This window comes from Tepidibacillus decaturensis (genome assembly GCF_001561915.1).
Classification (GTDB): Bacteria; Bacillota; Bacilli; order Tepidibacillales; family Tepidibacillaceae; genus Tepidibacillus_B; species Tepidibacillus_B infernus.
Genome location: NZ_LSKU01000001.1, coordinates 529,548 through 587,218 on the forward strand (window position 1 = coordinate 529,548; position 57,671 = coordinate 587,218).

Here is a 57,671-nt window from a genome sequence, read left to right on the forward strand (position 1 = left end):
TTCTTATAATTTACATGTGATTAAGCAAAGTAGGATCTTGTCTAACTTTACAGGAAGCTTTAGTGATGTAACGACTTTGGCACATGAACTTGGACATGGCTACCATGGATCATGTTTAATGGATCAAACCTTTTTGAATAGCCACTATCCAATGCCAATTGCCGAAACGGCTTCAATTTTTTGTGAAACGATTGTAAAAAATGCTGCTCTTCAAGAGGCGGAACCAGAGGAAGCTTTTGCGATATTAGAGAATGAACTATCTGATGCTGGCCAAGTCGTTGTAGATATTTATAGTCGCTTTTTATTTGAGAGTGAAGTCTTTAAGCGTAGAAAAGAAGCCTCTCTATCAGTGAATGAACTAAAAGAAATCATGTTAAATGCCCAAAAAGAAGCTTATGGAGATGGATTAGAACCTGATTTTTTACATCCGTACATGTGGGTTTGTAAGCCTCATTACTATTTCCCAGAGCGCCATTTCTATAATTTCCCTTATGCTTTTGGGATGCTTTTTGCTAAGGGTCTTTATGCAGAATATTTAAAGAGGGGAGCAGATTTTGTTCCTGAGTATGACAAACTTCTTTCTGTTACAGGAAAAATGAACGTAGCAGATATCACAAAAACGATGGGGATTGATGTTCGTTCCCCAGAATTTTGGCGAAATTCCCTTAAATTAGTTGAGCAAGATATTGAGACCTTTATTCATATGAAATAGTAATTTAAAAACGGAGCTACAAATGGCTCCGTTGTCTATTTGATCCAAGTATCAGCCCATTTTTGAACCTCATCCATAACCGATTCTAGAGCTTTTCCTTTTTCGGTCAATTCATATTCAATGCGAACAGGGGTCTCAGGATAAACTTTTCGAACAATGATTCCTGCTTCTTCTAATTGTTTTAAACGATCCACAAGCATCTTATCACTCATATTGGGAATGACTTCGGATATATCTTTAAATCTTTTTGCTCCATGAAGGAGAACACGAATAATTAAACCTGTCCAACGTTTTCCTAAAAGTTCAAAGGCAAATTCGAATTTTGGGCATAAATGTAAATTTTCCATCATCACCATCTCCTTAAAAATAATTTTAACATATATACTTGACAAAAGTAAGTAACTGATCTATTATTACTTACATAAAGTTAGCTAATAACTTTTTTAAATGAATTTTACAAATTAAAGGAGATGAGAAAAATGAATTTAGGTTTACTTATTATTCGTTTAGTGGTTGGACTAACATTTGCAGGTCATGGTTCTCAAAAACTTTTTGGTTGGTTTGGAGGATACGGATTAAAGGGAACTGGAGGTTGGATGGAATCGATTGGTGTGAAACCAGGCGTGTTGATGGCATTTGCTGCAGGAGCAAGTGAATTGGTTGGTGGACTCTTATTTACATTTGGTTTATATATTCCCTTTGCAGCTTTACTTATTGTCATTACGATGTTAGTCGCAATCTTTACAGTTCACGGTAAAAATGGTTATTGGGCTACAGCAAACGGTTTTGAATACAATTTTATTTTGATTGCAGTAGCCATCGGCGTTGCATTGATTGGCCCTGGTGCATATACAGTAAGTGCTTTGTTAGGTTAAATGAACTACAAACGAAAAGGCGTATCAAATATCGAAATTTGAACGCCTTTCTTCTACTTATCATTTAGGGGTTTGTATATCCCATAAGCAGCGACTTTCAGGAGTACCCTTTTTATCTTGTTTTTTATTCATAGAAGGGTACGGTAACCTTTATAATTACTGTTCCATCGCTTTTTTCGCAAATTCTGTATTCACAATCGCTTCGTAAGGAATCTTTTCTTTAAGTTCTCCAGCATATTCCATTACTTTTTCTAAATTACGATATTCCTCTTCATCCACAATGGGGTCAGTGGCCCAGGAACCTTGGGAACGATATCGGTCTAATACTTTTAACATCACGTCTCGATTAAAGTCTTGGAATTGGGGGGTAATTACATCGGCGATTTCTTCTAAAGAAGCTTCGTTTACCCATTGTTGTGCCATATAGATTGCATTGGCGAATTTCTGCACGATCTCTGGATTTTTATCGATCAAACTTTGTTTTGTAATAAATACGGTATATGGAAGTTTTCCACTTCCATGTCCAAAGGAAGCCACTACATGACCTTTTCCTTCTAATTCAATTTTCGAAGCAATGGGTTCAAAAAGTTGAACAAAATCACCTGTACCAGATACAAAGGCACTTCCTAAATTAGCATAATCTATGTTCTGAATGATCTCATTATCTACTTTAGGCTCAACCCCATTTAAATGCTGTACATATTCACTGACCATTTCAGGCATCCCACCTTTTCTTTGGCCAAGGAGGGTTTTGCCTTTAAGCATATCCCAAGTGAAATTTTTGATTGGTTCTCTAGAGACTAAGAAGGAACCGTCTGTTTGTGTTAATTGAGCAAAGTTGATCGCAGGATCTTTGGGGTTTTGACTATACACATAAATTGTGGTTTCTGTTCCAACCAAAATCACATCTGCACTTCCACTAACTAGAGCGGTCATCGTCTTATCTCCACCATTGGCATTGGTTAATTCTACATCTAATCCTTGATCTTTAAAAAAACCTTTTTCAATGGCGACATAAAGAGGCGTGTAAAAGATAGAGTGTGTAACTTCAAATAACCTAACTTTATGATTTGTATCACTGTTTTTTGTATTGGAACACGCTATAGTAAAGGTTAGGGAAAATAGAACGATGACGATCAAACTGATTTTTAAACTTTTCTTAAACATATGACACCTCCGCATTTGCCTAATTCACTGCTATCATATGATTTAAATAGGAAAATGGTTCAAAAAAAAGTGATGTAAACATCCTTCAATGGTATAATTAAACATAAGGTTTTGCTATGATGAAAAACTTTTTTTGGGGGAGGGGGAAATCATATGTTGGTAATGGTTGTTGGACTCAATTACCGAACTACCCCTGTAGAGATTAGAGAGAAATTTACCTTTACAGAAGAAGATTTAGCTGAAGCTTTAGATAAATTAAAAAAGACAAAAAGTGTATTAGAAGCAGTCATTGTTGGTACATGTAACCGAATGGAGATTTATGCTGTTGTCGATCAAGTTCATACAGGGGAACATTTCATTAAAAAATTTTTAGCCGAATGGTTTGCCATTCCCAAAGAAGAATTCGTTCCTTTTCTTTACGTAAAAAAGGAGGCGGAGGCCACTGAACATTTATTCCGGGTCATTACGGGTTTAGATTCCATGGTATTAGGAGAAACACAAATTTTAGGGCAAATCCGTGAAGCTTTTCTTTTTGCGCAAAAAGCTCAGGGAACAGGAACAATTTTTAATACCTTATTTAAACAGGCGATTACCTTTGGCAAAAAAGTTCATACGGAGACAGGTTTAGGTGAAAGCGCTGTATCCGTGAGTTATGCTGCAGTTGAATTAACCAAAAAAATCTTTTCCCGTTTAGATGACAAAGCGATCCTCATTATTGGAGCAGGTGAAATGAGTGAGTTGACGGCGATTCATTTTCATGCTCAGGGTGTAAAGCAAGTGATGGTTGTCAACCGTACCTATGAACATGCCTCTGCATTGGCAGAACCCTTTCATGGAACAGCCTATACACTGGAACAGTTACCATTGGCGTTAAATAAAGCAGATATCGTAATTAGCTCTACCGGAGCAGATTCATTTATTTTGAATAAAACCGAAGTAGAAAAGATTATCCATGAGCGTAAAAATAGACCAATTTTCATGATCGATATTGCGGTTCCAAGAGATCTTGACCCAGAGATTAACCAATTAGATGGGGTTTACTTATTTGACATTGATGATTTACAGGGTCTTGTTGATGCCAATTTAAAAGAAAGACAAAGAATTGCTACACAAATAGAAGAATGGATCGATGAAGAAGTCTATAAGTTTTACCAATGGATCAATACACTAGGTGTGATTCCATTAATTGCTGCATTAAGAGAAAAAAGCTTCAAAATACAAGAAGAAACGATGAAATCGATTGAAAATAAGTTACCACATTTATCTGAGCGAGAGAAAACGATCATTCGAAAACATACAAAAAGTATTGTCAACCAAATGCTAAAAGACCCGATTATGAGGGTGAAAGAAATGGCTGTTGAATCAAATGCAGAAGAGATGATGCAAGTTTTTTGTAAAATCTTTGATTTAAAGGTAGAAATAGAGAAGGATAAAATGAATGAGGAACCTACTGCAACATATATCACGAGAAGAAGTAGGTCATAAGTATGAATACTGTGATTTTTATTCTCATTCTTCTTTATACGACTAGCTTCTGTTTTTACTTTATGTCAATCATCAAAGGAGTTACTCGTATTTCACCATGGTCTTATCGGTTTATCTTAGCGGGTAGTATAATCCAAGTCTTCGTCTTTAGTTTTAAAATGTTATCTGAACAATACTTTCCAATTATTACATTTTTTGATATTTTCTTTTTTTATTCATTACTTCTTATTTTATTGACTGTAATCACCCATTCCTTTTTCGAGTGGGAATGGTTTGAGATGGTGATGACATTTATTGCTATCATAATGCTGATGGGAGCGTTGTTGATTGGAGAAACATCACCCCAATTAAGTGATTCTTTTATCTCTAATTTATTATTTATTCATATTATCCTTTCTATTATCAGTTATGGCGCTTTTTCAATCTCTGCCATTTTCTCTTTGATGTATATTCTGCAAGAATACTTACTAAAAAGGAAGATTTGGCATCGGTTTTCAAAAGGGCTGCCTAGTTTAGAAAGTTTAGACCGAAATGCTTATCTGTCTAATTTGATTGGAGTACCATTATTGCTATTAGGATTGACATTTGGATCGATTTGGGCAGGAATTCTTTTTGATTGGAAAATTTTTGTAGATGCAAAAGTATTAACCTCTTTTTTTATTTTATTGATGTATGGTTTATTTATTTTTAATCGGCAAAAAAGAAGATGGATGATGAAACAATTAGCCATCTGGAATTTGATGAGCTTTGTGATGCTGATCATCAATTTTACCATCTCCAACCTTTTTGTTTCTTTTCACCGTTGGTTTTAGGAGGGTTGTGACCATGAATCGTTATTACGCCATGATGGTAAATCTTACAAATCGTCCTTGTCTTGTGATTGGTGGAGGAAGGGTAGCAGAACGAAAGATTCTATCCCTTTTAAAAGCGAATGCAAAAGTGAAATTAATCAGCCCGGTAATTACACCTTTGTTAGAGACATTGGTACAGGAAAATCGTATTTCCTGGGAAAAGCGTGAATATAAACGTCAAGATGTAAAGGGTTATTCGATCATCGTGGTTGCTACGGATCAAAAGGAATTAAACCAACAAATTTATCAAGAGATCGATCATCAGTACCAATGGGTTAATATTGTAGATGATCCAGAATTATCTACCTTTATCGTTCCAGCTATGATAGATCGAGGACATTTACAAATAGCGGTTTCCACTAGTGGGGCAAGCCCTGGACTAGCAAAAAAGATCCGCCAAGAATTGGAAAAGCAATACGGTGTGGAATACGAAGAGTATACAACTTTCTTGGCAGAAATGAGAGAATGGATTTTACAGCAGGGTTTAACAAACGAAGAACGGAAAAACTTATTTGAATATTTACTTGAACCAGACTTTTTGCGTAGGATCGAGAAAGGGGAAAGTAAAGACCTGCTGATTCTAAAGATCAAAGAAACCATAAAAGAGAATATCAATAAGGAAAGGGAATTGTTATCGTGAAGAATACATTCGTCGTTGGATCACGAAAAAGTCAGTTAGCTTTAACACAAACGGAATGGGTGATCGAAAAGCTAAAAAAACTTTATCCTAATATAAGGTTTGAGATTAAAGAGATCGTTACGAAAGGGGACAAAATTCTTGATGTTACCCTTTCAAAAGTAGGTGGCAAAGGACTATTTGTGAAAGAGATTGAGCAAGCTTTGTTAGATGGAGAGATTGATTTTGCCGTACATAGTATGAAGGATATGCCTGCTGAAATGGCAGAAGGGTTAACGATTGGTGCAGTACCGGAAAGGGAAGACCCAAGGGACTGCCTTATTTCAAACCAAGATTATACTATAGAAACATTGCCAATAGGTGCTAAAGTGGGAACAAGTAGTTTACGCAGAGCCGCTCAAATTGTTGCCTATCGTCCTGATCTAAAGATTGAGTCCATCAGAGGAAATGTTAACACCAGACTGTCAAAATTAGAAACTGATGGACTGAATGCAATTATCTTAGCGGCTGCAGGCCTTAAACGAATGAATTGGCAGGATCGGATTACGCAATATCTAGACGTGGATCTTTGTCTGCCTGCAGTTGGTCAAGGAGCCCTTGGCATTCAAGTGAGAGAGAATGACCAAGAAACCATACAAATGTTACAATACATCGATGATCAAGAGACAAGAATGATCATTTCAGCTGAAAGGGCGTTACTACATCATTTACAAGGGGGCTGTCAGATCCCAATTGGAGCTTATGCGAGATGGCAAAACGATCAAATTCATTTAGTTGGAATGGTTGCCGCAGTTGATGGCAAGCGTATTCTTAAAGCAGAAGCAACTGGTTCAAAGGAAGAAGCCGTTTCTTTAGGAATTAAGGTAGCAAACCAGCTTTTACAACAAGGAGCAGATCAAATATTAGCAGAGGTGAAGGAGGGGAAATAATGAAGGTAGGGAAAGTATTTTTAGTGGGTGCTGGACCAGGAGATCCCAAATTAATCACAGTGAAAGGCATAGAAGCGATTCAAAAAGCAGATGTGATTGTATATGATCGTTTGGCCCATCCTTCCCTGTTAAAGTATGGGAGAAGGGATGCGGAAAAAATCTATGTAGGCAAATCTCCAAATCGTCATACTCTGCAACAAGAAGAGATCAATCAACTCCTTGTTCAGTTAGCCTTAGAAGGAAAACTGGTCACCAGACTAAAGGGCGGAGACCCTACGATTTTCGGTCGAGTAGGAGAAGAGGCTCTTTTATTAGCTGAACATGGGATTTCCTTTGAAATTGTACCTGGAATTACTTCGGCAATTGCTGTCCCTGCTTATGCAGGCATTCCTGTCACCCATCGCGATTTTACCTCATCGATCGCTATTGTAACAGGACATGAGGATCCAACTAAAAATGAATCCAATATCAACTGGGAAAAGCTTGCAACTGCTACTGGAACTTTGATTTTCCTCATGGGGGTTTCTAACTTAAAACTGATTCGTGATAAGTTAATCGAAAACGGCCGAGATTCAAGTACTCCTGTTGCACTTGTTCGAATGGGAACGAGAGTGGAGCAAAAAACGGTTACTGGAACATTAGAAAATATCGTACAGGTGGTAGAAGAAACAAAACTTACCTCTCCAGCGATCATTATTATTGGTGAAGTGGTAAAATTACGAGAGCAGTTAGCTTGGTTTGAGAAAAAGCCTCTTTTTGGAAAGAGAGTCCTTGTTACTAGAGCTAGAAATCAAGCAAGTGAATTATCTGCCTTAATTGAAGAATTAGGCGGAGAAACTGTCGAATTCCCTGTCATCAAAATTGTTCCACCAAAGCATACAAAGGAATATCAACAGGCTTTTCAACAGTTAGACCAATATGATTGGATCATGTTTACAAGTGTCAACGGAGTTCAATCCTTTTTCCAAACGTTAAAAGAACAACGTATTGATATTCGTAAAATGGCAAAGGCGCGGATTGCTGCCATTGGCCCTAAAACTGCAGCATTATTAGAAGAAAAAGGTCTGATAGTCGATGTGCTACCACAGGAGTTCCGTGCAGAAGGGCTTCTTGATGCTTTGACAGGCGAATTAAAGGTTGGACAAAAGGTATTACTTCCTCGTGCAGATATTGCTCGAAAGATCCTACCTGATCAACTAAAGGAAAAAGGATTAGAAGTAGTAGAAATCAATGCATATGAAACGGTGATTGATGCGGAAAACAAAGATGAAATCATTAAGATGCTAAAAGAGAAGCAGATTCAAATCATTACCTTTACTAGCTCATCTACCGTTAAGAATTTTTATGAGGCTCTTCAAGGGGAATCTTTAGAAAAATTGTTAAAAGGGGTTACTTTAGCTAGTATCGGACCAATTACAACAGATACCGCTCAACAATTGGGCTTAAACATAGATATTACAGCTTCAGAATATACGATTCCTGGATTAGTTAAAGCTATTTCAAAATCAAAGTAGAGAGAGTTAGGGAAGGAGAGGCAGATATGGATTTACAATTTACTCGTCATCGCAGATTAAGACAAAATCCCGCAATCCGAAATTTGATTAGAGAACATCATTTACATGTACATGATTTAATATATCCTTTATTTGTCATTCATGGTCATAACGTAAGAAATGAGATTTCTTCCATGCCTGGAGTATTTCAGCTTTCTTTAGATCAATTAGAGCAAGAGATTAAGGAAATTGTGATGCTTGGGATTCAAGGTGTTATTCTATTTGGTATCCCAGAAGACAAAGATGAAATTGGAAGTGGTGCATATCACGACCATGGAATTGTTCAAGAGGCAACACGTTTGATCAAACAAATCGCTCCCAAACTTTTAGTTATTGCTGATACTTGCTTATGTGAATTTACCGACCATGGCCATTGTGGTGTCATTCATGAGGGTAAGGTATTGAATGACCCATCTTTAGATCTACTGGCAAGAACCGCTATTTCTCAAGCTAGAGCAGGCGCAGATATGATTGCACCATCCAATATGATGGATGGTTTTGTAGCAGCCATACGTAAAGGATTGGATGAAGCAGGGTTTGAGGATGTACCGATTATGTCTTATGCAGTAAAATATGCTTCTTCCTTTTACGGACCATTTCGCGATGCAGCTCATTCTGCACCACAATTTTGGGATCGCAAAACCTACCAAATGGATCCTGCCAATGGAAGAGAGGCTTTAAGAGAAGCCTATTCTGATGTGGTAGAAGGGGCAGATATCTTGATGGTTAAACCTGCTTTAGCTTACATGGATATTATTTATCAAGTGAAGCAGCAATTTAATCTACCCCTAGCAGCCTACAATGTGAGTGGAGAATATGCCATGATTAAGGCGGCAGCTCAAAATGGCTGGGTTGATGAAAAGAAAATCGTGATAGAAATGTTAACAGGGATGAAACGTGCTGGTGCAGATATCATCATCACCTATTTTGCAAAAGATGTAGCCAAATGGTTAAAGGAGGAATGAAAATGAGTGTAGAGCAGATGGATCTAATCAATCAGGAGCTATTAAACCGAATTCAAAAAGATTTTCCTTTGCAAGAACGTCCTTTCCTCGTCATGGCAGAGGATTTGAATCTATCAGAACAAGAAGTGATTGAACGCCTTCAAGCTTTGAAGGGAACGGTGATTCGCCAAATCTCTGCTATTTTTGATACCAGAAGCTTAGGCTATCAATCAAGTTTGGTGGCTGCGAAGATTGCCCCAGAACACCTTGACCAAGCGGCAGCAATTATCAATCAACATCCTGGTGTGACTCATAACTATAAACGCAATCATGACTTTAATCTTTGGTTTACCATTGCTGTTCCTCCAAACAGTAAATTAGGATTAGAAAAAACAGTAGAATTATTGGGTGAGATGGCAGATGTAGAATCTATTCGCATTTTGCCAACTCTTAAGCTTTATAAAATTGGTGTGCAATTGGATTTAACAGGGAAAGAGACAAAAAGTAAAACGGAATCCCCAGTTTACAGTGAAAAAAAGCGGCAAACCCCTCAAGCCTTATCGGAAAAAGAGATTGCATTGATTCGAGTTTTACAAAAAGATTTACCGATCATTGCTAGACCTTTTGATGCCTTTGCAGAAGAAGCAGGGGTTAATCTTGATGAATTATTTACAGCGATGAAGGAGTTTAAAGAAAAAGGACAAATGCGTCGTTTTGCGGCGGTCTTGCACCACCGTAAAGCAGGTTTTACAGCAAACGGCATGGGTGTATGGCAAGTACCTGAAGACAAGACAGAAGAGATCGGAACGAATTTTGCTGCTTATCAAGCTGTCAGTCATTGCTATTTACGTCCTACGTATGAAGATTGGCATTATAATATCTTCACCATGGTACATGGTCGTAATGTAGAAGAAGTGGAGGAAATACTTAGTCTCATGTCTAAAGAAACAGGCATAACGAAAAGAGCCGTGCTTTACTCTACTAAGGAATACAAGAAAACAAGGGTAAAATATTTTACACCAGAAATGGAAGAATGGGAAAATCAAGTCATAGAACAATTCGGAATAAAGGGGTAAGGAAGATGGATCGTTATCAGAAATCTATCAAACTATTTGCGGAGGCAAAAGAACTGTTGCCTGGGGGAGTAAATAGTCCTGTAAGAGCATTTAAAAATGTAGATCGAAACCCTGTCTATATGGATCATGGAATAGGTTCCAAACTATATGATGTAGACGGTAATGAATATATTGATTATGTCCTCTCTTGGGGACCATTGATAGTGGGTCATGCCCATCCAGAAGTGATCGATCTTGTTCAACAAACCCTTGTCAAAGGAACAAGCTTTGGTACCCCTACCGAACTAGAATCAGAGATTGCAAAACTTATAATCAAAACGGTTCCATCTATTGAAATCGTGAGAATGGTCAACTCTGGTACGGAAGCAACGATGAGTGCCATCCGTTTAGCAAGAGGATATACAGGAAGAAGTAAAATTTTGAAATTTGAAGGAAGCTATCATGGGCATAGTGATAGTTTATTGATCAAGGCAGGATCTGGAATTGCCACTTTAGGTTTACCAGATAGTCCTGGTGTTCCTCAAAGTATTGCTTCTCAAACAATTACTGTTCCTTACAATGATATGGATGGTGTTCGTATAGCCTTTAAAAAGTTCGGCGAAGATATCGCTGCTGTAATTGTAGAGCCTGTAGCAGGTAATATGGGAGTGGTTCCACCAAAACCAGGCTTTTTGGAAGGATTACGGGAAATCACGAAACAATATGGAACCCTTCTTATATTCGATGAAGTCATGACTGGCTTCCGAGTAGGACCAAATAGTGCTCAAGGTCGCTTCGGTGTCACTCCTGATTTAACAACTTTAGGCAAAGTGATCGGCGGAGGCTTACCCGTTGGTGCCTATGGTGGAAAAAGGGAAATCATGGAGAACATCGCTCCAGTAGGGAAAATCTATCAAGCAGGGACTTTATCAGGAAACCCTGTGGCCATGGCTGCAGGTCTTTCCACACTTAGACTTTTACAACAGCCAGGTGTTTATGATGAATTAGAGCGCAAGTCTAAACTTCTAGCAGAAGGTTTAGGTAAAAATGCGAAGGAACTAGACATTCCTCATCATATCAACCAAGTAGGAGCAATGATCGGCTTTTTCTTCACAGGTGAGCAAGTCGTTAACTTTGAAACAGCCAAAACCTCTAATTTAGAATACTTTAAACATTATCACGGTTATATGCTTGATCATGGCATCTATCTTCCACCATCTCAATTTGAAGGCTTGTTCATGTCTACTGTCCATACAGATGAAGATATTGAAAGAACATTAGAAGTACAATATAAAGCATTAAAGGCGTTGAGGTAGGAGTTGAAATAAATGGATCATCAAACATTTTCACCTTATCTTTCTTTTGATCGTGAGGAATGGGCTGCTCTAAAGCTCTCTACTCCACTCACGCTTACCGAAGATGACTTGAATAATCTTCATAGTATCAACGAACGCATTTCATTAGAAGAAGTGTGTAAAATCTATCTTCCTCTTTCAAGACTTTTAAACTTGTATGTATCTGGAACTCAAAGTCTTTTTGAAGTGACCCAAACCTTTCTTGGTTCTATGTCTAGGAAAGTTCCTTATATTATTGGGATCGCTGGCAGTGTTGCGGTTGGCAAAAGTACAACAGCTCGGATTATTCAAGCACTACTTGCACGATGGCCAAATCATCCCAAAGTAGATTTAATTACGACAGATGGTTTTTTATACCCAAATGAGCTATTAGAGCAACGTGGGATCATGAATAGAAAGGGTTTTCCAGAAAGCTATGATACTCGCCGTTTAATATCATTTCTAAGGGATGTCAAATCAGGTGTACCAGAGGTAATTGCTCCTGTCTATTCTCACTTGTCTTATAATATCATCCCTAATGAGTATCATGTCGTGAATCAACCGGATATCTTAATTGTTGAAGGCTTGAACGTTTTGCAAACTTCAAAAGAAACCCGTTTAGATCATAAACCACAGCTTCATATATCCGATTTTTTTGATTTTACGATTTATGTTCACTCTGAAGAAGAATACATCAAAAGCTGGTATCTTGAACGTTTTCAGCTATTACGTCAAACTGCTTTTAAAGATAAAAACTCCTTTTTTCATCGCTATTCTGAATTAACCGATCAGGAAGCAAATGACTTTGCAGAACAAGTATGGCATGAAATCAATGAAATTAATCTGAGAGAGAATATCTATCCGACCCAACAACGAGCCCGATTGATTCTTGAAAAAGGATCTGATCATTCGGTACAAAAAGTTAGATTACGCAAGTTATGATCATTGAAATATGATTCTGATTTCATAAGTTGTAGGTAGTTCAAGGGAATTATTGTATAATAATATTTAAAAATAATTCCTTTAGCATCGAGGTGTACCTATGATTGATATAAAAAATATGTTAGAGACTGAATTTGAGAATTATCTACATGAACGGATTCCAATTACCGAAGAGATGAGTTTTAAAGTCGAAGAATTTAAACTAAATAAAGTAAGGATTGGCGCGAAGTTAAAACCAAACATCAATCACAAATCAACCGCTTTTGGGGAAGTATCAATAGTTTAACAACAGTATGTGGGTGGGCATTGGTTTTTAATAATATGTTAGATATAGATCCGAACGCACATATTGTAATACAAAAAAGTTCAATTCAATATTTAAAGCCTATCGAAACAGATTTTGTCGCTGAGTGTGAATTGACAGATGAAAGAAAAAAAGAGAAGTTTGTAAATACGTTTAGAAAATTAGGGAAGGCAAGGATTGAAGTAGATGTTATCATTCGTGATGGGGAAGAGATATTTGCTCAATTTAAAGGATATTATGTGGTATTTAGATAAAACAGTTAGTCATCTAACTAAAAATAGGATCGCAGCCACCTTTAATGGTGGTTGTTTTATTACATGCATACTACTTTTGTTTTTGGACAAAAAGGTATTGTCATATGGAATCTGAATAGTATAATAATAATAGTAGTGCAATCGTTTTCACAACTTCTTTGTAAACGGTTAAATATTCAAAACACTAGGAGGCTGTCATGCAAGATACAAGTTTCGCCATTCATCCGGGAAATAAAAAGAAACTAGAAAATACACCATACCATGATATTGGTGATTTAAAAGAATTTGTCCAAGAGCATAACCTATACCGTTTTACTTGTGAACAAGGTTTTGTGAATATCTTGTTCTATCGTGATGATATTGTTCGTATTGTGATGAATCCATTTCATAAGCCAACTATGAAAAGTAGCTTTGCAGTAGTTGCAGAACCAGAAATAGTAAAGGTTAAAATTGAAGATAAAGAAGACAGCTTTTCTCTTTCTAGTTCAAAGCTTCAAGTTATGATACAAAAATCACCATTCCGTGTTAACTTCTATGATCAGGAAGGAAGACTACTTGTAAGTGAATCAGAAAAAGGCATGGGATTTAAAGAAAGCAAAGAAGTGGTTTGCTTTAAAGAAATGGATCCTGAGGACCATTTTTATGGTTTTGGTGAAAAAGCTGGATTCTTGGACAAACGTGGGGAAAAACTCACAATGTGGAATACCGATGTTTATGCACCACATAATCAAGAAACCGATCCATTATATCAATCACATCCATATTTCATGACATTAAGAAATGGTAAAGCCCATGGAATCTTCTTTGATAATACATTTAAAACTACCTTTGATATGAAAAAGGAGAAAGAATACTCTTTTGCTGCTGAAGGTGGTCAAATCGATTACTATGTAATGGCAGGGCCTTCTCCAAAACAGGTTCTTGAACAGTATACATGGATTACAGGGCGTATGCCATTACCTGCTAAATGGGTGATTGGTTACCATCAATCCCGATACAGCTATGAAAGTGAACAAGAGGTTCGTGAATTAGTGAACTCCTTTATCCAAAAAGAGATTCCTTTAGATGCGGTCTACTTAGATATTCATTATATGAATGAGTATCGTGTCTTTACCTTTGATCGCGATCGATTCCCTAACCCAGAAAAAATGATGAAAGATTTAAAATCTGTAGGTAAGAGGATCGTTCCGATAGTTGATCCAGGTGTTAAAGTGGATCCAGAGTATTCCATTTATCAAGAAGGAATTCGCCAAAACCATTTCTCTAAATATATTGAAGGCGATATTTTCTATGGAAACGTTTGGCCTGGAAAAAGTGCTTTCCCTGACTTCACAAAATCAGAAACAAGAAAATGGTGGGGAGAAAAACATCGTTTCTATACTGATTTAGGGATTGAAGGTATATGGAATGATATGAACGAACCAGCTGTATTTAACGAAACAAAAACCATGGATGTAAACGTGGTTCACGAGAATGATGGTGATCCCAAAACCCATCGAGAAATGCACAATCTCTATGGCTTATTAATGGGGGAAGCGACTTACTATGGAATGAAAAAACTACTTCATGGAAAACGGCCTTTTTTATTAACACGAGCAGGTTACTCTGGTGTTCAACGTTATGCAGCCGTATGGACAGGAGATAATCGTAGTTTCTGGGAGCATCTAGCATTATCCATTCCAATGTGTATGAATCTAGGACTTTCTGGCGTTGCGTTATCAGGACCAGACATAGGTGGTTTTGCCCATGATACAACTGGCGAATTGCTTGCACGTTGGACACAAGTAGGAGCTTTCACTCCTTATTTCCGTAACCATAGTGCCATTGGAACTGCACGTCAAGAGCCATGGTCATTTGGCCCAGAAATTGAAAAAATCATTAAGAAATATATTCAATTGCGTTACCAGTGGTTGCCACACTTATATAGTCTTTTTGCACAAACAAGCAAAACAGGAATTCCTGTGATGAGACCATTGTTTATAGAATATCCAGAAGATCGTCATACTTTTAATTTATCTGATCAATTTATGATTGGAGAAAATGTAATCATTGCCCCTATCATAAAACCAGATACCTACCATCGTGTTGTCTATTTACCTGAGGGTACATGGGTTGACTATTGGACAGATCAAATCTATGAAGGTGGAAAACATATCTTGGTCGAGTCAAACCTTGAAACATTACCTATTTTTATTAAAGTAGGAACAATGATTAGCCACGGTTCGATCAAACAATCAACTACTATACCAGAAAAGGATATGACTATCCATCTTTATCAATCAGAAAGTGGGGAATCCCATTATACTTTATATGATGATGATGGTGAAACCTTTGCTTATGAAAAAGGAGAATATCTAGAAAAACAAATCCGTTATCAAGCAAATGGAAATGTCATCAAATTGACGATTGAAAATTCTGTAACGGGTTATCAACCTACATGGAAGCATTGGACATTAAAGGTTCATCACGCAACTCCCTATCTAAAACTCATCATCAACGGTAAAGAAGTAGATGCAAAAGATATAAACTTCAATACAGAAAGTAATATTGCGTCAATAAGAATAAATCTATAATGAGAAAGCACCTAGGAACTGAATGAATCAGTCAACTAGGTGCTTTTTGGGTTGTATATATTATTTTATATCGTCTTTATTGAAAAAACTAGTATCATTTATATTTATTCACAAGTACGTCATAAATTTTTTGCAAAAATATGAAAAACGTGATAAGGATATGTTTAAATTTGTAAGAACTTAATATAATGATCTTGTAGTAAGGGCCCTTTATTAAATAATAATTTAAGGAGGTAGGAATCATATGGTTTTTAAGTGGTTACGAGAAAATTTGTATGCAAGTTTTGGTCTTTTAGTTTTACGTTTATACCTTGGTTACGATTGGTTAACTGCAGGTTGGGGAAAGATTACTGGTGAAAAACCTTTTAGTGCAGCAGGATTAATAAACAGAGCAATCGAAAATCCTGTAACAAGTCATGATGCGGTTGTATACCCTACTTATACTGCATTTCTAAAAGGATTTGCCTTACCAAATGTTGGACTTTTCAGTTTCTTAGTTGAATATGGCGAATTCCTTGTAGGTCTTGGTTTAATTCTTGGATGCTTAACTCAAGCTGCAATGTTCTTTGGTGTATTTATGAACTTCATGTTCATGTTTGCTGGTACAGTTTCTTCCAACCCTTGGATGGCTCTTCTCGGTTTCATCGTATTAGTTGGTGGAGCTAACTCTGGAAGAATTGGTTTAGATCGTTGGGTACTTCCATACATCAGACAATATTACAATAAAACCTTTAAGAAAAACAACCCTGTTTCTGCCTAATAAATATAATAATAAAATAATAAAATGATAAATGGTAAAACCTCTCCAAGAATCTGGAGAGGTTTTACGTGTTTCACCCATTCTTTTTCAACAATTTCTTGAAAATGCAAAAAGGTTTCTTAAAAAAATTAACCGTGTAAGTTCTAAAGTAGGCTGATAAGGTCTACTTTTTTGTCATAACAAGGACGAAGTTAAAATATATTTAATCGAAGAAGACCTTTATAAGGGGTGAGTAAATTGACAGACCAACCATTTATGAGATTTGAGATTAGGGAAAAGGTAAAACATTTTAAGGAAAATCAGAGTTTTCAGTCGCTATCTAGTTTAGAATTACATCCGATAGTAAAAGTTTATGATTCTAAACATCACATAGATATCACAGGACATTTGGTATTAAATGGAGAATTTGAAAGAACTCCACTCGATAATAATTGGCAAGAAGAAGCAGATCAGGCAGACGCTATTCATCATGGATCATTTTTTACAGAAAATGAAATTGCTGATACATTCCAATATCAAATCCCTATCTCAATTCAAATTCAACATGAAAGAGTAAACGATCCAAACGATGTGTTTGTAACGGTAGAATTTTTTGATTATGAAGTCCTTTCAGATCAAGAAATTGAGATCGTTGCCCAGGTTCAGTTACTAGGCGTCCATCCTGATCCAAAACAAGAGACTCCAGTCGATGTGACAGAAGAATTCGAAACAGAATATCCTGTGGATGTTACCTTCGAAAATGATGCCAATATCATGAAAGAAGAAGAAACCGAAGTAGAACAAGTTCAAGCAAATCCGGTTGATGATAATGTTGATGAGGTTGAAGCAAAAGAAGTGATAGATGAGAAAGTAGACGAAACAACAGAAAATTCAGAAACTATTGAAACTGTCGAGACGGTAGAGACTCCTCTACCTGCTCCTACAATGAAGATAGGCATCCAAGGCAAAAATCGAGAATCTAACGATGATCAGAAGAGTTCAACAAATCCGCTATACTCCCTATTGAAAAAAGAGAAAAGGGAAGAAACTAATGTTATGAAAGAAGAACAGGTCGTCGAAGAAAAGGCAGAAGAAGTGATTGAAGAAAAGGAATTAGCAGCCAATATTACGGAAGAAGAGTCCAAGCAGAAGTTAAATACAGAAGACGTTGAAACGGATATCAATCCAGCAATTGAGAAAGTAGAACAGGAGGTAACCGAAGAAATCGGTGAAGATTCTGAAGAACAATCAACGAAAGATATGCTCTTTAGTTTGTTAAAAGGAAATGAAGAGAATAAATATACGTTAAAAATATACTTTGTACAAAAGGAAGATACACTTGAACAAATAGCAGAGAAATATCAGCTTCGTACTGCTGATTTAATGAACCATAATCATTTGCAAAGTGATGAATTAGAAGAAGGACAGATTCTTTTTCTTCCGATCCGTTAGACAAAGGGAGTTTTTAATATGATTGATTATCCTGTAATAGATGATGTTCTAAAAAACTATAATCTACAAGTAGAGGAAATAGAAGAATACTCCTCCTTCTATAAATTAAAAACAAACCGAGGAACAAAAATATTAAGAGCTTGGAATGATGTAGAAACTCTAGATTTTGCCTTTCAATTTAGAGAATCTCTGGCGCATGAAGGGTTTCGAAAGATTGATCGCTTTATTCGAACCAATGATGGGCAACCCTATATTTTAAATGAGGATCAGGGATTTGTTTTAACAGATTGGATCGAAGGAAAAATCCCTGTCTCCTCTAACCCACAACACATGAAAACGATTGGGAAAACATTAGCAGAGTTTCATCAGGCGATGGTAAAAATAAAGACAAACCAAACGTTTGAACCTTGGTCTCATCATTTTAAACGGGGATTAGGACATTTAATGCAAATAGAAAAGGTAGTCTCACAAAAGCAAAGAAAAACACCCTTAGATGATATTGTATTAAAATATATCCCTAGTCAACAAGCACAAATGAGAAGAAGTATAGAAATGTCTGAAAAGTTGGAACGAAATTATTTTCGAAATGAAAAAGAACCCGGATGGTGCTTAGGAAATGTCCAACTGAACCGATTTAGAATCGATCGATTTGAAGAGGGATGGATTTTTGATCTAGGGTTACCAATCTATGATCTTCCAGCTTATGACTTGGCTAAGATGGTTGCACATGTTTATCAAAGAAATGGATTTCAAGAAGATATCATCTATAAGCTGCTCGATGCTTACCAAGAAAAGAATCCTTTAGAAATAGACGATAAAAAGTGGATTTTAACCTACTTGTCCTATCCGCATGATCTATGGAAATTTCTTTATATCTATTTTATTGCAAAGGTGCCTCAAAAGGGATACTCTTTAGAGATGCAATATCAACAATTAGTAGGGTTGCAGATCAATACTGAGCAACTTTATCAGGTCTTGTATGTTTATTTTCAACTTTAAGTTGACGTAATTAGGGAGGATCATATCATGGCCCTTACCCAAGAATGGTTTGAATTTGATATACATCCCCACGTAATCGATGAGTATGATTTTCAGGTAAGTCAGATAAAATGGTATGGTTCAGTAGCGAAAATAGAAACCCAACTAGGTGTTTTTGCCGTTAAAAAAGCAAATATGAGTGGGTCGCAAGCCATACGGATGAATGAGATTTTACAATTCTTACAGGAACATAGATGGAATACTTCTACAATTGTTTCTAATAAATTTGCTGAACCGTTTGTACCAGTCAAAAATGGGATTGTTTATGTGACAAAGTGGGTTGAAGGTGAACACTTAACTTTGAATCATCGGCCTCATTTCTTGGTCATGGTAAAGGTGATGGCTCATCTTCATAAGCTGGGGTTTGAATATAACCCCGAACCATTTTCTTATCATTTTGTTGATGAAACGTATCTTCGCAATTCATGGGAAGAACGCTTAAAGTGGTTAAAAAAATACCAAAAGAAATTAACGAGAAAAGAATCTTTAACCACCTTTGAACATGTCATTTTAAGTTATCTACCATTTCTCAAGGAATGGTCTGAAGAAGCTTTAGAACATTTAACTCAATGGGTCATACAATATAACTCGATTGGTGATTTACGGAAAACCATCTGCCACGGCAAATTCTATCACCGGAATATGCTACTTAAACCAAATGGTAAAATGGTATTGATTGACTTTGACCATGTAAGTCTTGATACGCCTGTTAGAGATTTGGCTAATTTTATCCGAAAATATATTTTAAACAAAGAACACCGTTTTTGGGCGCAAGAGTGGTTTGATCGCTATCAAAAAATTATTTCCTTGACAGAACCGGAAAAGAAATTATTAGCAATATACCTTCTTTTTCCAGAACGAATTTTCACCTTAGCAAAAAAATACGAGGAAAAGCAACAGTATGGATTAGAAGAACAGTATTTAAAAAAACTTCAAATTCGTTGGGGTCAAATGAAAGAAATCATATGGTTTATTGACCAACAATTTATATAATATTCATCATAAAACCAATATAAGCAATGAAAAGAATGAATAAAATGAACACATCAAACGGAGTCGGGAAAAATAAGGTTCTCAAAAATTGCAAAACAATAAGAGGAAAGAGGATTGTACGAAGGATTAAACGAAACCTTTTCAACCCATCCATATGACCACACATCCTTTACGTTATCATTTGGGTTTGTATATTCCTTAATCAGCAACTACCTTATTTTATATCTTCTATACTTTATGTAGTAAAGATCCATTTGGTTAATATCAGAACTTTTAAAAAATATTCCAATTTTATATTGATATGCGATATAAATATCAATATAATAATTTCTAACAATGGAAGGGAAACTAGGGTTCCGTTTGCAAAGGCAAAGACAGGTCCGAGCGATTCCAAGCTTTTTGCTACACCGTGGGGATAAAAGACTCGTGCGGTAAGTTCCAATGGCGAACTTATCAGGAACGAGTCTTTTTTGTTTTACCATGATAAAGAATTAAATCAAAAAGGGGGAGGGTTATGATGTTAAAAGGAAAGCTGGTTCAATTAAAAGCGGTAGAAAGAGAAAATCTATCCAAATACCTAGAATGGGTGAATGATCCAGAAGTCACCCAATATTTATCACCACAAACACGTTTTCCAAAGACGCTTGCAGAGGAACATCGTTGGTACGATAACCTTTTAAAGCAGGATGATAAGTTTGTCTTTTCCATTTATACGCGAGCAGATGATCGAATGATTGGAAGTGTTGGTTTACATTCTATTAGTTGGAAAAATCAATGGGCAATCGCAGGGATTTTTATAGGAGATAAAGATTATTGGGGGAAAGGATATGGAACAGAGGCTTTTCGTTTATGTCTCTATATAGGGTTTCAAGAATTAGGATTACAGCGAGTTGAATTAGGGGTTTATGCTTTTAACGAAAGAGCGATCAAAAGCTATCAAAAGCTTGGCTTTGTTGAAGAAGGTAGAAGAAGAAGATTTTTGTACCGCAATGGTCAATTTTACGATGAAGTGATGATGTCTATTCTTCGAGAAGAGTACCTTGAACGCTACCAAAAGGAGGATGAAGAGAGATGGAAAACCTTTTAAAAGGAAAGAGAGTTCAGCTTAAGACCATCGATCCAGAAAAGGCACCATTATTTAACCAATGGTTTAATGATCCTCACATTACGGAAAATTTGCAATGGGGTACCCTTCCTATGCCAATGGAGTTATCCAAGAATTTTGGGGATCAGGCTCAACAACCCTCAAAAACAGATCAACACTTTTCTATCCATGCACTAGATCTTCCTGAGGGAGAGGAATCCTATATCGGCCATATTAGCTTACATCATATCGATTGGCGGAATCGAGTCGCTGAATTAGGAATTGTGATAGGCGATCAGAAGCACTTAAGTAAAGGTTATGGAACTGATGCAATCAAAACGCTACTTCACTTCACTTTTATGGAAATGAACTTAAACAAAGTGATGTTACGTCATTATCAATTTAATGAAAGGGGACATCGAGCCTATCTTAAAGCCGGTTTTAAAGAAGAGGGACGCTTACGTCTGCAGCTTTACCGTCATGGTAGGTTTTGGGATGTGATCTATATGGGTATATTAAAAGAAGAGTTCATGAACAACCAATGACCTACTTTCATAGAATAATTGTAAAAAGAAATTTGACTTTATCTTTTGTTGTGATTACAATATAGTTAAATATTTTGTCGGTTAACATGTAAATAGAGGAATAACCATGAAAGGGAGGAGTAAGTAACCTTACCTTCAAGAGAGGGAAACCATTAGCTGTAAGGTTTCCTAAGGCAGAAGTTACTGAAGGTCGCCCTGAAGTTGTCCATTTGAAATGATGTAGAATGGACCGGATCATCAACCGTTACTGATTGAGTGCATGAACACACAAATAGAGCTAGGTCTAAGCTAGTTGTGTTTCATGAACAAAGGTGGCACCGCGAAAACAAACTCTTTTCGTCCTTTGGGATGGAAAGGGTTTTTTATATTTTATGGGTATTATGAATAGGAGGAAAATCAATGGCTGAACAACTTGAATTACAAATCCCAACTCAATACGATCCGAAGGATATTGAGAAAAAGTGGTATGAATATTGGTTAGAGCACGAATTTTTTAAAGCAGGCAAAGATACATCAAAACAACCCTATAGTATTGTGATTCCACCACCCAATGTGACAGGGATGTTGCATATTGGTCATGCATTGGACTTCTCTTTACAGGATATCATCATTCGGATGAAGCGAATGCAGGGATATGACGCTTTATGGTTACCAGGAACAGATCACGCTGGAATAGCGACGCAAGCCAAAGTAGAGGCAAAGCTTCGAGAAGAAGGGATTAGCCGCTATGATCTTGGGCGGGAAAAATTTCTTGAGCACGCATGGGAATGGAAAGAAAAGTATGCTAATCGAATTCATGAACAATGGGCCAAATTAGGACTCTCTTTAGATTATTCTAGAGAGCGTTTTACCCTTGATGAAGGCTTATCCCAAGCAGTTCGTAAGGTTTTTGTTAGTTTTTATGAAAAAGGACTCATCTATCGTGGAAAATATATTATTAACTGGGATCCAGAAGCAAGAACCGCTTTATCAGATATTGAAGTAGAATATAAAGAAATCATGGGTGCTTTATATCATATGAAATACCCACTGAAGGATGGAAGTGGTCATATTGTCGTTGCCACTACTCGTCCTGAAACCATGTTAGGGGATACTGCGGTTGCTGTGCATCCAAATGATGAACGTTACCAACATTTAATCGGCAAAACGGTAGTCTTACCTATTACAGACCGTGAGGTTCCAATTATTGCAGACGAATATGTTGAAAAAGAGTTTGGAAGTGGTGCAGTAAAAATAACACCTGCCCATGATCCGAATGACTTTGAAATTGGCTTACGTCATCAACTTCCACAGGTTTTAGTGATGGATGAATCAGGACATATGAACGAGAATGCTGGAAAATATCAAGGCATGGATCGTTTTGAATGTCGTAAACAAATTGTCAAAGATCTTCAGGAACAAGGGATTCTTTTTAAAATTGAAGAACATCTTCATTCTGTTGGACATAGTCAACGAACAGGGGCGGTTGTTGAACCCTATTTATCTACCCAATGGTTTGTGAAGATGAAGCCTCTGGCAGAAAAAGCAATTCAACAACAAAAAAGCGGTAATGGTGTTCACTTTGTACCAGAACGTTTTGAAAAGATCTATCTAAATTGGATTGAAAATATTCGCGACTGGTGTATTTCCAGACAATTATGGTGGGGTCATCGTATACCTGCTTGGTACTGTGAAGATTGTGGCGAAACGATCGTCCAAATGGAAGAGCCAAAATCATGTTTAAACTGTGGCCACACCCATCTTAAACAAGATGAAGATGTTTTAGACACTTGGTTTAGTTCTGGTTTATGGCCATTTTCAACGATGGGTTGGCCAGAGCGAACGGAAGATTTACAAAGATTTTATCCAACAAATGTATTGGTAACTGGATATGACATCATCTTCTTTTGGGTGGCAAGAATGATCTTCACTGCCCTAGAATTTACTGGAGAAAATCCATTTAAAAATGTCTATATTCACGGCTTGGTTCGTGATAGTGAAGGAAGAAAAATGTCCAAATCCCTAGGAAATGGAATTGATCCAATCGAAGTGATTGATCAATATGGCGCAGATGCCCTACGTTTCATGCTGGCAACAGGGGGTACGCCTGGGCAAGACTTAAGATTCCATTTTGAAAGGGTAGAAGCTGCCCGTAATTTTGCAAATAAAATTTGGAATGCTTCCCGTTTTACCATCATGAACTTAGGCGATTTTTCTGTAAAAGATATTGATTTATCAGGTACATTAACGACTGCGGATCAATGGATTTTACATCGTTTTAATGAAACAGTAAAAGCTGTCACAAGACTGTTAGAACAATATGAATTTGGTGAGGCTGGAAGAATGTTGACCAACTTCATTTGGGATGAATTTTGTGACTGGTATATTGAATTAGCCAAACTTCCTTTATATGGTGACCATGAGCAAGCGAAGAAAACGACGAAATCGGTTCTTACCTATGTCTTAGATCGTACCTTACGTTTGTTACACCCTTATATGCCATTTATTACAGAAGAGATTTGGCAACACCTTCCACATGAAGGGGAAAGTATTACTCTAGCAAGCTGGCCAGAATATCGTGAAGAATTTGTTAATGAACAAGCAGCAAAAGAAATGGTATTATTAATGGATGTGATCCGCTCTGTTCGTAATATCCGTGCAGAAGTCAACGTGCCATTAAGCAAAAAAATTCAGCTTCTCATTAAACCAGTGAATAAAACCAATGAAGAGATTTTACTCAAAGGAATCTCATATATTAAAAAGTTCTGTAATCCAGAAATCTTAGAAATCTCTACAGAGGTTACTTCACCTGAAAAAGCAATGTCCGCAATTGTGACAGGAGCAGAGATTTATTTGCCTTTAACTGGCTTAATTGACATTAGTCAAGAAATAAGCAGATTGGAAAAAGAATTAGAGACCCTTAATTTTGAAGTAGAACGAGTTCAAAAGAAATTAGCTAATAAAGGTTTTGTAGATAAAGCACCTGCTGACGTTATAGCCAAAGAAAAAGAAAAAGAGCAAGACTATCTTGAAAAAAGAGACAAAGTATTAGCAAGAATCAAAGAGCTAAAAATGTCATAGTATATTTTGAGAGTGGTGGATTGTCATGGGGTTAGGTAAAGTGAGAACAAAGGAAGAAGCAATTGAATGGATTCACAGTTTAAAAACATTAGGGATTAAACCAGGACTAGATCGTATGGAATGGATGTTAGAGAGATTAGACCATCCTGAACGAAGGGTTAAATTTGTCCATGTTGCAGGGACGAACGGTAAAGGGTCAACAGTAAGCTTTATTAGCCAAGTCTTAAGGAAATCTGGTTATAAAGTAGGTACCTTTACCTCTCCTTATTTAATTGAATTTACCAATCGAATTCAAGTAAATGGCAAGGATATTTCAGGCGAGGACTTAGTTAAGACCTTAAATCAGGTGATCCCTTTAGCTGAAGAGCTCTCCCATATGGAATTGGGGACGCCAACTGAATTTGAAGTGGTAACAGTGATCGCTATTCAATATTATGCGACCATAGCCTATCCTGATGTAGTGGTTTGGGAAACAGGGCTTGGAGGAAGATTAGATTCCACCAATGTGGTTCACCCTATTGTATCTGTGATCACTAATGTGGGATACGATCATATGAATCTATTAGGAGATACCATCAAAGAAATTGCATGGGAAAAGGCGGGGATTATCAAACCAGGAGTTCCAGTTATTTCTGGAGTTGAAGATGAAGAGGCTTTACAAGTGATCAAGGAAATGGCTGCGTCTAAAAAAGCCCCAATTTATCAGTTAAATGAACACTTTACTTTTACTGCCAATAAAATAAATCAAGAGGGAAGTTCCTTTGATTTTACAGACCCTTTTTTGACCATGCCTGAGATTCAGATTAGAATGTTAGGCCCACACCAAGTGAAAAATGCGGCTGTCTCACTTATGGCATTAGATGTTTTGCGGCAGTTCTATGCTTTCTATATAGATGAAGAGGCATTTTATTCAGGGATGAAAAGCACGTTTTGGCCAGGCCGATTAGAAGTGCTTTCTGAACAGCCTAAAATCGTGATCGATGGTGCTCATAATCCTGAAGGGGCTAAAAGCTTAGCAGAGACCATTTCTCTATTTTCTTATCAGCGCTGTATCATGGTTACAGGGATTTTAGCAGATAAAGCGATTAGCAACTTTTATCAAGCGATACTTCCCATTGCTGATCTGCTGATTGTGACAGAACCTGATTTTCCAAGAGCAGCAAAAACAGAAGACGTAAGAAATAAGATTCATTCTATTGATCAACAAAAAGAAGTGATAGAGATTTCTAATTGGCAACAAGCTGTTGATCGGGCGATTCAAATGGCTGACCCTGATGATCTAGTGATCATTACTGGGTCATTGTATATGATTTCTGATGTTCGTCGATTTCTTTTAAACGAACGTGAAAAGAATTGAAGGTTGGTGAATAAGGTGAATAAAACACAACATGTTCATTTTATTGGGATTGGTGGCTATGGAATGAGTGCCATTGCTCGCGTCATGCTTGATTTAGGATATCAAGTAAGCGGTTCTGATGTCACTCGTAAGGATTTAACAGATAAGTTAGGTGCTAGGGGAGCAAATATTTTTATTGGCCATCACGAATCCAATATTGACGGTGCGGAATTAGTTGTCTATTCCACAGATATCCCAAAAAACAATGTCGAATTGCTAGCAGCGGAGAAACAGAATATTCCTCTTATTCACAGATCTGAAATGTTGGCAAGACTTTTAAATGAAAAGAAAGGGGTTGCTGTTGCTGGAGCTCATGGAAAAACAACAACCTCCTCAATGATAGCTTTAGTCATGGAATATAATCAATTAGACCCAACCTTTGTAATCGGTGGAGAGGTTTTGAATATTGGCAGTAATGCTAAAGCTGGGAAAGGTGAATATGTGGTTGCTGAAGCCGATGAAAGCGATGGGACTTTTCTGCAATACTTTCCATCAATTGCTGTTGTAACCAATATTGAAGCCGATCATTTAGAAAACTATGATGGAAATTTTGATAATTTAAAAGAAGCTTATTGCAAATTTCTTAATCAAGTTAAACATGACGGGATCGCTGTCGTGTGCTACGATGATTCTTACATACAAGAGCTTCTTCCAGACTTAAAAGGTAAAGTGATCACATTTGGATTTGATCCAAAGGCAGATATGTATGCAAAAGAGCTTACTTTTATCGATCGAACGGTTTCTTTTACTGCTGTTTATCATGGAAAAGAGTTAGGGCAAGTGCAATTATCAATTCCCGGAAAGCATAATGTTTTAAATGCATTGGCTACCCTGATTGTTGGTCTTGAAGCAGACATTTCCTTTGAAGGAATTGCTCGGGCTTTACATGAATTCACAGGAGCAAAAAGAAGATTCCAAGTGATTGGGGAATATAATGGAATGACAGTTGTTGATGACTATGCCCATCATCCTACAGAAATTCAAGCGACGATTAGTGCTGCCAAAGCAACTGAAAAGAGAATTGTAGCTGTATTTCAACCTCAACGTTATACACGCACCTTTTTCCTTTTAGATCAATTTAGCCGTGCTTTTGCAGAAGCAGACGAAGTAATCATCACCAATATCTATTCTCCTGCGGGTGATAATAAGATTGAAGGGGTTAATGCTCAAAAATTGGTGGAATTAATCCGCCAAAACAGTAATGGAAACGTGAAATTTTTTCCTACAAAAGAAGAAGTATTTGACTATTTAGTTGAATCATCAAGACCAAATGATCTGATCCTAACGATGGGAGCAGGAGATATTTGGAAGGTAGCTTCCCAACTGGCAGAGGTTTGGAAGAGAAAGAAAAAAGAAATCGAATGATTGTGACCAATGAGGCATCCTTCTTGTTGTGAAGGGTGTCTTTTCTTTTGTCACAGTTTTTTAAAAAAATTTCCTTGATTAACAATTGAATCATTGCAGGGAAACGACTCCTTTTAACGAATATATAAAGATTAAGAATTATAGTTCAATAGTCCTATTTCGAGGTTTGAAGGGTGGATACTTTTTATGGCAAAAAAACGGATCGGAGATATTTTAGTAGAAAGTGGTCTAATTACACAGGAGCAGTTAGAGGAAGCATTAAAGATCCAAAAGCAAACCAAAAAAAGATTAGGAGATACCCTGATTACAAATGGTTTTATTACAGAACAACAATTGATCGAAGTATTAGAATTCCAATTAGGAATCCCTCACGTTAGTTTATATAAATATCAGATCGATCGCTCAATTGCCCAGATTATTCCAGAATCGTTAGCTATTCGTTATCAAGTTATTCCAATTAAAAAAAAGGAAATAAACTTACTGTTGCCATGGCTGATCCTTTAGATTATTATGCAATTGATGATTTGAGAATGACCACCGGTTTTCAAATTGAACCTGTGATTGCAACCAAAGATGAATTATCAAAAACGATTGATCGCTTTTACGGGATGCAGGAAACAGTAAAAGAGATTATGCAACAACTTCCAAAAGAGGAATATGAAGATGAAGAGAATCAATCGGATGATGCACCGATTCGTCGAATGGTGAATCAAATTATTCAAAATGCCGTTCAGCAACAAGCAAGTGACATCCATTTTGATCCGACAGATCATGAATTAAGGATTCGTTTTCGTGTCGATGGCGTCATTCGTACGGAACAAACGGTATCCAAACATATGCAACCAATTGTAACAGCAAGACTAAAGGTGATGGCGAACCTTAATATTGCTGAAAAACGACTGCCTCAAGATGGCCGTATCCAAATGGTAATTGACCATCGTACCATAGATATTAGGGTTTCTACTCTACCTACCGTTAATGGTGAAAAAGTAGTGTTAAGATTATTAGATTTAAGTCAAGCAGTAAAACACATTGAACAACTTGGTTTTACAGAAGAGCATGCACAAAAATTTCGCCGAATGTTTAAAAAAGCATATGGATTGATCTTAATTACAGGACCAACTGGTAGTGGGAAAACTTCCACACTCTATGCAGCACTTAATGAATTAAATCATGACGATGTAAATATCATCACTGTAGAAGATCCTGTGGAATATCAACTGCAAGGAGTTAACCAAGTTCAAGTAAATGAAAAAATTGAACTAACGTTTGCTAAAGGTTTAAGATCTATTTTACGTCAAGATCCTAATATTATCATGGTTGGGGAAATTCGTGATACAGAAACGGCAGAAATGGCAATCCGTTCAGCACTAACAGGACATCTGGTTTTAAGTACATTACATACCAATGATGCCGTATCAAGTATGACTCGGTTAATCGATATGGGAATAGAGCCCTTTCTTATCTCTTCTTCTGTAAGTGGCGTGGTTGCCCAAAGGCTAGTTAGAAGGGTTTGTACCGATTGTGCAGAAGAATATAGGCCAACTATTGAGGAACAATTGTTACTTGATCAATATCATATAGAAAAGCCCAAACTATTAAAAGGACGGGGCTGTTCTAAATGCAATCGTACTGGATATCGAGGTAGAATTGCCATTCATGAATTGTTAGAATTAGATGAGCAAATGAAACAAATGATTGTAGAGAAAAAGCCCGATTCAGCCTATAGAGAGTATTTTAAAGAAAAGGGTTTTGTCACGATGGTCGAAGATGGACTGAAAAAGGTACGCCTTGGGCTAACTACGATTTCAGAAGTAATGAGGGCGACGATGAATGATTGAGGTGAATCGATATGTATTCGATTGAAGAGTTAATGCTAGAAGCATTTAACCGACAAGCTTCTGATTTACATATTACAGTAGGGGCAAAACCTACCTTTCGCATTCATGGGAAACTCGTTTCGATGGGTGATACTGTGTTAACCCCTACGGACACGGTAGATTTTTTAAGATCAATTGTAACAGAAAGCCAATACCAAGAGTTTTTAGAAAAGAGAGAATTAGATTTTTCCTATGGAGTCCCTGGTATCTCAAGATTTAGAATCAATGCCTATCAACAAAGAGGGACAGTAAGTTTGGCTGTTCGCGTCATTCCTACCAAAATTCCTGGTTTAGAAGAATTAGGGGCTCCTCCAATCTTGAAAACCTTTATTGAAAAACCGCAGGGGCTAATCTTGGTAACTGGACCAACAGGCAGTGGAAAATCAACAACTTTAGCATCCATGATCGATCTGATTAACCAGACTCAAGATAAGCATATTATTACGTTGGAGGATCCGATCGAATACTTACACCGCCATGGAAGAAGTTTAATTGACCAACGTGAGATCGGTGTTGATTCTTCTAGTTTTGCAACTGCATTGCGCTCCTCCTTACGTCAAGACCCAGATGTTATTTTAGTAGGAGAAATGAGAGATTTAGAAACCATTTCAACCGCTATTACTGCAGCAGAAACAGGCCATTTGGTTTTTGCTACCTTACATACGACTGATGCAGCGAATACGATCGACCGAATCATCGATGTATTTCCTGCCTACCAACAATCACAAATTCGTATTCAGCTTGCATCGGTTTTAGTAGGAATCATCTCACAAAGGCTAATACCAACGATTGATGAAAAAGGTCGAGTGGTGGCAATGGAGATTTTGGTGAATACACCTGCAGTAGCCAATCTGATACGCACGGAAAAGGTTCATCAAATTAAAACCGTGATGCAAACAGGAAAAGGGTTTGGTATGAAAACGATGGAAATGGCATTAAAGCAATTAGTTGCACAAGGGAAAATTAATGATGAGATAGCAAAAAAAGTGGTACTTAATTGGAATGTATAAGTAGGTGAGAAGGATGGCCCAATTTCAATATCTAGTCGTTGATCGAAAAGGAAATCGAATCAATGGGACCATCGAAAGCGATCGACGAGATATGGCGATTATGGAATTAAAAAATCAAGGCTTCTATATTCTACAAATTAAAAAATCGAGAACCAATGCTTTAAAAAGAGAAATTGAAATTGGAAAAATAGTCAAAGTGGAAGAATTAGTAGTATTCATTAGACAGTTAGCTACCTTAATCAAAGCAGGGGTTACAATTATTGATGCCTTATTTGTTTTAACTGAACAGACAGAAAACAAAAAATTTCGTAAAATCCTACGACAAATTGAAGCAGATGTGCGAAATGGAGAAACCTTCTCTTCAGCACTTTCCAACCACCCTAAAATTTTTCCTGTTTTAATCATCAACATGGTAAGAGCAGGGGAAATTTCCGGGAATTTAGATGAAACTTTAAATGGTGTTGCCATTTTTTTAGAGAAAGAGAGTAACACAAGGAAAAAGGTAAAATCGGCTTTAACCTATCCAACAGTGGTCAGTATCTTTGCCGTTCTCGTAACCATCTTTTTACTAATTAAAGTAGTACCAGGGTTTGTGAATATGTATGCCGATTTTGGTGCGGAGCTTCCACTCCCAACGAGGATTGTGATTGGAATCAGTAACTTTTTTATCCATCAGTTGTATATGCTGATCGGATTTGTTCTTCTTATCGTTGGTTCTTTATATATGGTTAGTAAAAACCTGAAATGGAAATACTATTTAGATTATGCGAAATTAAAAATTCCTGTATTTGGTAAGTTGATGCAAAAATCGGCTTTATCCAGATTTTCAAGAACCTTTAGTACCTTATTAGCGAGTGCCGTACCGATTCTTCAGGCCTTAACGATGGTGAGTCAAGTGGTGAATAACGAAGCGATTGCAAAACCAATTCGCGATGCAAGAGACCATTTGCGCCAAGGCAATCCTTTACACGAACCTTTGAAAAAAAATCCGCTTTTCCCACCATTATTAACACATATGATGGCGATTGGAGAAGAAACGGGTTCGATTGATGAAATGTTGAATAAAGTGGCGGATTTTTATGAAGCTGATGTAGAAACGATGACAGACCAATTAAAATCATTGATTGAGCCATTGATGATCGTTTTTTTAACGGTGATTGTCGGTACAATAATACTGGCTGTTATTATGCCGATGTTTGGAATTTATAATCTGATTGGGAGTTAGTGTGGCCGAGAGTGCGATCCTCAGTGGCCACAACAAAGTTAATACTTTTATGTAAAGATAAAAAGAGAAATGGGAGGTGAGAACCATGAGAGAAATGATACGTAAACATGTAAAGAATCAACGCGGTGTTACTTTAATTGAGTTACTGGCTGTTATTGTGATCTTAGGTATTATTGCAGCAGTGGCTGTTCCGGTAGTTGTTAATCAGATCTCTGATGCTGGCAAGAATACTGACGAAGCATCAATAGCAATTATAGCAGATGCTGTTCAAAGGGCAGCTATTAAGGGAGACATTACAACTCCAACTTCAGAAACTGAACCGGTTCAATTAAGTGTATTAGTTGACAAGGGATATTTAAAAGAAGTTCCCGTACCAAAAGAAAAAGGTAAGACTAATTTTAGTGCTACAATTGATTCTAATGGAAAAGTGACTGTAACTGCAAACTAAAATAAACTTATACTCAATTATCTTCAGGTGCCAACTTTCCTGAGTTGGCACTTCCCTATTTTTTAAAAATCGAGGGATCTCTATGAATTTACTATTTTGGACAATCTATATTCTCTTAACCTTATTTATCGGCTCATTTTTAAATGTAGTCGCTTTACGCATACCCAAAAATGAATCGATTATTTATCCACCTTCCCATTGCCCATCTTGTCAACATCGTTTATCTGTACTAGATTTAATTCCTGTTTTAAGCTACATCGGGTTAAAGGGAAAGTGTCGATATTGTCGGGTTAAGATTTCTCCTATTTATCCATTAGGAGAGCTTTTGACTCTTGTTCTATTTTTTTGATTCAGTTTTCTTTTGGTTTTTCTAAGGAGCTTATCATCGCTTATCCTTTTGCTATGATCATGATCGCCGCTACCTTAAGCGATCTTAAGTATCAAGTGATTCCTAACCGTATTACTTATTTTGGGATCGCCTTATTTTTGATTCTTCGTTTTTGGATTCATCCATTATCGATTTGGAATTATTGGATTGGCGCAGTTTTAGGTGGAGGGTTACTCTTACTAATTGCTATTTTAAGTCGAGGTGGAATGGGTGGTGGGGATATTAAGTTATTCTTCCTCATTGGCTTGGTCTTAGGATGGCAAAACACCTTGCTGGCACTCTTTTTGTCGACAGGGATCGGTGCCGTGATTGGTGGAATCCTGATGTTATTAGGGGTTGTAAAACAAAAGCAATTGATTCCTTTTGGACCTTTTATTTTTATTGGAACAATGATTACTTATTTCCTTGGAAATCAAATCTGGCAGTGGTATCTTGGGTTATATTAACAATTCAAAAGGAGGTAGTACCTTTGAAAAATCAATATATACAGAATCAAAAGGGGATTACCCTGATTGAATTACTTGCTGCCATTACTATTTTAGCAATCATCATTATTCCTGTTTTTCAGCTATTGGGGTATAGTTATTCCTCCTACATCGATGATCTAAGAAAAGTAAAAGCTATTTCGCTTGCTCAAAAGTATATGGAAGAAGCAAAGATCGATTCAAAAATGGCTGGGGTTTATACAGACGAGTCATATAAAACACAAGTAGAAGTAAGTAAAAATAATCAATCGAAATTGGATCAAATCAAAGTAAGTGTCTATTGGCAAAATATTGATCCAAATCAACGTTTGACCTTTTTAATGACAGAAGTAAGGGATCCAAAATGATGAGAAAATACTTTAGGAATCAAAAAGGGGTTACATTAATTGAACTATTAGCTGTGATTATGATCCTAAGTGTGATTATTTTGGCGATCTCTTCTGTTCAACTTTACTTTCTAAAAAGTCATAAAGAAATCAATGAAGGCTCTTTTAAAAATGATGAGTCCGCTTTTTTTATTCAATGGTTTTCCAATCAAGTCCGAGATGCTAGTGACATAACTATTCAGACAGATTTCTTAGGAAATGCCATATCAGTCACGATTACAAAAAATATTGAACCATCCATTTCAATTGAATATGATCAAGTTACGAAAAAAATCAAAATGAAAGACTCTGAACTTACCTTGTTGAAAGATGTTTCTTCCTTTCAAGTTGTAAAAAGAATACAAGGGAACAGAATAGGTGTTAACCTTTCAATAGAATTTATGAATCAAAATCAATCTGCTCCTATTGAAATAACCATTTTTTCTCAAGTAGATGATAAAAAGAATTAAGGATGAGATCGATGTGCCAAATCAAGAATCAATTGAATAAAGAGAATGGTTCTGCACTCATCATGGTCCTATTATTCACAACGATCATTGGTATATTAGGGACAAGCTTGCTATATGTTTTATTTACACATCATCAAAATGTATTAAAAGAAGAATTAAAAATGCAAGCATATTACGCTGCAGAGGCAGGGATAGCGAGGGGAATTGATCTTATTGGTCTATTTGCTGGACAAGAAGAAGATGAAGTAGATGGTGAGAAAAATAATAATGGAAATGGGAATGAAAATGGGAACGGGAACGGTAAGAAAATAGGACTTAAAAACCGTGATACGATCTCTGAATTCCCGTTAACTGATACGATATTATCTGAAGATAAGATAAAATTAGAGTTTCAAGTCGTTCAAGATGGAGAACACTTAATTTCCACAGGAACGGCGACAAACGGCAATCTAGTTTATTCCACAAAGATCACCGTTGAGTTTGATTTCACCGCGACAAATGGCAACCATTATGGTTGGTATAAGTGGCTTGATGAAATTGACAAACAAAAGAAGGAAAAAGATAAAGACAAAGACAAAGACAAAGACAAAGACAAAGACAAAGACAAAGAAAACATACAAGATGAAGGCAATGATAACGGAAACCACAATGGTTGGAATAAAGGGTACAAGGTAAAGGGGCTAAGCATTATAAGCTGGAAAGTAGATTAAGCATCTTATTATCATTTGAACAAGATATTGTTTTTGACGGGGAGGAGGTAGGATCAACATGAGAAATATTTTTTCAAAAAAACAACGGCTATTATCGATTGTATTTGAAGAGCACAAGATTCGTTTTTTAGAAGCTTCGATAATAGAAAGGGAAATCTCTACCGTTCATCAAGTATTTTCCATAGAAAATTCCATCGTAGATGAAGGTGGGATACTAGATAAAAAGAAATGGACGGAGTTGTTAAAAACTCAAGTAAAACAATATAAGATTAAAGCTAAATCGGTACATCTTGTGATTCCAAGTTCATTCATTATTGTCCGACAGCTTACTTTGCCTGACGTGCAAGAAAAAGATTTAAAGCAAATGGTACAATTCGAAATAGGGAGTACTATCCATCTTCCGTTTGAACAACCGATTATAGACCTAGTAAAAATAAAAACAAAAGAACCAATATTGAATGAAGAAGGGGAATTGGCTGCCCAAGTCGTATTAGTAGCTGCACCAGGTCAACTCATTTATCCACTAGTTGAAGGGCTGCAAGAAAACCGTTTGAAAGCAAAAATCATCGATATTCCAGCCTTAAGCCTTTATCGTTTGTTTAAACAGCTACATCCACAACTAAAGGATGAACCGATCCTTCTGTCATATGTAACAAAAGAAGGCATCGATATTCATATCTTAGATGAAGGAATTGTTTGGTTTACTCGGCATATTCCCATGGTTATTACATCGTTTTTATCTGATTTGTCGGTTGAAGAAGTTTTGGATGCAAAAACCTTGTTGGAAAGAATTCAAAAGAAGGAGAATTACCAATCCTATGTCTTCGACTTAGGAAATGAAATAGAGCGGGCCATCAATTTCTTCCAATATACCTTAAACAAGAGGGACAAACGAATGAAAGGATGTTGGATTGCTACTGATCTTCCTTTTACGGATAGTTTCTACCAATACTTACAAGAGCGAATTGATGTTACTGTTCATCAGTTGACTTGTCAGCCTAAACAAATCACTGTTCCTATGACTAATGAACAATTATTGGGATATGAAGTGGCTGCTGGTATGCTTTTTAAAGAGGTGAGACATGGCCATGGAAATTAATTTATTACCACAGGTGCCGACAACTAAAAAATTTCTTTGGCCGATAGCAGTTGTAATAGGTTTGATTGTCATTGTCTATAGTTCCTTTGTAGGGCTACAAATCTGGAGTAAATCTAACCAGTTAACGAGTCAAACGCAGATTTTAGAGCAACTAAAAAAAGAACGTAAGGCTTCTACAAATCAATTAAATCAAATGAGGCAAGAACGTCAATTGCCTGCTCTTTATTTAGAAACCATAAAACAGTTAGATTCGGCTCATATCAATTGGATATCATTAGTAGATGAGATTAGCAAAAAATTACCAAAAGATGGAAATATTATTAGCATGAGCTGGAAAAATAATGGGAAAATAGAGATGATCGGTTATTTTCATTCATTAGAAAGAGTGGGACAATATATTCAATGGTTAAATCAAATCGAATGGATAAAGGAAGCTAATTTTATTAACACACAGGAAACAACGACACAGGAAACGTATATCCAAGACATATTGGTTTCTGAAAGCAATCTTACAATAACAAAGGAACCTACAGAAACGTTGATACAACCACCTGAAATAGACGTTTATCAAATTACAATTCAAATCGATCTTAATCTTCCATCCTTAGCCATAAAGGAGGGGAATTATAAGAATGAATGAAGGTAAAAAAGCATTACTTCTCCTCTTCGCCTTTTTTGTATTGATGGGAAGCTTTTACTTTTATAAAGTGAATCGGTTAGATAAACAAATCGACCAGATCGTAAATGAGATTAAGCAAGAAAAAGAACTATCCACCTTGACATCAGAGCAAATAGCCAAAATAAAAAAACAACCGATCTCTAAGGAAGTTACTAATTATTCTGTCCATTTACCTGCGAATAAAGGGGTACCTCAGATTTTGTTGTATTTAAATCAAATAGCAGACAAGAATGATATCGATATACTCACGATTAATATGGATGAAATGCAAAGACAGTCGAATCAAGCTAAAAGTTCGGAGCAACCAACTAATGGATTGCAAACTCTAGCAATTCAGTTAAAGCTAGAGGGAGATTATGATAGAATGAGAGCTTTTATTCAAGATGTTTATGAATCGGAGCGATTGATTGATTTAGTCAATTGGAAATGGGAAGTAAGTGGAGAAAGCGAAGCAAGCACTAAACTGACAGCAGAATTAACGTTATATACCTATTTTTACCCTGAGCTGAAAGACTTGATTCCAAACCTTCCAGCCATCCCAACTTACAAACCTGAAAATCGAACAAATCCAATAAAATAAGTTTGTACATTCCAACGCGCTGCGTTGTCCGTGTATTTCTTTCTACTTTTTTTGTTCTCCATGTTCTATTAATCTTCTAAATACATATATATGGGATTAAGAGATTAGGACAAGGAGTGTTTGAGGATGGACAAACCAAAAGTAAATGTAAGAGCATGGAAACCTCTTGATAAAAGAAATAAGGAAACGATTACCTGGAATATGGAAAAAGAACTAACGATACCAAGTGTAAAACCCACCCTATCGAAAAAAGAACCTACAGAATCCCTATTATTACCTATCGAATTACTAAATCAAAATACAAAAAACGAAAAGCAAAGCGAAAAGAAAAGTGAAAAAAAAGATGAAAACATCTTGGAAAAAGAACATTCGAAACCTAAATATGATATTGAAATTGATGAACAATTAGAAAATCGCCAAATGTATAATGATCAACTACTACCTAGGAATAGTTCAAAGAGAAAAAGAAATTCCTCCCACTCGAATTTACTTTGGCTAAAAACGTTTGCAGCAGGAGTAAGTGCCATTGCAACTGGGTTATTATTTGGTTGGATCGTTCTTCAATATTTTGTTTATCCAATGATGAATGGTGATGCGGCCCCTACTACCCCTCCGATCAATGAAATTTCTGTGGTGAATAATCCTGAACAGAATCAAGGAGCTATTGCATTGGTTCCAGAGCAATTCATGTATATGATTCAAGCTGGGGTATTTTCTGACCAAACTGGGGCGCAAAATGTGATCAATACGCTTGTGAATAAAGGGAAAGTAGGTGTGGTAACAAATAGCGCACCTTACCGGGTATTTATGGGGATTGCAATAAGAAAAGAAAACGCAGATAAGTTAAAAGAAATCTTAACAGAAAGCGGTATGGAAGCCTATGTAAAAGAGTATGTGATCCCTGCTTTTAACGGTAATATGTCAAAGCAAACAGCTGAAAGCTTCACAAAATGGATCAATACAGGCGAACAACTAGTCATTCTTTTAACCGACCAATCAGTAAAAATGTTAACTAATCTAAACGAGAAGGTAGAAGATGCTACAATCATTAAAAGCCACCAAGAATTTATCAATGAGGGTCAAGTATTAACTGGTTTACTTACACAGCATAATCAATTAAACGAACAAAATATAGTACAAAAAATGACGGAGCAGATGAACTATGCGATAACCGCACTGAATGCATACAAAAAAATCCCAATCCTCAATATGCCTGGAAAATTCAAGAGGCATTGATGAATTATAAAATGAATTATCAGTCCATCTTTCCTAAAGTAAGTTAAAAAAATTGAATATTGATTGTTTTTCTACTGCCTCAGTGAGATAATAAGGATGGTAAATTTTGAAATTACATGGGGGTAACCTTAGATGAGTGAATTTCGCCTAGAAAAAGACCTGTTAGGCACAAAAGAAGTACCAAAAGATGCTTATTATGGAATTCAAACCATGCGTGCAGTAGAAAACTTTCCCATTACGGGATATCCTCCACACAAGGAATTAATTCGGGCTTTTGGCTATGTAAAAAAAGCGGCTGCAATGGCTAACTCAGAGGTAGGGGTATTAAACAAAAAAATAGCTGGTGCGATTATTCAAGCGGCTGAAGAAGTAATAGAAGGTAAATTGCATGAACATTTTATTGTTGATTCTATTCAAGGTGGAGCAGGAACTTCATTTAATATGAATGCGAATGAAGTAATTGCCAACCGTGCTATTGAAATCATGGGTGGGGAAAAAGGAAATTACCTATTAGTAAGCCCTAATACCCATGTCAATATGGCTCAATCCACCAATGATGCCTTTCCAACTGCTATACATATTGCTGTTTTCAACTTATCCAAGGGGTTGATTGAAGCATTAAAGGAACTACATCAATCATTGGAGAAGAAAACGCAAGAATTTGACGATGTAATTAAAATGGGTAGAACTCATCTTCAAGATGCAGTGCCTATTCGTTTAGGGCAAGAATTTAGCGCATATGGCAATGTGATTAGCCGTGATATCACTCGGATTCAACAATCCGTTCAACACCTTGGAGAAGTGAACATGGGAGCAACAGCTGTTGGAACTGGATTAAATGCCATGCCTCAATATATTAAGCGAGTTGTAGAAATTTTAGCTGAAATTACGGGTCTACCTTTAAAAAATGCCAAAAATCTTGTGGATGCAACTCAAAATACAGATGCTTACACAGAAGTCTCATCTTCACTTAAAATATTAGCGATTAACCTTTCGAAAATGGCTAATGACTTGCGATTGATGGCCTCTGGTCCTCGCACTGGATTCAATGAAATCAATTTACCGCCTCGGCAACCTGGATCATCTATTATGCCTGGTAAGGTGAATCCTGTTATGGCAGAAGTGATTAACCAGATAGCTTTCCAAGTCATTGGCAATGATCATACTATTTCCTTAGCTTCAGAGGCAGGCCAATTAGAGTTAAATGTAATGGAGCCAGTATTGGTTTTTAATCTTTTGCAATCATTAAGTATTCTTCAAAATGGTATTCGTGTTTTCACCCAATATTTAATTGATGGAATAACGGCAAATGTGGAACGTTGTAAACAATTGGTTGAAAATAGTGTGGGCATTGTAACCGCGATTAATCCGCATGTGGGATATGAGATTGCAACACAGGTGGCAAAGGAAGCATTAACAACAGGCAAACCTGTAAGGGAAATTTGTTTAGAAAGAGGTTTACTCACAGAAGAGGAACTAGAACTGATTTTAGATACCAAAGAAATGACTGCTCCAGGCATTGCTGGAGCCCAACTGATTCTTAGATGAACCTTAAAGATTTACTTAAGACTGTTAGGAGTTCTAGCAGTCTTTTTTACATTCTCCCCACAAAAGTGACGACTCCCTTCGAATTTTGTAAGGAAACTTCTGTTGTTTTGCTTGTCACCTTATGATACTTTTGCTACACTTAAATTGACATATCATGACAATTTTAAACAAAAAATATATTGTTTAGGGGAGAAATAGAAACAGATGAAGGCACCGCAGACATTGATATTTGTTATTATTCTCATTAGTGGATTGCTCTTAGGAAGTTTAATTGGACAAATCCTAGGAGAATGGCTTCCAATTTTGAAGGAAAGTCAACAAATTGTTTGGCACCCACGCGCAGATTTAAATATTTTGAAGTATGATTTCAATGTTCAGGTTAAACTAAACTTAGCTAGTTTTATTGGTCTAGGCCTAGCATTCTGGTTATATCGAAAATATAGGTGATTTCAATGGAAAAAATCATTTTAGCTTCTTCATCTCCTCGGCGTAGAGAGATATTAGAATTAATTGGAATCTCCTTTTTGGTTCATCCAAGTGATGTAGATGAAAGTTATAATGAGTCAAATTCCCCTGAAGATATAGTGAAACAGCTGGCAACAAGAAAGGCTATGGATATTGCTTCCTATTATCAAGAGGGAATCATCATTGGTGCTGACACAATTGTTGTATTGGATGGGCAAATTTTAGGAAAACCCAAGGATGAAGAAGACGCTTTTCAAATGTTAAACAGACTACAAGGTAGATCCCATCAGGTATTTAGTGGAGTTGCAGTCGTTGATGCAAAAACAAGGGAAGTGAAGGCATCTTATCAAATGACAAAAGTATATATGGATCCCTTATCAGAAGAAGAGATTCGTTTGTACATTGCGACGAAGGAACCGATGGATAAGGCCGGTTCTTATGGGATTCAAGGCTTTGGTGCCATATTTATTGAAAAAATTGAGGGAGATTATTTCAATGTGGTTGGGCTCCCTGTTGCTTTATTATCTACTTTATTAAAAGATTTTGGTATACAAATTTTAAAGGATATGATCCATCCTAAAAGCATAGTCTAAACCTCTATGTATCCTCTAACGCTTCGGATGTGATGTTTGGAGGAACTCACATGGAACAGATGAAACAAATAATGGTTAAGGACATTCCTGTAGATGAACGTCCGCGGGAACGAATGATCTATTATGGTGCTGACAGTTTAAGTAATGTTGAATTGTTAGCGATCCTGTTGCGAACGGGGAGTAGTAATGAATCTGTTTTTCAACTTGCCCAAAAAATTTTATCAGAAATGGAAACATTACAGAACCTATTAGACGTTACTATAGAGGAACTTACTAAAATTAGAGGGATAGGTCCGGCTAAAGCTGTGCAATTAAAAGCAGCGATTGAGTTGGGTAAAAGAATAGCAAAACATTCTCCTCAAGATAAAGTGACAATTCGTTCCCCAAAGGATGTTGCTGATTATTTAATGGAAGATATGAGATATCTTAAACAAGAACAATTTGTTGCTTTATTGTTAGATACCAAGAATCAAATCTTGGCAAAAGAGGTAATCACCATTGGAACATTAAATTCTTCGATTGTTCATCCTCGTGAAGTATTTAAACCGGCAATTAAGAAAAGTGTTTCGGCGATAATTGTTGCACATAACCATCCAAGTGGTGATCCAACACCTAGTCGTGAAGACATTGATGTGACAAAGCGTTTAGCACAAGCAGGTGAGATTTTGGGGATTGATCTGTTAGATCATCTTGTAATTGGTGATGGACGATATACATCGTTAAAAGATAAAGGATTTTTTACCTAAAAATGGTGATGGATTTATTTCTTTATTGAAGTATAATTTTAAATTAATTGGTAAACTTTTATGACATCATTTGTATAGGGCGAAGGGAGACTTTTTATTATGTTTAGTGGACGTTACATCGGTATAGATTTAGGAACAGCAAATACATTAGTGTATGTTAAAGGAAAAGGAATAGTTGTAAGAGAACCTTCTGTAGTAGCCATTAATAATGAAACGAAAGAGATTAGAGCGGTAGGTAATGCAGCCAAACAAATGATTGGGAGAACACCTGGAAGTATCGTGGCAAGACGCCCAATGAAGGATGGGGTAATCGCTGATTTTGAAACAACAGCAAGAATGATCAGCTACTTTATTAGCCAAGCAGTAAAAAATCGTGGTTTGATCCCAAGAAAACCATATATCATGGTCTGTGTTCCATCTGGTATTACAGAAGTGGAAAAAAGAGCAGTCATTGATGCTGCAAAACTAGCTGGTGCTAAAGAAGCTGAAGTGATTGAGGAACCTTTAGCAGCTGCTATTGGTGCAGATTTACCTGTTTGGGAGCCAACAGGTAGTATGGTTGTAGATATTGGTGGTGGAACAACTGAAGTAGCGGTTATCTCTCTAGGTGGAATTGTAAGTAGTCGTTCTATCCGTGTGGGTGGGGACGAAATGGATGAAGCCATTACTCAATATATCAAAAAAGTGTATAGTTTAATGATTGGGGAAAGAACGGCAGAACAATTAAAGACCGATATTGGAGCAGCGATTGCACCGATTAAGGATGAACAGATGGAAATCAGAGGACGTGACCTCATCACAGGTTTGCCAAAAACAATTACTGTGACTTCCAAGGAAATTGCTGAAGCCTTAACTGATACAGTAGATAACATTATCGAAGCTGTAAAGATTACATTGGAGAAGACCCCACCTGAATTAGCAGCAGATATTATGGATCGAGGGATCGTACTAACTGGTGGCGGGGCTTTATTACGAAATCTAGATCGTTTACTTAGTGATGAAACAGGTATGCCAGTTGTTGTCGCGGATAATCCATTAGATTGTGTGGCCATTGGTACAGGAAAATCTTTAGAACATATGCATTTATTTAAAGACAAGGATAAAGGAAAACGATCAAAGAAAAGTAAATAGGGGTAAGGTTTGACCGAACAAATAGAGAACGAGTAGGTGTTTGGATTGTTTTCTAAGTTATTTAGTAATAAGCATCTGATTATTATTTTGTTTAGTTTAATTATTTTGGTCATCGTAATGGGACTAACGCTTAATCATCGTGAATTAACATGGCCAGAGAAATTTTTAAAAGATACTATCTCGCTAACCCAAGGTATTTTATATAAACCCGCTAGCAAAATAGCGGGTTTCTTTGAAGATATCAACAATTACACCTTGACTTACAAAGAAAATAAGTCACTTAAAAAGATATTACATCAATATTCACAAGTCGTTGCAGAATTAAATCAGCTGCGAGACGAAAATAAACGATTAAAAGAAATGCTAGATTACAAGGAGAAGGCAGTCAACCAGTACCAACTTAAAGTAGGACAGGTTATTGCCAGATCTCCTGACCGCTGGAATAATATGCTTATCATAGATCAAGGTTCAAACGATGGGATCAAAAAAGATATGGCAGTTATTACGACCCAAGGTTTGATTGGGAAAGTATATAGTGTGTCTAGTTTTTCTTCTACCGTCCAATTGGTCTCTAGTAGCACAGATGGTGGCTTTATCTTTGCTGCTATTCAAAGTGAACCTATGACATATGGTGTGGTTGAGGGTTATGACAAAAAGAGAAATGAATTGCAAATAAAAAAAATTGACCTCGATGCTGTGATCGAGCCTGGACAATTGGTTACTACCTCAAATTTAGGTGGCGTATTTCCTTCAGGGATAGTGATCGGAAAAGTGGTTAGGGTAGAAGAAGGAGAAAATGGAGGTTTAACCAAAACAGCATATGTTCAACCTGCAGCAGATCTGTACCATATAAATGAAGTATATATTGTGATGAAAACCAATGTTCAATCGATTAACAGTGGAACAGTACAAGAATCTGAAGAGACACCATCGAAGGAGGTAAAGTAATGGGGAAAGGTTGGATCAATGGTTTACTTTTTCTTCTTTTCCTTTTTGAAGGTACAATTTTCCAATTCCTGACCGCTGATCGATATGGTTCTTCATATGGGATTGTTCCTCGTTTTGTTCTAGCCACAATCATTTTCATCTCAATTTTTAAAGGTAAAACTTATGGCTTGTATGTAGGACTTTTTTTTGGATTTCTTCAAGACATTGTCTATGGAAATGTAATTGGGGTCTATACGATTGGAATGGCTGCTATTGGTTATTTTAGTGGATGGTTAATTCAATATTTTCATCCTTCTTTATCAATCTATGTTTTGTTTCAACTTTTTAGCCAGCTCCTTTTTGAACTCTATCTATATGGAATGTTACGTCTATTTCATCTGATTGATATATCTATAGAATGGTCAATGTTACACTTAATGATCCCATCTGTTGTTGTGAATGTTGCTTTTGCTATATTGGTGTATAAACCATATTTCAGACTTATACAAGAAAAAAGAAAAGATGGCTAGTATAGAGTGAGGTGATGACAATGAAGAAAAAAACCAAAGAAAAGAAACCCATTTCTTTAATACGGATCAATATCTTATTTTTTATTGTGTTTCTTTTGTTTGCTGTCATTATCTTCCGCCTATCTTTTGTGCAATTAGTAGAAGGGGCTAAATATAAAGCTTTAGCTGATACAAATCGAGTTAAAGAGATTCCTTTTACTGCACCGCGTGGATTGATTATGGATGCGAACCATGAGGTGCTTGTGAATAACAAAACAGTTTGGACGATTACGTTCCAAATCAATGAAAACCAAAAACAAGATTACGAACAAATTGCAGCCTATTTAGCAGATATTCTTGTTAAGCCTGATGAAGACAAGCAAAAATTAAAAGAAACGATTTTAAATGATATGGATGTGGGTCCTTTTTTTAGGGCTTCAAAATATATTCCTAGAACGATTCGCGTAGATATTGATGAAAAAACCAGAGCTTTTATTGAAGAACATAAGTCGGAATTACCTGGAATTGAAGTGATTCCAGACCAGATGCGCAATTATATCAATGGGGATTTTATGGGTCATGTCTTAGGATATACCCGTAATATTCCTAGTTCTGAATTGGACTACTACCTTGCCTTAGGTTATAAATTAAACGATCGCATTGGGCGATATGGATTAGAAAAGCAATATGAGGAAGTCTTGCATGGAAAAGATGGGGAATATGTTGTTGAAGTTAACAGTAATTATGAAACAGTGGAGCAAAAATCGTTTACGAACCCTGTTCCGGGTAATAACCTCATTTTAAGTATTGATAAAAGGTTTCAAGATGAAGTAGAAAAGGCATTAGAAAAACAAGTCAATGAAATTAAAAATAGGCCTATAAAACCGGCAAAAGATGTCGAAATTGCTACGGCTGTGGTGATGAACCCGAAAACGGGAGCTATTTTGGCAATGGGAAACTATCCCCGGTTTGATCCCAATTGGTATAATGGCTCAATTTCCACTGAACTTTATAAAGAAAAAATTATGCCTTATGAGGCAAATACGGCTATACGCGGTCGTTTTCCAATGGGTTCTACCATGAAGCCATTAACAGTTCTTATGGGATTACAAGAAGGCGTGATTACTCCAAATACGTATATTTTTGACAATGGTAGAATTCAATATGATAAGGATCCATTGGGTAATCCAATCTATATGAGAAATGCGCAAGGTCACGCCTACGGCAACTTAAATCCTCAAACTGCTTTACAAAAATCAAGTAATATTTTTATGACTGAAGTCGTCATGAGAATGAGAGCAAAATATGGTCTTTCAAAAACCATGGAAAAGATGCGGTATTATGATCAAATGTTTGGCCTAGGGAGTGTAAATACAGGGATTGACCTTCCTGAAGAACTACCAGGAATGATTGCAACGAGTTCTAAAACAATCAAAGTGAATGGAAAAGAAAAAAGAACTACTTTCCCAAATAGCAACTATGTTCAACAATCGATTGGGCAGAATGACACTTTTACGCCATTACAATTAGCTCAATATGTAAGTACAATTGCTAATGGGGGTTACCGTATGCAACCTTACCTCGTGCAAGCGATTGAAGAAGGAACCCCATCAGGAACAAGCGGAAAAATATTATTTAAACGAGAACCTAAGGTGTTAAATAAAGTAGAAATATCACCCGAAAATTTAAAAACCGTACAAGAAGGAATGCTTTTGGTAACCCAGCCAGGAGGAACAGCTTATAGCAGCTTAGGAAATCTCCCTATAAGAGTTGCTGCAAAAACGGGTACGGCTCAGTCCTCGGATCGAAGAAAAGAAGATAATGCTGTATTGATTGGATATGCACCATATGAGGATCCAGAAATTGCTTTTGCCATTATTGTCCCTCATGGTGGTTATGGTGGCTCAACTGCAGGGCCGATTGCGAGAGAGATCGTAAAGGCCTATTTAGAAATCTATAAAAATGGATCGAATCTTAAGCAGGAATAATCAATAACTTGGCGAATTGTAAAAGAACGAGGTGATCTTTGGCGATGACTATGAAACAAAATGTAATCATCAAAGGGACCAAAGATGGCCTAATGTTCCTTTTAAATGATGATTGTTTATTTGACGATGTCATTGAAGAAATAAAGGAAAAATTAGAACATAGCCATCAAGCGATTTTAACAGGTCCAATCATGAGAGTCACAGTAAAAACAGGAAATCGAAAGTTGACACCCTTTCAAAAGGAATTGATCAAGGATGTAGTAAAAATTCAGGGGAATTTATATATCCATTCTTTTGAAAGCGAAGAAGATGAATTAAAAAAACAACCGGAAGATCAGGTTCAATTGATCTCAGGGACGATACGTTCAGGACAGGTATATCGATTTGAGGGAAATGTACTTTTTGTCGGTGATGTAAATCCTGGCGGGAATATAATAGCGACTGGGGATATTTATATCCTTGGTTCGTTACGTGGGTTGGCGCATGCTGGTTTTGGGGGGAATAAAGATGCGGTTATTGCAGCATCCGTGATGAAACCAACACAATTACGAATTGCTGATGTGGTGAGTCGATCTCCTGATCAATGGGAAAAACATGCAATCCAAGAATATGCTTATGTAAAAGATGATCAGGTTGTCATCGATCCAATACAGTATTTTACTAAGTTTAAAAAGATTATGAATTCGGTGATTTAGGGGAGGGGTTAAAATGGGAGAAGCAATCGTCATTACTTCTGGAAAAGGTGGAGTTGGTAAAACCACAACAACCGCTAATATTGGAACGGCCCTTGCTTTATCTGGAAAAAAAGTATGCTTGGTCGATACAGATATCGGTTTAAGGAATTTAGATGTAGTGATGGGACTGGAACATCGAATTATCTACGATTTGGTTGATGTGATTGATGGTTCCTGTCGATTACAGCAGGCCCTTATCAAAGATAAACGATTTGATCACCTCTTTCTATTACCAGCAGCACAAACCAAAGATAAAAATGCTATTTATCCAGAACAGATGAAAGAGATCGTGAATGAATTAAAGAAAGACTTTGATTATATTCTAATCGATTGTCCAGCGGGAATTGAACAAGGGTTTAAAAACGCAGTGGCAGGTGCAGATCATGCTGTTGTTGTTGCAACGCCTGAAACAGCATCAGTCCGTGACGCAGATCGAGTGATTGGCTTATTGGAGGCTGAACGTCATATTAGCTCTCCCAAATTAGTGATCAATCGGATACGTCCTCACATGATGAAAAAGGGAGACATGCTAGATGTGGAAGAGATTGTTTCCATTTTAGCTATAGATCTATTGGGCATTGTTCCAGATGATGAGCATGTGATTAAATCTTCTAATCATGGTGAGCCGATTGCCTTAAATCCCGAGACCTTTGCAGGAATCGCTTATCGTAATATTGCCCGTCGGATTTTAGGGGAAACTGTTCCTTTAATCAATCTAGAGGAAAAACAAGGATTATTTTATAAAATGAAAAAATTACTTGGCATGAAATAGCAGGCCTTTTAAGGGTTCCTGCTATTTTTTCGGTGTGCTTTGTAGGTTATAATAGTAGTGTGCTTGGCATAGGCCGAGCTTTCTTTTAGGGAGGCTTCAAGGATGGATTTTTCAAAAAAATATCTCAAATATATTGATTATTGGATCATTATGATCGTTATTGGCTTAGGTGTATTTAGTTATTTTGGGATTTCTAGTGCAAAACCAGATAGTTCTTTTGCAACAAAACAATTGATTTGGTTTGTGTTAGGTTTCTTTGTCTTGATCATGGTCTTGTTGATTGATTATGAACTATTAAGCCAATACGCGTACTTTCTATATGGAATTGGAATGGTTCTATTACTAGGGCTATTATTTTTTGCAGACGAAACAAAAGGTATTACGGGGTGGTACGAAATTGCTGGGATAAAATTTCAGCCGTCAGAGCCGATGAAAATTTTTACGATTATCACCCTAGCAAGGTACCTTCATAAACGAGAAGAACGGCCTTTTAATCGATTTATTGATCTTTATCCTATTTTTTTGATCATTGGTGCTCCTCTCCTTTTAATTCTTTTACAACCTGACTTAGGGACTGGATTAGTCTTTATTACGATCATGGTTAGTATGATGTTAGTCTACGGAGTAAAAATCAAACATTTTGCCATCTTAGGTAGTATAGGAGCAACAGGGATTGCATTCTTAACGTATCTTTATTATTTTCAGGAAAAAATCTTCTTCAAAATCATCGCTAAATACCAGTGGCTTCGATTAACTTCCTTTTTAGATCCTAGTAAGGATCCAGTAGGCAGTGGATATCAAGTGATCCAGTCGCTAATCGCTGTTGGCTCAGGAATGTTAAAAGGAGTTGGCTTATATCAGGGAAAACAGGGGAAGAATAACTGGGTACCTGAGGCCCATACAGACTTCATCTTTTCTGTGATTGCAGAGGAGCATGGCTTTATAGGGGCTAGTTTATTGATCTTACTCTTTTTTCTCTTGATTTATCGTATTGTTCGGATTGGGATGGAATCAAAAGACCGCTTTGGTACTTATGTAGCTGCTGGAATGGTCGGCATGTGGGTCTTTACCATCTATGAGAATGTGGGCATGACCATTAGTTTAATGCCGATTACAGGGATTCCGTTACCTTTTATTAGTTATGGGGGAAGTTCTTTATTGGCCAATTTTATTTCATTAGGAATTATTTTAAATATAGGGATGAGAAGAAAAACATTAATGTTTGAATAAGGTATATATTCCTTTGGCTTGTCATATCTTTTATTAAGTTTGTATATTCCAACGCGCTCCGTTGTCCGTATATTTCTATGACAGAAAAAAAGGTGAGAAATACATTCCCAAAGTACACAAAGTGTACAAGTGACGCTACACAGCTAAAGCTGCTAGTCGTCCTACGATCGCTGTTTTTGGAATATACAAACCTCCAATGATGAGAGGAAGAAAGTTACACTTTCTTTACTTTTAAATAAGACAAGCCGAAAGGATGAGAAGTGTGAGGGGGCCGCAAAAACCTAGTCGTATCCCATTTCCAACCAAAAAGAAAACCTATCCCTATTCAACCCAAGTAGAGAATAAAGATCATTTTAAGTCTGTATTTAGGATTTTTTTATCGCTGGTGCTAATTACCGCCCTTTATTTTGTATTTCAATCAAACCATCCTGTTGCTCAAATGATCCAAAACTTTACAAAAGAGGCTTTAACAAAGGAATATAATTTTGCTGGTGTGAATCGTTGGTATCACGAAACATTTGCAGGGAACCCAGCGATTTTACCTACCTTCGCCATCAAAGAAAAATCATCCGAGACTCAAGTTTTTGGGTCCCCTATCAACACTCCACCTATTGATGTAAAAGGAGCAGATCAGGGAATCCTGATCCAAACCAATTCAGCTGAAACCGTTGTTGCGGTAGACAGAGGATTAGTTAAATTTGTAGGGGAAGACCAAAAGCTAGGACAGACCATCATAATTCGTCATACCAATGGAATTGAAAGTATTTATGGAAGACTTAGCAAAATTGAAGTAACTACAAATGATTGGATTGAAGCAGGTCAAATGGTTGGAAGAACAGAACGAATCTTGTTTTTTGCTATGAAAAACCAAGACAAATACATCAATCCTTTGGGTGTGATACCGTTTGATTAACATCCTATCTGAAACCAAAATCGCTATTAATCCTTTTTTTTGGCTTGTGATTGTAGGGGCAATTCTTACAGGGCAGTTTTTAGAAATCATTACCCTATTTGGAATTGTGATTATTCATGAACTTGGACATGTCTTTGCAGCAAGAAGTTATGACTGGAAAGTAACGGAGATTCAGCTATTGCCCTTTGGTGGAGTAGCCAAAGTAGAACAAGCAACAGATTCACTCTGGCAAGAGTTTATTGTAGCGATTGCAGGGCCATTTCAAAATCTAATGATGATTTTGGTCGCGATCGTTTTTGAGAGATTACATTTGTGGTCAAATGATTGGACCACTTTTTTTATTCAAGCAAATACTTGGATTGGTTTATTTAATCTTTTACCTATTTCTCCCCTTGATGGGGGCAAACTTATGAAGATCTTTTTTTACATCTTTTTGTCATTTAGAAAAGCGATCCATACCTCCATTTTTTTAAGTCTTTTTTTATCCGTGATTTTTCTTATTTGGGGAAGTGGGTTTGGATTTAGTGAGAAAATGAATATCAATGGTCTTTTTCTAGCGATCTTTTTTATCTACATCAATTGGATGGATGCAAAGCAATTACCTTATCATTTTTGGCAATTTCTCTTGATGAAGGTACAAATGGAACCAATGAGAAATGTAGCTGCTATTCCTATTATCGTCCATCAAGACACTACTGTGATGCAGGCTTTACGTTTATTAAGAAAACAACGTTATCATCTTTTTTATCTATTATCCAATAATGGTGAGGTGATTCGTGTACTCCCCGAAGAAAAAGTACTACAAACCATTTATCAGGGAAAAGAATTGTATCAACCCATTCATCATATACTCTGACTATCAGGATATGATAAAATAAATTAAATAGAATTTGGACGGGAAGGAAGGGAAACGATGAGAAAGATCATTGTCCATGTGACACAGCATGATTCAAGAGCAGCCATACTAGAAGATGAACGACTTGTGGAATTTTATGTTCAAAAACTTGATGATGAACAACTAGCTGGAAATATCTACCTAGGAAAGGTAGTTAACGTGTTGCCAGGAATGCAGGCTGCTTTTGTCGATATTGGCCTTGACCGAAATGCTTTTTTGTATGTGGATGATGCTGTCCCTTCCAAAAAGCAAGAAGAGCGAGGAAAGAAAGTGCTACCAACAATAAAAGAAGTTTTGCAAGTAGGGCAGGAAGTGCTCGTACAGGTCAAAAAAGAATCCTTTGGCAATAAAGGGCCAAGGGTGACAAGTCATATTTCTATCCCTGGAAGATATCTTGTTTACATTCCAGACGGGGATTATATTGGCGTATCAAGAAAAATAGAGAGTGAAGAAGAACGAAATCGATTAAAAACGATTGGAGAATCTTTGAAGCAAGCTAATGATGGAATGATTATTCGTACAGTAGCTGAAGGGGCTAGCGAAGAACAGCTAAAAAGAGATTTTCAATTTTTACGAATGATTTGGACAAAAGTATTAGAACAAAGTTGGAAGAGCCATTCACCAATGTTATTATATAAAGATTTGGATTTAGTCCCCCGTTTAGTTAGAGATTTATTATCTGAGGATGTCGTTCAATTCATGATCGACGATGGCTTCCAATATCGTAAAATACGTGAGATGATTCAATATTCCGCACCCGAATTAACAGAACGTCTTTATTTATATACAGAAAAAGAATCGGTATTCGATGCTTTTCATATCACAGCTGAGATCGAAAAAGCGATGAAAAGAAAAGTATGGTTAAAAAGTGGAGGATATTTGATCATTGACAGGACAGAGGCACTCACTTCAATCGATGTGAATACTGGTAAATATATCGGCCACACTAATTTGGAAGAAACCGTCCTTAAAACAAATATGGAAGCAGCGGTAGAAATTGCTCGTCAGTTAAGATTAAGGGACATTGGCGGGATTATTATTATTGATTTTATTGATATGGTACAGGAAGAACATAGAGAAAAAACGCTTCATATCTTACAAGAAGAAATGAAGAAGGATCGAACTAAATCCAATATCTTAGGTTATACTCAGCTAGGTCTAGTTGAAATGACGAGGAAAAAAGTACGCCAAAATTTGGAGAGTACTTTATTAAGGACTTGCCCCATGTGTGATGGAATAGGTAAAGTGATTTCAGAAGAGGAAATGAGTCGGAAGATCGAGAAGGAGCTTGTAACCTACCAAGATTACACGACTATTCAAAGTCTGCTAGTTGAGGCTCATCCCTATGTCACATCTTATTTAATTGGGATAAATGGAGAGAACCTACATCGTTTAGAAAAACAACTAGGAATGAAGGTTCAAGTGAAAGGAAATCCAGCTTTTCATCTTCACCAATTCGAGATCCATCACAAGGTGGATTAGTTCCATATTAAGAGATTTTGATTGGATTTGTTGACACTTCCCTTCAATTATGTTACTATTCTTAAAGTATGTGTTAAATACACGAGTACCGCACAAAATGGGTTAAAGCATCTTGTTGCACCTAATTTTGGCGAGTCCCTAAAAAGAGGAGGTTCAGCATTCATGTATGCAATTATTAAAACAGGTGGTAAACAGTACAAGGTTCAAGAAGGCGATGTCATTTACATTGAGAAATTGTCAGCAAATGAAGGGGAAACTGTTGAATTTGATCAAGTTTTAGTTGTTTCCAAAGACAATGGTATAGTCGTAGGTAACCCAACAGTTGCAGGTGCAAAAGTAACAGGTAAAGTAGAAAAACACGGTAGAGGTAAAAAAATTATCGTCTTTAAGTACAAGGCGAAGAAGAACTACCATAAAAAACAAGGACATCGTCAACCATTTACTAAAGTAGTTATTGAAAAAATCAATGCTTAATTAAAACGATGATTCAAGTTAAAGTAATAAAATCGAGCGATGAACAACGGATTTTACAAGTTACTATTCACGGGCACGCTAATTTTGGCAAGCTTGGTCAAGATATCGTCTGTTCAGCGGTTTCAGCTTTGGCTTTAGGAGCAGTCAATTCTGTAGAAATTTTACTAGGAATAGACTTAAAGCCAGAGGAAAATCCTAAACAGGGTGGTTATTTATTTTGGAACGTCCCGCAAATGGATGACCCTATAACAGATGATCGATTACAGTTGCTGATGAAAGCACTTGTTGAATCGTTGTTAATGATTGAAAAAGAATATGGTCGCTATATACGAGTCAATATACAAACATCCTAACAGGAGGTGGACATTATGTTAAAAATGAACTTACAACTCTTTGCTTCTAAAAAGGGAGTAGGTAGTACTAAAAACGGTCGTGATAGTATTGCAAAACGTCTTGGTGTAAAACGTGCTGACGGACAACACGTTTCTGCTGGTAGCATTTTAGTTCGCCAACGTGGTACTAAAATTTATCCAGGTGTAAATGTGGGTATCGGTGGCGATGACACTTTGTTTGCTAAAGTAGAAGGCGTTGTGAAATTTGAACGTCTTGGACGTGACCGTAAAAAAGTAAGTGTTTATCCTGTAGCTGCTGAAGCTTAAGAGTTTGATTTAAATCTGATTAGATTAAAGCGATTCCCAGTCAATAGGCTGGGAATTTTTTTTGCCAAAACCATAACCTTTGATATACTATATGGATGATAGGAATTAGAAAGTGGAGTTGAGTACATGATAGATAAGAATCTGATTCAACAAACGAATGAAGAAGGAAGCGATGATTATCATATAAAAATAATAGATCTGATGAAATTTTATCGTCATGATTGGTTAAACCATTTTCAAGTGATCTTAGGGTATGTTTCATTAAAAAAATATGAGCAAATTCCTCACTACATACAAAAGGTCATTGAAGATGCAAAAAAGCGAAGCATCATTTCAAATTTTGAACCAAGTGAATTAGCCGTTTTTTTGTATATGATGATGATCGAATACCCAAAACTAAATATAGAATTAGAACTAGATGAAGGGTTAGAAATCAAAGAAGAAGATGTGGATGGAAAGTGGATTTTACACCATTTAAAAGGATTTCTTGATCTTTTTGATCAAAGGGCAAAGATGGATGAAGAATACCATTCCTTATTTCTTTCACTAAACAACTTAGACAAAAAAATGATTATCATCTTTGAATATGAGGGAAATATTAGCCCCGTGATGGAGAAAATAAAAGCCATGGGCAAACAAATTGACTCTGAAGGTGGAAAATTTGAAATCGATTTATACAATGAAGATGAATGTATCATGGAACTTCACTTTCCGTTTAAAGGAATTAGAGGTGTAAATCATGTTTGTAGATAAAGTAAAAATTTATGTAAAAGCTGGTGATGGCGGCAATGGCCAAAAAGCCTTCCGCCGAGAAAAATATGTTCCTATGGGCGGTCCCGCTGGTGGTGATGGTGGAAAAGGTGGGGATATTGTTTTTCAAGTTGATGAGGGATTAAGAACCTTATTAGATTTTCGCTATCAAAAGCATTTCAAAGCGGAAAGAGGGGAACATGGCCGTAGCAAAGCACAGCACGGGGCTAATGCAGAAGACATGGTGATCAAAGTTCCACCTGGGACAGTGATTATTGATGATGATACCCAAGCAGTGATTGCAGATTTAACCCGTCATGATCAAAGGGTTGTCGTAGCAAGGGGTGGCCGTGGTGGCCGTGGGAATATGAGATTTGCAACACCTGCCAACCCTGCTCCAGATATCGCTGAAAAGGGTGAGCCTGGTGAAGAACGTTATTTGGTTTTAGAATTAAAAGTGATGGCTGATGTTGGGCTAGCTGGATTCCCGAGTGTAGGGAAATCTACTTTACTTTCTTCTGTCTCCAAAGCAAAGCCCAAAATTGCAGCATACCATTTTACAACCCTTTCTCCTAATTTAGGTGTTGTGGATGTAGGAGATGGGCGGAGCTTTGTAATGGCTGATTTACCAGGATTGATTGAAGGAGCCCATATAGGTGCAGGATTAGGCCATCAATTTTTAAGGCATATTGAACGAACCAGAGTTATTGTCCATGTTGTTGATATGGCAGGCACAGAAGGAAGGAACCCTTACCAGGATTGGGTCAAAATCAATCAGGAATTGGAGCAATATAATTTAAGACTGATGGAGCGCCCACAAATTATTGCCGCGAACAAAATGGATGTACCAGGAGCAGAAGAGAACTTAGCCCATTTTCGCGAAAATGTAGGGGAGCAGTATCCCATTTATCCAATCTCAGCTGCAACAAAACAAGGAGTTCAAGAATTATTATATGGAATTGCTGATCTGCTTGATCAAATACCAGCAACACCGCTTGTTGAAGAGATTGAACAAGAGGAAAGAAAAGTCTATAAGGATGAACCTGTGGAAGAAGATACTTTTACTGTAAGAAAAGAAAATGAAATTTATGTAGTTGAAGGAGCAAAAATAGAAAAACTATTTAAAATGACGGATTTCAATCACTATGATTCAGTTCAGCGCTTTGCTCGAATCTTAAGGAAGATGGGTGTAGATGATGAATTGCGTAGATTAGGTGCCGAAAATGGAGATAGTGTTCGAATTGCTGATTATGAATTTGAATTTGTAGAATAACTTAAAGGAATAGAATCATTTAGTGAAGACCAGCTTAGGGGAAACCCTAAGTTTTTTTTATTCCCTTAAAAATTTTACTTGTTTAAAGTGAAAAGAAGGATTACAATGTCTATTATAAACAAACAAATGTTTATTTCAGGGGGACAATAATGAGTAAACGAAAAAGTGAAGAAATCTATTATTTAGTGCGGTCAGACATTTTACCTGAAGCGATTTTAAAAACGATTGAAGCAAAAAAGTTACTGGATAGTCATGAAGTAGAAACCGTGTATGAAGCGGTAGAAAAAGTTGGCTTAAGTCGAAGTGCCTATTATAAATACAAAGATGGGGTCTTTCCCTTTAATGCAATGATGAAAGAAAAGATCGTGACCATTTCGATGGATCTTGAACATAAATCAGGAATTTTGTCCAAGGTTTTAACCTATATTGCTCAGATTGGTGGGAATATTTTAACGATCAACCAAACCATCCCTTTGCAAGAGACGGCGAATGTAATTCTATCAATCGATACCGTCTATATGGAATTAAGTGTTACCGATTTACTAGATACTTTAAAAAAAATGCCGGGAGTACGCAAAACACAAATATTAGGAAGAGGATAGGAGAGAGAAAAGATGAGTGGGGAAAAAGAGATTAAAGTCGGATTGCTTGGATTAGGTACGGTGGGCACTGGTGTGGCAAAACTGATTGAAGGCCATCAAGAGGATTTAATCAAGCAAACTGGAAATCGTATTACGATTCAAAAGATTTTAGTGCAAGATAAGGATAAAAAAAGGGAGATCTCTATCGATAAACAATTAGTGACAGATGATCCATGGGAAGTATTAAAAGACTCAGAAATTGATGTAATTATTGAAGTGATGGGGAATATCCATCCTACCTATGAATATCTGATGTTTGCTTTAGAGAAAGGGAAGCATGTGGTTACAGCAAATAAAGACCTAATGGCTCTTCATGGAGCAGAACTCTTGGCGATGGCAAGTGAGCACCATTGCGACCTATATTACGAAGCAAGTGTTGCAGGGGGAATCCCAATTATTCGTGCATTGGTTGAAGGCTTTGCCTCCGATCGTATTACTAAGGTGGTTGGAATCGTTAATGGAACGACCAACTATATTTTATCGAAGATGAGTGAAGAAGGACTACCATTTGATGAAGTTTTGGTAAAGGCTCAAGAATTGGGTTATGCCGAAGCAGATCCTACCTCTGATGTAGAAGGTTATGATGCTGCAAGAAAAATGGCGATTTTAAGCAATCTTGCCTTTCACATGGATGTGAATGTTCATGATGTAGAAGTCAAAGGGATCACTAAAGTGACCGAAGAGGATATTCGATTTGGTAAACAACTTGGTTACGAAATTAAACTCCTAGGTATTGCCAAACAAAATGATAATCTTCTTGAAGTAAGCATCCAACCTACCATGGTTAACAAACACCATCCTTTAGCAAAAGTAAGTGGGGTATACAATGCGATCTATGTATATGGGGAAGCGGTAGGGGAAACGATGTTTTATGGTCCAGGAGCAGGTCAACTTCCCACCGCTACAGCCGTTGTCTCTGACCTTGTCACTGTGATAAAGCAAATGAATTTGGGGGTTAATGGTAGAGGGGTCGTTGCTCCGTACCGGCCAAAACAATTAAAATCCGACGATTTAATTACCTCTCGTTACTTTATCCGTCTGAGGGTTCTTGATCAAATTGGAGTTCTTGCAAAGATTACCCAACATATGGCTGAACACATGATTAGCTTGCAAGAGATTCTCCAGTTACCTGATACAGAAGAACAAAAAGCTCAATTAATCTTAATCACCCATGAAACATCAAAAGCACAGTTAAATAAATTTTTAGCATTGATGGAAAAATTAGAAATTATTGATCAAATCAGTAGTGTTTATCCAGTTGAGGAGGGGGAAATCGCATGAGTTGGCAGCCATTATTAAGAAAATATCAAGAATTTTTACCAATCAATGAACAGACACCTATATTATCTCTTCATGAAGGAAATACTCCTTTAATTGAAGCAAAACAGCTTTCTAAAGAGTTAGGGATTCGCTTATTTTTAAAATTTGAAGGGATGAATCCAACTGGATCATTTAAAGACAGGGGCATGGTTTTAGCTGTAACTAAAGCCCTTGAGGAAGGAAACAAAACAGTCATCTGTGCTTCTACTGGAAATACATCTGCAGCAGCAAGCGCCTATGCAGCAAGTGCCGGAATGGACAGTATTGTTGTCATTCCAGACGCTAATATTGCTCTAGGAAAATTAGCGCAAGCCCTCACATATGGTGCAAAGGTCATCTCTATTAAAGGGAATTTTGACGATGCCTTAGATATTGTTCGGGAGATTTCCAAACAAGAAGCCTATACTCTAGTTAACTCTGTGAACCCCTATCGGATTGAAGGACAAAAAACGGCAGCTTTTGAAATTGTGGATGAACTTGGGTTTGCACCAGATTATTTGGCCATTCCTGTAGGAAATGCAGGCAATATAACAGCTTATTGGAAAGGATTTAAAGAATACAAAGAGGCAGGAAAAATGTCTTCTTTACCAAAAATGTTAGGCTTTGAAGCAGAAGGAGCAGCTGCTCTTGTCAAGGGGGAACCGATTTTACATCCTGAGACGATTGCAACAGCCATTCGAATTGGCCGTCCAGCAAGCTGGAATGGGGCTATGAACGCCGTTCAAGAATCTCAAGGGGTTATCGATTCTGTAACAGATG

The 57,671-nt window shown here is 36.9% G+C and carries 57 protein-coding genes, 2 pseudogenes and 1 other annotated feature (1 of these 60 only partly in view); of the genes and pseudogenes, 57 read left to right on the forward strand and 2 right to left on the reverse strand.

Annotation, left to right across the window (positions count from 1 at the left end):
* Positions 1-712 (forward strand): M3 family metallopeptidase (locus tag U473_RS02490; RefSeq protein WP_161937271.1); only part of this gene is annotated, 712 nt, incomplete at its 5' end.
* A 35-nt stretch (positions 713-747) separates the two neighbouring features.
* Here U473_RS02490 and U473_RS02495 read toward each other — a convergent pair.
* Positions 748-1,059, reverse strand: coding sequence for a winged helix-turn-helix transcriptional regulator (locus tag U473_RS02495; RefSeq protein ID WP_068723017.1), 312 nt, complete (start codon positions 1,057-1,059; stop codon positions 748-750).
* Positions 1,060-1,191: 132 nt separating this feature from the next.
* Between U473_RS02495 and U473_RS02500 the strand changes: the two genes are divergently transcribed.
* A complete protein-coding gene (locus U473_RS02500) occupies positions 1,192-1,587 on the forward strand; it encodes a DoxX family protein (RefSeq protein ID WP_068723019.1) in 396 nt (131 codons plus the stop codon).
* Between the two features lie 156 nt (positions 1,588-1,743).
* Here the strand turns inward: U473_RS02500 and U473_RS02505 are convergent, their stop codons facing one another.
* Positions 1,744-2,754: an ABC transporter substrate-binding protein gene (locus tag U473_RS02505; RefSeq protein ID WP_068723022.1), complete on the reverse strand. Its 1,011-nt coding sequence runs from the start codon at positions 2,752-2,754 to the stop codon at positions 1,744-1,746.
* Between the two features lie 153 nt (positions 2,755-2,907).
* Between U473_RS02505 and hemA the strand changes: the two genes are divergently transcribed.
* The 55 genes and pseudogenes from hemA to thrC all read left to right on the forward strand — a co-directional run.
* Positions 2,908-4,239, forward strand: coding sequence for a glutamyl-tRNA reductase (gene hemA, locus U473_RS02510; protein ID WP_068723024.1), 1,332 nt, complete (start codon positions 2,908-2,910; stop codon positions 4,237-4,239).
* A 2-nt stretch (positions 4,240-4,241) separates the two neighbouring features.
* Complete coding sequence (ccsA, locus tag U473_RS02515) at positions 4,242-5,051, forward strand: cytochrome c biogenesis protein CcsA (RefSeq protein ID WP_068723026.1); 810 nt, start codon at positions 4,242-4,244, stop codon at positions 5,049-5,051.
* Between the two features lie 13 nt (positions 5,052-5,064).
* Positions 5,065-5,730 (forward strand): precorrin-2 dehydrogenase/sirohydrochlorin ferrochelatase family protein, encoded by a 666-nt coding sequence (locus U473_RS02520; protein WP_068723028.1) that lies wholly within the window; start codon positions 5,065-5,067, stop codon positions 5,728-5,730.
* The gene (hemC, locus tag U473_RS02525) at positions 5,727-6,656 is read left to right on the forward strand and encodes a hydroxymethylbilane synthase (RefSeq protein WP_068723030.1); all 930 of its coding nucleotides are present in this window, start codon (positions 5,727-5,729) and stop codon (positions 6,654-6,656) included. Before U473_RS02520 ends, hemC begins: the two co-directional genes overlap by 4 nt.
* On the forward strand, positions 6,656-8,170 hold the full coding sequence (cobA, locus tag U473_RS02530) for a uroporphyrinogen-III C-methyltransferase (protein ID WP_068723032.1): 1,515 nt from the start codon (positions 6,656-6,658) through the stop codon (positions 8,168-8,170). The genes hemC and cobA overlap by 1 nt, the downstream gene beginning before the upstream one ends.
* 26 nt (positions 8,171-8,196) lie before the next feature.
* Entirely contained in the window at positions 8,197-9,174 is a 978-nt protein-coding gene (gene hemB, locus U473_RS02535; RefSeq protein ID WP_068723034.1) for a porphobilinogen synthase, read from the forward strand.
* Between the two features lie 2 nt (positions 9,175-9,176).
* Positions 9,177-10,229, forward strand: a complete 1,053-nt coding sequence (gene ahbA / locus U473_RS02540; protein ID WP_068723036.1) for a siroheme decarboxylase subunit alpha — start codon at positions 9,177-9,179, stop codon at positions 10,227-10,229.
* A gap of 5 nt (positions 10,230-10,234) precedes the next feature.
* Positions 10,235-11,524 carry a glutamate-1-semialdehyde 2,1-aminomutase gene (gene hemL / locus U473_RS02545; RefSeq protein WP_068723038.1) on the forward strand — a complete coding sequence of 430 codons (1,290 nt, stop codon included), beginning with the start codon at positions 10,235-10,237 and terminating at the stop codon, positions 11,522-11,524.
* Between the two features lie 12 nt (positions 11,525-11,536).
* Positions 11,537-12,484 carry a type I pantothenate kinase gene (coaA, locus tag U473_RS02550; protein ID WP_068723040.1) on the forward strand — a complete coding sequence of 316 codons (948 nt, stop codon included), beginning with the start codon at positions 11,537-11,539 and terminating at the stop codon, positions 12,482-12,484.
* Between the two features lie 175 nt (positions 12,485-12,659).
* Positions 12,660-13,042 (forward strand): annotated as a pseudogene (locus U473_RS02555) (YiiD C-terminal domain-containing protein).
* A gap of 197 nt (positions 13,043-13,239) precedes the next feature.
* Entirely contained in the window at positions 13,240-15,615 is a 2,376-nt protein-coding gene (locus U473_RS02560; RefSeq protein WP_068723042.1) for a glycoside hydrolase family 31 protein, read from the forward strand.
* A 244-nt stretch (positions 15,616-15,859) separates the two neighbouring features.
* On the forward strand, positions 15,860-16,375 hold the full coding sequence (locus U473_RS02565; RefSeq protein WP_068723044.1) for a DoxX family protein: 516 nt from the start codon (positions 15,860-15,862) through the stop codon (positions 16,373-16,375).
* 237 nt (positions 16,376-16,612) lie between these two features.
* The gene (locus U473_RS02570; protein ID WP_068723046.1) at positions 16,613-17,806 is read left to right on the forward strand and encodes a LysM peptidoglycan-binding domain-containing protein; all 1,194 of its coding nucleotides are present in this window, start codon (positions 16,613-16,615) and stop codon (positions 17,804-17,806) included.
* A gap of 18 nt (positions 17,807-17,824) precedes the next feature.
* Positions 17,825-18,805 (forward strand): phosphotransferase, encoded by a 981-nt coding sequence (locus U473_RS02575; RefSeq protein ID WP_068723048.1) that lies wholly within the window; start codon positions 17,825-17,827, stop codon positions 18,803-18,805.
* A gap of 27 nt (positions 18,806-18,832) precedes the next feature.
* Complete coding sequence (locus U473_RS02580) at positions 18,833-19,837, forward strand: phosphotransferase (RefSeq protein WP_068723050.1); 1,005 nt, start codon at positions 18,833-18,835, stop codon at positions 19,835-19,837.
* 517 nt (positions 19,838-20,354) lie between these two features.
* Positions 20,355-20,924 (forward strand): GNAT family N-acetyltransferase, encoded by a 570-nt coding sequence (locus tag U473_RS02585; RefSeq protein WP_068723052.1) that lies wholly within the window; start codon positions 20,355-20,357, stop codon positions 20,922-20,924.
* Positions 20,909-21,466 (forward strand): GNAT family N-acetyltransferase, encoded by a 558-nt coding sequence (locus tag U473_RS02590; protein WP_068723054.1) that lies wholly within the window; start codon positions 20,909-20,911, stop codon positions 21,464-21,466. Before U473_RS02585 ends, U473_RS02590 begins: the two co-directional genes overlap by 16 nt.
* Before the next feature lie 97 nt (positions 21,467-21,563).
* Positions 21,564-21,813, forward strand: a binding site (T-box leader).
* 52 nt (positions 21,814-21,865) lie between these two features.
* On the forward strand, positions 21,866-24,526 hold the full coding sequence (locus U473_RS02595; RefSeq protein WP_068723056.1) for a valine--tRNA ligase: 2,661 nt from the start codon (positions 21,866-21,868) through the stop codon (positions 24,524-24,526).
* Between the two features lie 25 nt (positions 24,527-24,551).
* Positions 24,552-25,883: a bifunctional folylpolyglutamate synthase/dihydrofolate synthase gene (locus tag U473_RS02600; protein ID WP_068723058.1), complete on the forward strand. Its 1,332-nt coding sequence runs from the start codon at positions 24,552-24,554 to the stop codon at positions 25,881-25,883.
* 15 nt (positions 25,884-25,898) lie between these two features.
* Positions 25,899-27,287: a UDP-N-acetylmuramate--L-alanine ligase gene (gene murC, locus U473_RS02605; RefSeq protein ID WP_068723060.1), complete on the forward strand. Its 1,389-nt coding sequence runs from the start codon at positions 25,899-25,901 to the stop codon at positions 27,285-27,287.
* Positions 27,288-27,473: 186 nt separating this feature from the next.
* A pseudogene (locus tag U473_RS02610) lies at positions 27,474-29,128 on the forward strand (GspE/PulE family protein).
* A gap of 11 nt (positions 29,129-29,139) precedes the next feature.
* On the forward strand, positions 29,140-30,177 hold the full coding sequence (locus U473_RS02615; RefSeq protein WP_068723061.1) for a type IV pilus twitching motility protein PilT: 1,038 nt from the start codon (positions 29,140-29,142) through the stop codon (positions 30,175-30,177).
* A 13-nt stretch (positions 30,178-30,190) separates the two neighbouring features.
* The gene (locus tag U473_RS02620; protein WP_068723063.1) at positions 30,191-31,402 is read left to right on the forward strand and encodes a type II secretion system F family protein; all 1,212 of its coding nucleotides are present in this window, start codon (positions 30,191-30,193) and stop codon (positions 31,400-31,402) included.
* Between the two features lie 85 nt (positions 31,403-31,487).
* Entirely contained in the window at positions 31,488-31,850 is a 363-nt protein-coding gene (locus U473_RS02625; RefSeq protein WP_068723065.1) for a competence type IV pilus major pilin ComGC, read from the forward strand.
* 82 nt (positions 31,851-31,932) lie between these two features.
* Positions 31,933-32,199: a prepilin peptidase gene (locus tag U473_RS15460; protein WP_153011982.1), complete on the forward strand. Its 267-nt coding sequence runs from the start codon at positions 31,933-31,935 to the stop codon at positions 32,197-32,199.
* A complete protein-coding gene (locus U473_RS02630; protein WP_153011983.1) occupies positions 32,196-32,684 on the forward strand; it encodes a prepilin peptidase in 489 nt (162 codons plus the stop codon). Before U473_RS15460 ends, U473_RS02630 begins: the two co-directional genes overlap by 4 nt.
* Positions 32,685-32,707: 23 nt before the next feature.
* A complete protein-coding gene (locus U473_RS14710; protein ID WP_068723067.1) occupies positions 32,708-33,070 on the forward strand; it encodes a prepilin-type N-terminal cleavage/methylation domain-containing protein in 363 nt (120 codons plus the stop codon).
* Positions 33,070-33,558, forward strand: coding sequence for a prepilin-type N-terminal cleavage/methylation domain-containing protein (locus U473_RS02640; RefSeq protein WP_321164137.1), 489 nt, complete (start codon positions 33,070-33,072; stop codon positions 33,556-33,558). Before U473_RS14710 ends, U473_RS02640 begins: the two co-directional genes overlap by 1 nt.
* Before the next feature lie 11 nt (positions 33,559-33,569).
* Positions 33,570-34,268 carry a pilus assembly PilX N-terminal domain-containing protein gene (locus tag U473_RS14885; protein ID WP_068723072.1) on the forward strand — a complete coding sequence of 233 codons (699 nt, stop codon included), beginning with the start codon at positions 33,570-33,572 and terminating at the stop codon, positions 34,266-34,268.
* Between the two features lie 58 nt (positions 34,269-34,326).
* The gene (pilM, locus tag U473_RS02650) at positions 34,327-35,367 is read left to right on the forward strand and encodes a type IV pilus biogenesis protein PilM (RefSeq protein ID WP_068723074.1); all 1,041 of its coding nucleotides are present in this window, start codon (positions 34,327-34,329) and stop codon (positions 35,365-35,367) included.
* Complete coding sequence (locus U473_RS02655) at positions 35,357-36,007, forward strand: PilN domain-containing protein (RefSeq protein WP_068723075.1); 651 nt, start codon at positions 35,357-35,359, stop codon at positions 36,005-36,007. Before pilM ends, U473_RS02655 begins: the two co-directional genes overlap by 11 nt.
* Positions 36,000-36,626: a type 4a pilus biogenesis protein PilO gene (pilO, locus tag U473_RS02660; protein WP_068723077.1), complete on the forward strand. Its 627-nt coding sequence runs from the start codon at positions 36,000-36,002 to the stop codon at positions 36,624-36,626. Before U473_RS02655 ends, pilO begins: the two co-directional genes overlap by 8 nt.
* 126 nt (positions 36,627-36,752) lie before the next feature.
* Entirely contained in the window at positions 36,753-37,862 is a 1,110-nt protein-coding gene (locus U473_RS02665) for an SPOR domain-containing protein (RefSeq protein ID WP_068723079.1), read from the forward strand.
* Positions 37,863-37,994: 132 nt separating this feature from the next.
* Complete coding sequence (gene aspA / locus U473_RS02670) at positions 37,995-39,410, forward strand: aspartate ammonia-lyase (protein ID WP_068723081.1); 1,416 nt, start codon at positions 37,995-37,997, stop codon at positions 39,408-39,410.
* Between the two features lie 204 nt (positions 39,411-39,614).
* Positions 39,615-39,857 (forward strand): DUF4321 domain-containing protein, encoded by a 243-nt coding sequence (locus tag U473_RS02675; RefSeq protein ID WP_068723084.1) that lies wholly within the window; start codon positions 39,615-39,617, stop codon positions 39,855-39,857.
* Between the two features lie 5 nt (positions 39,858-39,862).
* Positions 39,863-40,468 (forward strand): Maf family protein, encoded by a 606-nt coding sequence (locus tag U473_RS02680; RefSeq protein WP_068723086.1) that lies wholly within the window; start codon positions 39,863-39,865, stop codon positions 40,466-40,468.
* Between the two features lie 50 nt (positions 40,469-40,518).
* A complete protein-coding gene (gene radC / locus U473_RS02685; protein WP_082732334.1) occupies positions 40,519-41,214 on the forward strand; it encodes a RadC family protein in 696 nt (231 codons plus the stop codon).
* Positions 41,215-41,313: 99 nt separating this feature from the next.
* On the forward strand, positions 41,314-42,345 hold the full coding sequence (locus U473_RS02690; RefSeq protein WP_068723088.1) for a rod shape-determining protein: 1,032 nt from the start codon (positions 41,314-41,316) through the stop codon (positions 42,343-42,345).
* A gap of 45 nt (positions 42,346-42,390) precedes the next feature.
* Positions 42,391-43,293 (forward strand): rod shape-determining protein MreC, encoded by a 903-nt coding sequence (gene mreC, locus U473_RS02695; protein ID WP_068727401.1) that lies wholly within the window; start codon positions 42,391-42,393, stop codon positions 43,291-43,293.
* Positions 43,293-43,802, forward strand: coding sequence for a rod shape-determining protein MreD (mreD, locus tag U473_RS02700; protein WP_068723090.1), 510 nt, complete (start codon positions 43,293-43,295; stop codon positions 43,800-43,802). The genes mreC and mreD overlap by 1 nt, the downstream gene beginning before the upstream one ends.
* 20 nt (positions 43,803-43,822) lie before the next feature.
* The gene (gene mrdA / locus U473_RS02705) at positions 43,823-45,769 is read left to right on the forward strand and encodes a penicillin-binding protein 2 (RefSeq protein WP_068723093.1); all 1,947 of its coding nucleotides are present in this window, start codon (positions 43,823-43,825) and stop codon (positions 45,767-45,769) included.
* Between the two features lie 44 nt (positions 45,770-45,813).
* On the forward strand, positions 45,814-46,464 hold the full coding sequence (minC, locus tag U473_RS02710) for a septum site-determining protein MinC (RefSeq protein WP_068723094.1): 651 nt from the start codon (positions 45,814-45,816) through the stop codon (positions 46,462-46,464).
* A gap of 13 nt (positions 46,465-46,477) precedes the next feature.
* Positions 46,478-47,275, forward strand: coding sequence for a septum site-determining protein MinD (gene minD, locus U473_RS02715; RefSeq protein ID WP_068723096.1), 798 nt, complete (start codon positions 46,478-46,480; stop codon positions 47,273-47,275).
* Positions 47,276-47,377: 102 nt separating this feature from the next.
* Positions 47,378-48,505 carry a rod shape-determining protein RodA gene (rodA, locus tag U473_RS02720; protein ID WP_068723105.1) on the forward strand — a complete coding sequence of 376 codons (1,128 nt, stop codon included), beginning with the start codon at positions 47,378-47,380 and terminating at the stop codon, positions 48,503-48,505.
* A 262-nt stretch (positions 48,506-48,767) separates the two neighbouring features.
* Positions 48,768-49,418, forward strand: a complete 651-nt coding sequence (locus U473_RS02725; RefSeq protein ID WP_068723107.1) for a M23 family metallopeptidase — start codon at positions 48,768-48,770, stop codon at positions 49,416-49,418.
* Positions 49,411-50,274, forward strand: a complete 864-nt coding sequence (locus tag U473_RS02730) for a site-2 protease family protein (RefSeq protein WP_082732338.1) — start codon at positions 49,411-49,413, stop codon at positions 50,272-50,274. The genes U473_RS02725 and U473_RS02730 overlap by 8 nt, the downstream gene beginning before the upstream one ends.
* Before the next feature lie 57 nt (positions 50,275-50,331).
* The gene (locus U473_RS02735) at positions 50,332-51,795 is read left to right on the forward strand and encodes an Rne/Rng family ribonuclease (RefSeq protein ID WP_068723109.1); all 1,464 of its coding nucleotides are present in this window, start codon (positions 50,332-50,334) and stop codon (positions 51,793-51,795) included.
* A 162-nt stretch (positions 51,796-51,957) separates the two neighbouring features.
* Positions 51,958-52,269 carry a 50S ribosomal protein L21 gene (rplU, locus tag U473_RS02740; protein ID WP_068723117.1) on the forward strand — a complete coding sequence of 104 codons (312 nt, stop codon included), beginning with the start codon at positions 51,958-51,960 and terminating at the stop codon, positions 52,267-52,269.
* A gap of 8 nt (positions 52,270-52,277) precedes the next feature.
* Positions 52,278-52,622, forward strand: coding sequence for a ribosomal-processing cysteine protease Prp (locus U473_RS02745; protein ID WP_068723120.1), 345 nt, complete (start codon positions 52,278-52,280; stop codon positions 52,620-52,622).
* A gap of 15 nt (positions 52,623-52,637) precedes the next feature.
* Complete coding sequence (gene rpmA, locus U473_RS02750) at positions 52,638-52,928, forward strand: 50S ribosomal protein L27 (protein WP_068723122.1); 291 nt, start codon at positions 52,638-52,640, stop codon at positions 52,926-52,928.
* Between the two features lie 126 nt (positions 52,929-53,054).
* Positions 53,055-53,681 carry a Spo0B domain-containing protein gene (locus U473_RS02755; protein ID WP_068723124.1) on the forward strand — a complete coding sequence of 209 codons (627 nt, stop codon included), beginning with the start codon at positions 53,055-53,057 and terminating at the stop codon, positions 53,679-53,681.
* Entirely contained in the window at positions 53,668-54,951 is a 1,284-nt protein-coding gene (gene obgE, locus U473_RS02760; RefSeq protein ID WP_068723126.1) for a GTPase ObgE, read from the forward strand. Before U473_RS02755 ends, obgE begins: the two co-directional genes overlap by 14 nt.
* Before the next feature lie 149 nt (positions 54,952-55,100).
* A complete protein-coding gene (locus tag U473_RS02765) occupies positions 55,101-55,553 on the forward strand; it encodes an ACT domain-containing protein (protein ID WP_068723128.1) in 453 nt (150 codons plus the stop codon).
* Positions 55,554-55,565: 12 nt separating this feature from the next.
* The gene (locus U473_RS02770) at positions 55,566-56,873 is read left to right on the forward strand and encodes a homoserine dehydrogenase (protein ID WP_068723130.1); all 1,308 of its coding nucleotides are present in this window, start codon (positions 55,566-55,568) and stop codon (positions 56,871-56,873) included.
* Positions 56,870-57,671, forward strand: the 5' portion of a protein-coding gene (gene thrC / locus U473_RS02775; protein ID WP_068723132.1) for a threonine synthase. Its footprint extends 266 nt past the window's final position; 802 of the gene's 1,068 nt are visible here — the first part of the coding sequence; the start codon lies at positions 56,870-56,872; its stop codon lies off the right edge, out of view. Before U473_RS02770 ends, thrC begins: the two co-directional genes overlap by 4 nt.

Coding starts and splice junctions, on each gene's coding strand:
- U473_RS02680 (WP_068723086.1), top strand. CDS start 39,863: ATGGAAAAAATCATTTTAGCTTCTTCATCTCCTCGGCGTAGAGAGATA.
- U473_RS02735 (WP_068723109.1), top strand. CDS start 50,332: ATGAGAAAGATCATTGTCCATGTGACACAGCATGATTCAAGAGCAGCC.
- U473_RS02620 (WP_068723063.1), top strand. CDS start 30,191: ATGGCCCAATTTCAATATCTAGTCGTTGATCGAAAAGGAAATCGAATC.
- hemL (WP_068723038.1), top strand. CDS start 10,235: ATGGATCGTTATCAGAAATCTATCAAACTATTTGCGGAGGCAAAAGAA.
- U473_RS02520 (WP_068723028.1), top strand. CDS start 5,065: ATGAATCGTTATTACGCCATGATGGTAAATCTTACAAATCGTCCTTGT.
- hemB (WP_068723034.1), top strand. CDS start 8,197: ATGGATTTACAATTTACTCGTCATCGCAGATTAAGACAAAATCCCGCA.
- U473_RS02615 (WP_068723061.1), top strand. CDS start 29,140: ATGTATTCGATTGAAGAGTTAATGCTAGAAGCATTTAACCGACAAGCT.
- U473_RS02625 (WP_068723065.1), top strand. CDS start 31,488: ATGAGAGAAATGATACGTAAACATGTAAAGAATCAACGCGGTGTTACT.
- rpmA (WP_068723122.1), top strand. CDS start 52,638: ATGTTAAAAATGAACTTACAACTCTTTGCTTCTAAAAAGGGAGTAGGT.
- obgE (WP_068723126.1), top strand. CDS start 53,668: ATGTTTGTAGATAAAGTAAAAATTTATGTAAAAGCTGGTGATGGCGGC.
- U473_RS02765 (WP_068723128.1), top strand. CDS start 55,101: ATGAGTAAACGAAAAAGTGAAGAAATCTATTATTTAGTGCGGTCAGAC.
- U473_RS02640 (WP_321164137.1), top strand. CDS start 33,070: ATGAGAAAATACTTTAGGAATCAAAAAGGGGTTACATTAATTGAACTA.
- U473_RS02590 (WP_068723054.1), top strand. CDS start 20,909: ATGGAAAACCTTTTAAAAGGAAAGAGAGTTCAGCTTAAGACCATCGAT.
- U473_RS02770 (WP_068723130.1), top strand. CDS start 55,566: ATGAGTGGGGAAAAAGAGATTAAAGTCGGATTGCTTGGATTAGGTACG.
- U473_RS02495 (WP_068723017.1), bottom strand. CDS start 1,059: ATGGAAAATTTACATTTATGCCCAAAATTCGAATTTGCCTTTGAACTT.
- coaA (WP_068723040.1), top strand. CDS start 11,537: ATGGATCATCAAACATTTTCACCTTATCTTTCTTTTGATCGTGAGGAA.
- U473_RS02600 (WP_068723058.1), top strand. CDS start 24,552: ATGGGGTTAGGTAAAGTGAGAACAAAGGAAGAAGCAATTGAATGGATT.
- minD (WP_068723096.1), top strand. CDS start 46,478: ATGGGAGAAGCAATCGTCATTACTTCTGGAAAAGGTGGAGTTGGTAAA.
- aspA (WP_068723081.1), top strand. CDS start 37,995: ATGAGTGAATTTCGCCTAGAAAAAGACCTGTTAGGCACAAAAGAAGTA.
- U473_RS02595 (WP_068723056.1), top strand. CDS start 21,866: ATGGCTGAACAACTTGAATTACAAATCCCAACTCAATACGATCCGAAG.
- U473_RS02665 (WP_068723079.1), top strand. CDS start 36,753: ATGGACAAACCAAAAGTAAATGTAAGAGCATGGAAACCTCTTGATAAA.
- U473_RS02580 (WP_068723050.1), top strand. CDS start 18,833: ATGGCCCTTACCCAAGAATGGTTTGAATTTGATATACATCCCCACGTA.
- U473_RS02585 (WP_068723052.1), top strand. CDS start 20,355: ATGTTAAAAGGAAAGCTGGTTCAATTAAAAGCGGTAGAAAGAGAAAAT.
- U473_RS02745 (WP_068723120.1), top strand. CDS start 52,278: ATGATTCAAGTTAAAGTAATAAAATCGAGCGATGAACAACGGATTTTA.
- U473_RS15460 (WP_153011982.1), top strand. CDS start 31,933: ATGAATTTACTATTTTGGACAATCTATATTCTCTTAACCTTATTTATC.
- hemA (WP_068723024.1), top strand. CDS start 2,908: ATGTTGGTAATGGTTGTTGGACTCAATTACCGAACTACCCCTGTAGAG.
- U473_RS02575 (WP_068723048.1), top strand. CDS start 17,825: ATGATTGATTATCCTGTAATAGATGATGTTCTAAAAAACTATAATCTA.
- U473_RS02560 (WP_068723042.1), top strand. CDS start 13,240: ATGCAAGATACAAGTTTCGCCATTCATCCGGGAAATAAAAAGAAACTA.
- mrdA (WP_068723093.1), top strand. CDS start 43,823: ATGAAGAAAAAAACCAAAGAAAAGAAACCCATTTCTTTAATACGGATC.
- pilO (WP_068723077.1), top strand. CDS start 36,000: ATGAATGAAGGTAAAAAAGCATTACTTCTCCTCTTCGCCTTTTTTGTA.
- radC (WP_082732334.1), top strand. CDS start 40,519: ATGGAACAGATGAAACAAATAATGGTTAAGGACATTCCTGTAGATGAA.
- U473_RS14885 (WP_068723072.1), top strand. CDS start 33,570: ATGTGCCAAATCAAGAATCAATTGAATAAAGAGAATGGTTCTGCACTC.
- ccsA (WP_068723026.1), top strand. CDS start 4,242: ATGAATACTGTGATTTTTATTCTCATTCTTCTTTATACGACTAGCTTC.
- ahbA (WP_068723036.1), top strand. CDS start 9,177: ATGAGTGTAGAGCAGATGGATCTAATCAATCAGGAGCTATTAAACCGA.
- pilM (WP_068723074.1), top strand. CDS start 34,327: ATGAGAAATATTTTTTCAAAAAAACAACGGCTATTATCGATTGTATTT.
- U473_RS02690 (WP_068723088.1), top strand. CDS start 41,314: ATGTTTAGTGGACGTTACATCGGTATAGATTTAGGAACAGCAAATACA.
- cobA (WP_068723032.1), top strand. CDS start 6,656: ATGAAGGTAGGGAAAGTATTTTTAGTGGGTGCTGGACCAGGAGATCCC.
- U473_RS02655 (WP_068723075.1), top strand. CDS start 35,357: ATGGAAATTAATTTATTACCACAGGTGCCGACAACTAAAAAATTTCTT.
- U473_RS02675 (WP_068723084.1), top strand. CDS start 39,615: ATGAAGGCACCGCAGACATTGATATTTGTTATTATTCTCATTAGTGGA.
- minC (WP_068723094.1), top strand. CDS start 45,814: ATGACTATGAAACAAAATGTAATCATCAAAGGGACCAAAGATGGCCTA.
- rplU (WP_068723117.1), top strand. CDS start 51,958: ATGTATGCAATTATTAAAACAGGTGGTAAACAGTACAAGGTTCAAGAA.
- mreD (WP_068723090.1), top strand. CDS start 43,293: ATGGGGAAAGGTTGGATCAATGGTTTACTTTTTCTTCTTTTCCTTTTT.
- rodA (WP_068723105.1), top strand. CDS start 47,378: ATGGATTTTTCAAAAAAATATCTCAAATATATTGATTATTGGATCATT.
- U473_RS02755 (WP_068723124.1), top strand. CDS start 53,055: ATGATAGATAAGAATCTGATTCAACAAACGAATGAAGAAGGAAGCGAT.
- U473_RS02565 (WP_068723044.1), top strand. CDS start 15,860: ATGGTTTTTAAGTGGTTACGAGAAAATTTGTATGCAAGTTTTGGTCTT.
- U473_RS02505 (WP_068723022.1), bottom strand. CDS start 2,754: ATGTTTAAGAAAAGTTTAAAAATCAGTTTGATCGTCATCGTTCTATTT.
- U473_RS02500 (WP_068723019.1), top strand. CDS start 1,192: ATGAATTTAGGTTTACTTATTATTCGTTTAGTGGTTGGACTAACATTT.